Below are 57,671 nucleotides of genomic sequence, written 5' to 3'. Positions count from 1 at the left end.
CCACCTCGAAACCACGAGGGCCGCCATGGCCCGCGCCGAGCAGGACCTCGCGGCCAGCAAGGTGAAGACCCGTTCGCGGGACCGCGCGGTCGAGGTCACCATCGGCCCGCAGGGAGAGTTGGCCGGGCTGACGTTCCTTGACAACAAGCACCAGAGCATGACCGGGCCGCAACTGGCCTCCTCGGTGCTGGAGGCGGCCCAGCGCGGGCGCCAGGAGGTCGCCCAGCGGGTGATGGACACCTTCCGCCCGCTGATGGCGGCGAACCCGGATGTCCCGGGGTCCCGGGACATCGAGGTCGACTGGGACCGGCTCTTCGGGTCGGCGTTCGAGGGCGGCCGGCGGGCGGGTGGCGGCAGGTCGTCCAAGGACCGGTTGCGCGACGAGATCCACGAGGACCCGGATGACTCCGGAGGACGGCCATGAGCGACGACACCTATGACGTTGACGTGAACAAGGCGCTGGGAGCGCTCAGTGCCCTGGATGGTCTGGAGGAGCAGGGGAGGTCGCTGAAGGAGGAGTACCTCGGCGAGAACGCGAGGTACACGGGCTGGAACGGCGACGCCGAGCATCCGGACGACTACTACAGGAACACCCAGCCCGACGAAGAGAAGACGGTGCGGTCGCTCAGCGAAACGCTTGACGCGTTCCCGCAGGCGATACTCGCGGCGAAGGCCGCCCTGCTGGCGAGTCTTGGCAGCATCAAGGGCGTGCATGCCGACGTGCACGACAAGATCGAGAAGCAGAAACGAATCGCCGAGCAGAAGAGCAAGGACTACGAGTCCGACGACAGCGGTGACGCGTCCGGCGACGACGAGTCCGGCGGCGGAAAGCACTGACTCCATGGAGGAGACCGCCTACACCCCCGAGGAGCGGATGTGGATCCAGATCCTCATCGGCGACGCGCCGCCCGCCGCCAAGGCGAACCTTGCCTGGAACAGCCAGGACCAGTGGCCCCATCTCGCCGACAGGCTGGTCGGGTTCCGGGAGAGTGTCGGGGATGCCCTCCGAGAGGTGAGTAACGCGTTTCCGAAGCCCGTCGGAGAGGCGCTCGCCAAGGCCATGGAGCCACTGACCGGCTCCGGTGGATCGGGCGGCATGGACGACCTGCTCAGGATGCTCCGGACGGACCTGCCCAATGAGCGGGGCACCCAGTCGATGAAGATCCAGCAGATGCACTGGGAGATCATCGCCGAGATCACGATGATGCTCCTTGAGCTGGCCGCGCTCGCGGCTCTGTCCTTCTTCACCGGCGGGGCGTCGCTGTCCATGGAAGCGCTGGTGAGGTCGCGGGCGGCGCTCGGCATCCTGCTGGCGATCCAGCGCGTGCTCAACTTCTTCCCCGTCGGGGCGGGCCTGCTGGAGATGGTCCAGGAGATGATCGAGAGGCTCGCGGTCGGCCTCGCGCAGTTCACCATCAACCCCCCGGCCCGCAGGCCGCCGAACAACAATCTCGGGAAAGAGACCGCGGAGGCCGGTTTCTTCGGCTTCGTGGGTGGCTTCCTCACCCACGGGTTCCTGGGCGCGTCCCACTTCTTCAAGAAGGGCATATCGAACTTCTTCAAGAAGCACTTCGACGAGGACATCTTCAGCAAGTTCGATGCGGACCTCAAGGGCAGGTTCAAGGACATCGGAATCAACTCGCCGGACCTTGACCACATCTTCAAGAAGCCCGACCGGATCAGCAACGCGGCCTACGACTACCCGGCGATATTCATGGCCAGCGGCATGGGCGAGGGCTTCGCGGAGGTGCTCGTTGAGGGGGCGCTCCGCGGCAACTGGGCGTTCAAGTGGGAGACGTTCGTCTTCTCCGGCACCAGCGGCATGGCGGACATGGCCGCGGGGGACGGGCTGGGGTCCGCCGCCCTCTCGCTGCACGGCAAGCTCTTCCCCGACGGGAACATCTTCACCGGCTTCATCAACAAGATGAATGCCGACGGTGCCGCCGCCCACTCCGATTCCGGATCGGATTCCGGGTCCGGACCCGGCTCCGGCGCGATCCCGGACGCCCCGAAGTCCTCCCTCCCCACCACGTCGTCCGGGGACGACTACTCGATGTACGAGGGCATCAGCTCGCTGTACGAGGACAACGGCCCGCTGCCCGGCGACGACAGCACATTCACCGTGGGCCGCGACTCCGACACCTACTCCGTGGACTCGTCCGGCTCCTCGTACGACCCCTCGGTCTTCGACGACGCCGCGTCCATCAACTCCGCCAGTTCCTTCGACTCCACGGGTTCGGACGGCGCCACGGTCCCGGCCCCGTCGCCGTATGTGCCCCACGCGAACTTCTCGGCCGACAAGGGGTTCCAGGCCGCTCCGCAGATCCAGAACCGGGCGCCGAACCTGCCCGGCTCCGCAGGGTCCGGTCTCACGAACCCCGGGGGCGTCGAGGGCTTCAAGGGGAACAAGGAGTTCCCGGCGGGTGGTGCGTTCCGGCCGGGCCCCGACGGCCTGCCGGGCTCCCCGAACACCCCGGATCTCCCGAACACCCCGGCCCTGCCGAACTCGCCGGATCTGCCGGGCACTTCGGCTCTGTCGAACACGCCCGACCTGCCGGGCACTTCGGCTCTGCCCGGCACCTCGGGCCTCCCAGGCGGTGCCTCCGGCATGCCGAATTCGCCGGGCCTGCCGGGCAGCTCGGGCCTCCCGAACGCGTCGAGCGTCCCGGCACCACCGGCCGCACACACCCCCACCGTCTCGAACCCGGACACGGAGTTCGACGGGACCCCCGACCAGAACGGCGAGAGCGCCCCCGCAGGCCAGAACACGGCCCCGCCCCCCGTCTCCCACAGCGGAGGGCACTCCTCCGGCACCCCCCAGCCGAACCAAGGACCCCTTGCCGAGCAGCAGCAACAGCGTCCGGACAGGGAAACGTTCGGCGGCTCGTCTTCCGACGCCGCCCTCGACGCGGACACCGACACCCGGCCCGACACGGGCCCCGCCGACCGGGGCAAGGCACCGGCCACCCCGGCCACCGCTCCGCACACGCCGTCGTCCGGGCAGTCCTCCGGCTCCGGCACCAGCACCCCCCAGCCGGGGCAGGGACAGCAGCCGGGTCAGGCGCCCCGAGCCGAGCAGCAGCAGGAGCAGCAACCGCGCCCGGACACGGAGACGTTCGGCGGCCCGTCTGCCAACTCCGCCCTCGACGCGGACACCGACACACAGTCCGACACCGACACCAGGCCCGACACGGACCCCGCTGACCGGGGGAAGGCGCCCGCCGGCATCCCGGCGTCCCCGGGCCAGGGGGAGATCGACCGCGCCCGGCAGGAGTACGAGGACGCGCGGGAGTCCTTCGTCAACGACGCGAAGCACGCGGACTCCATCGGCGAGCGGCTGGAGACCGGGGTCGGCACCAGCTCCGACGCCGCCGCGCACCAGGACGCCGGGCACCGGGCCGAGCAGGCGCGGGGGCGGATGCTGGACGCGGCGGCGCGGCTGCGGGGGCTGGGCATCGACCCGCACGGCCACCACGGCGACCCGTACACCCCGGGACGGGAGGGCCCCGAAGGGGAGGCGAGGTCGCGCCCGGGGCAGGTGCCCGACGTCCACCGCGACGACGCGCAGCGCCAGTGGATCGCCCAGCGGGTCATCCCGGACGACCTGCCGGAGAACCCGCCGCTCCTCGACCCGGACGACCACGTCACCACCGCCGACCTGGACAACGCGGGTGTCACGCCGGGCCCCGGGCAGCAGACCGCCGAAGCCCTCGGCGTGGACCGGTTCCCGGTGCGCGACCTCGACCTGGAGCCGACGGACCACGTCAAGGTCCAGATGGTGCGGCCCGACCCCTGGTCCGCCCCGCTCGACGAGACCGCGGCCAACGCCTCCCGGCGCATCTGGCAGTCGGCGTACGCGGACTTCGCCGACGGGATACCCGGGACGCCGGACGGACCGGAGCGGCTGGCCGCCGGCCGCGCCTGGGACGAGGCGGTCTCCCTGGTGCTGCCGCTGGAGTTGCACCAGGTGCTCGCGGACTCGCGGCACGCCGGGAGCGAGTTCCGCGACGCGGTGCGCCAGGTCGCCGAGCATCTGCTGACGCACGGGCCCGCCGCGCCGTCGGGCATCGCCCTGGCCGACACACTCCGCGCGGGTCTCGGTCTGCGGCACCGCGTGCGCGGCGGCGCCCCCACGCCGCCTCCCAACGCGCTCTCCGCCCCGCCCTCCGACCCGTCCACCCCGCGTCCCGCGTCCCCCGTCCCCACCACCTCCAGCGGGGGGACACCGGCCGGCTCCGCCGACCGGCCCGCCAAGCGGCAGGCGAGCGAGCCCGAATCCGTCGACCGGCCGTCCAAGCGGCTGGCGACGACCGGTGACGTGCGCCCGGACGAGGCACCGGCCGACCGGCCCGCCAAGCGGCAGGCCAGCGAGCCCGACCTCATGGACCGGTCTGCCAAGCGGCAGGCGACGACCGGTGATGTGCGCCCGGACGAGGAACCGGCGCAGCAGCCGCCGCGTGCGCCGAAGGCGCTGCGCGCGGTGTTCGGGGAGCGGGTGGCCGAGGACCCGCGGTACGAGGCGATGGTGCGCGGGCTGGCGGCACTGGAGTCGGCGCGCAAGTGGGATCCGCGGGTCGGCACCGGGGACATCGAGCTGAGGCTGAAGCGGATCGCGCGGGACATCCTGCACCTGCGTCCGCACGAGCCGATGACGCTTGAGCGGTATGCCGAGGCGCTGTCGGTGGCGGCGGCCGCGCACGGGGACGGGCGTGCGGAGTATCTGGGCGCGGTCGAGGCGTACTGGCTGGACAAGCAGGCGGGGGCGCTGGGGGACGGGAGCGAGCTGACCGGTCCTGACGGCTCGTTCCTGGGGCGGAACTTCACCGGGCACCCGCTGGACCTGCTGCTGGACTACGTGGGACGGGAGGGCCCCGACGGTCTGGACTGGTCGCCGCCCCCCTGGGAGGGCACGCCGCTCGTGGTGGTGGTGGAGCCCGGAGAGCCGGACATGGCCGTGGTGCGCGGCATCCAGGTGCCGTACGGGGAACTGGCGGAGCTGCTGGCCCACGACCCCCGGCGGCCGGCGGACGCTCCGGTGGTGCTGGTGATGCCGGACGCGGGCGCGGGCATGCGGGTGCTCCCCAAGTTGCTGGCCACCCGGCTCGGGACGCGGGTGTGGTCCGCGTACGGCAGTCTCCGGGCGGAGCCGGTGGGCCCGGAGTCGATGGGCGACGGCACGCCCGGGCGGCGCCTGGTGCTCAAGTCCCCGAACCCGGGGCCGGCGCCCGTGGGGGCGTGGATTCCGAGCGATCCGAGTCCGATTCTGGACAGCCGGTGGGAGGTGACGGCGACCGACGGTTCGACGTTCCCGGACAGCGACGTGGAGATGTACGCGCTGCCCACGGCCGACGGGCAGCAGTTGACCGGACTGGCGTTGCTGAACGCCGAGGACATGGCCGCCGTGGAGAGCCAACTGCGGAACCTGTCGCGGATCTGGCGGTACGCCACCCGGATCCAGTACCGGGGGATCAGCACCATGGGCCCCTTCCTGAACCTGCCGCGGGCGCTGGCCGACGCGATCGTCGTGGTGGGGGACGGCGAGGCGGGGCTGCCCCGGCTGAGCACGGGCATGAACCACATGGTGACGAGCGCGGAACTGGCCGCGTTCCTGTGGCGCCAGATCGCCGTGTCCGCCCCGGCGCACCGGCCGGTGTGGCTGCTGGGGGTGCGGGGGCTCGGGCTGCTGGCGAAGCGGCCGCCGGGCACCGACCGGCTGGAGTCCGTGCCGGGCGCGACGGAGGTGGCGACCTGGCTCGGGCGGACGGTGTACGCCTCGGCCGCGCCGCAGATCGTGGTGGGGGACGCGGATCCGCCGTATCTGGCCAGCGTGGAAGATGTGGAGGATCCGGACAGGTCGGCGCTCGGGTATCAGCAGTTCCCTCCGGAGCCGTGGCCGCCCGCCCTGTCGATGTGGGCGGACGTGGCGGGGCTGCCGGGGGACGTGCCGGACCGGGAGGAGCGGGTACGGCGGTGGGTGCGGGCGCTGCGGGAGGTGTACGGCTCCGACATCGACACCAGCCCCGCACAGGCCGGGGAGTTCCAGCGGCTGCTCCTGGGCTTCGGGGCGTACGAGCGGCGGGCGCTGGCGCGCGGCAGGAGGCCGCTGACGTGGGCGCAGTTGGAGCGGATCACGAGGAAGTTCGCCGGTCCAGTGGGCTGGGATCCGCGGCTGCGGCCGTATCTGCTGGGCCAGTTGCTGGCGGCCTACCGGGCCGCGGAGGCCCTGGAGACCGGGGCGCCCCTGGACACCGAGGAGCCCCTGCCGCCCGGCGCCGGGAGCGAGAACGTGTCCGGCGTGCTGGGGGAGTCGGAGTCGCGTCTGCTGGAGATGACGGCGGAGGACCGGTTCCGGGAGCTGTCCCTGCTGCCGCCCGACGAGCGGCGGAAGCTGGCGTCGAATCCGGTGTGGCTGGACGCGCTGCGGGCCCTGCCGGGGATGGAGTTCGCCGAGACCGCGGCCCAGTTGATGGTGGTGGTGCAGGACGGCCCGGGTGAGCCGATGGCGGACCAGCCGGTGTCGGCGGGGCGGGCCGCGCGGGCGCGGGCCGCGCGGATGCTGGTCAATCCGAGGATGGCGGCCCGGCTGCTGAAGACCGGTGTGCGGGTTCTGGTGGTGCCCAGGGACGTGGCGATGAACCGGCTGCGCCAGTTCGGAGGCTATGCGAAGAAGGCCGACTGGAAGGTTCTGCGGGGCGTCACGGAGGGGACGGCCGTGGCCGTGCCGGAGGAGAACCTTCTCGGCGAGACCACGAGTGTGCCGAACGCCGAAAACCAGGCCGACGGTTACAGCACGCCCGATCACGAGTTCACGCACGCGCTCCATGTGCACGCGTTGAGTGATTCCGACCGGAAGGCCATCAGGAGGGCCTATCTGGCCAGGTGGAACCCGCAGTCGGGTGTCGACCCGTACGACGTGGAGTGGCCGGACGGGATTCGGCGGAACCTGGACGGCGTTCCGGTCGACAACTATTCCTCGCGGGACGAGTTCGAGTATTTCGCGCAGTTGGTGAACGCGTATCTGGGAGTGAACGCGGGGACGGACCCATACACCGGGCGACCGCGGAACAACGGTGCGGCCTGGGTGCGGGAGCACGAGCCGTCGCTGATGCCGATCATGAGGCGGCTGTTCGGCCACTACGAGAACGTGCTCGACGCTGCCGAACGGAAGGTCGTCGAGCGCGCGTACCGGGCCAAGCGGAACCCGCGGAAGGGCGTCCAGCCGCTCGATGTGCAGTGGCCGGACGGGATCCGGCGGGGTCTGGACTACCAGCAGGTCGACAACTATTCCTCGACAAACCCGTCCGCGTATTTCGCGCAGACGGTGAACGCGTATCTGGGGCTGAACGCGGGGACGGACTACTACACGGGCCGGTCGCGGAACAACGGGGCGGCCTGGGTGCGGAAGAACGAGCCGGCCCTGCTGCCCATTCTGGAGCGGCTGTTCGGCCGGGATCCGCAGGGCCCGGGCCCCGCGAACCCGAGGGCGCAGACGCAGGCGGAGAACGAGCTGTGGGAGACCTTCCGCGCCTTCTGGGACGAGGTGGAGGGGGTCTACCGGCCGCAGCCGCACACCCCGGCCGATCAGGGCGCCCTGGTGGACCAGCGCTCCACCGCCGCCGGATCGCCGGCCACCGACCCGGACGACCCGGACGACCCGGATATCAGCGACGCCGACACGCCGTGGTCGGCGGACCTGCCGCTGCGCCCGCTGCCGGCTCCGGGGGCGGGGCTGTCGCGCGGGCCGTCGACTGTGCCGGGGGCGCTGCGCGCGGTGTTCGGGGCGCGGGTGACGGAGCACCCGCAGTACGACGTGCTGGTGCGCGGGCTGAGGGCGCTGGAGACGGTCAGCGGAGGGGACCCGCGACTGGCCACCCGGGACGGGGGCCTCGATCTGGAGCGGATCGCGCGGGGGATCCTGCACCTGGGTTCATGGGAGCCGATGACGCAGGAGCGGTATGCCGAGGCGCTGTCGGTGGCGGCCGCGGCGCACTGGGAAGGGCGTGCGGAGAGACTTGACTCCGACATGTCCGGCGACACGGACAGCGAGGGGCGCGTGCCACTGGCCGCGCCCCCCGCCCCGGGCGAGGACATCGAGAACCTGTGGTCGCTGCACCAGTTCTTCGGGCCCGGCGCCATCGGCCACCACTCGATCGACACGCTCATGGATACGACCCGGGCGCTGCGGCGGCTCGCCCTGGCGGGCGCGGGGCGGCCGGGCTCGTCCCCGGATCCGCTCGGCGATCTCCACGGCCTGGCCCGGCGGGTGCTGGACCTCGGCCCCGACGGCGAGGTCCGGGTCGATCACCTCCGCCGCCTCGGCTCGCTGGCTCTCGCCGTTCCCCCGGACCTGCTGACCAGTGAAGCGGCCCTCACCGTCCTGCCTTCCGGCTTGCCTCCTGCCCCGACGCCGGATGTCGAGAGCACCGCCGGAATCGACGACGAGCACTGGGTGGAGCTGCTCTTCGGGCCCGAGATCAGGGACGCCCGTGAGCCCGGCACGCTCCGCGACACGGCGCGGGCGCTGCGGCGGCTCGCGCTGGCGGGCGCGGAGGGCCTGGTCCAACTCCAGGACGCGGTCGGCAGGATCCACGGCCTGGCCGGGCGGGTCCTGGGCCTCGGCTCCGACGGCGAGGTCACCGCCGGGCACCTGCACCGCCTCGGCTCGCTGGCCCTCGTCGCCGGTCCGGACCGGCTGGGCAGTGAGGCGGACCTCGCGTCGTTCCAGGCGGACTTGGACGCGCTGGACAGCGACCGCGACAGCGACGACAGCGCCAGCCGGTACAGCGCCAGTGAGTACAGCGGCAGCCAGTACAACGACAGCGGCGACGGCGGCAGGAACAGCGAGGCGGACATCGAGGACCCCGCCCCTCGCGCCGGGTCGGCCCCCTCCGACGACCCCGCTTCCCCCGACGACCCCGCTCCCCGAGCCCGAGCCGACGCGCGCCGGCCCAGGCCCCTGACGACCAGGGACTACACCGTCGTGGACAACCGCGGTGGCGGCGTGCTGTTCCGCAGGCCCGGGGACACGCGGGACGACCGCCGCTCGCCCCGGGCGTTCGACGGGAGGGCGGACGCCCCGCAGTTCACGATGCCGGTGCAGGACTACGCCGAGACATTGGCCACCGACCGGCCCGCCCTGCGGATCTCCGCCGACCGCACGCTCGCCGTGGAGGACGGCGCGCAGGGACAGCAAATCTTCGCCACGGCCGAGGCCGTCGCCCGCTCCTCGGTCAAGCTAGCGCGCGCGGGCGGCGGGGTGCGGCTGGAGACCGACGAGGACCTGAGCATCATCCTCCCCACTCCCGACGGGGGCAGCAGGCAACTGTTCCGGGTCACCCCCGTGTTGTCGAAGCGCTCGGGGCTGGACCCCGAGGAGGCGAGCCGGGGGTTCGCCGACGTGGTGTCCGACGGTAACCGCACGTCGCACCTGGTCCTCTTCGACCGTCAGAGCGGCGAGGTGATCACCACGCCGGTCAACGCCTCCAACAACGTGGAGGTCACCGGGACCCACCACCTCGCTGAAGCCCTGGCACGGGTGGCGGACGGCGAGACCCCGCCGGACGCGGTGAGTCCGGAGTGGGCGGCCGACGTGCTGCGCCGGGACAACCGGCCCAACGGCGGGCCTGACGGCCCGCTGCCCGGCCGGTCGTACGGCAGCGCGCTGAACCTCGCCGAACCCGAGGACCCGCGGCGGGACGCCTTGTCGGACGCCGGCCGCCGTATCGGGGTCAACGAGCACGCCTGGGCCGAGGTTGGCGATGGGTATGTGGTGCAGTCCATCGTCGCGCCCGATGAGAACGGCGAGCCGAGTCTGGAGCACAACTACGCCAAACCCGGCGAACAGCCTGACGGCAGCCATGTCGGCTACCACTTCCTGAGCGTGGTCCTCGCCAGCGAGGACGGCACCCACCAGATCTCCATGGAGAACCATGCACGGACGTCGGAGCAGGCGCACCGGCAACGCGGCGCCGTCCGGGCGAACCTCGACAGCCTGGGACTTGACGAGCTGCAGGAGATGGAGGCGGAGCTGCGCCGGGAGATCAAGCGGCAGCAGAGCGCCGGGATCGACGAGCACCTCGCGGAGGTGGCCGGCTACCGCGATCTGACGCAGGCCCTGATCAGAGCGCGGCAGGCCCAGGGAGAGCTGCGCGCGGCGCCCGAGGGCTCCGAGGAGCGCGCGCGTGCGGAGCGGGCCGTGGAACTTGCCACCAAGGATGCGATGACCCGCCTCGGGAGGTTCGAACCGGTCATCCCCGGCAAGCGCCGCTGGTACATGCGGATGTACGCACAGAGCCCCGGCCAGTCCGTGCACGACGTCAATGCGGACCTACTGAGCGAGGCCCCCTCGAAGGTGGCCAACCCGCTCACCGCCGTCGTACTCCGCGGCCACCATGCGGATCCGGCGTCCATCACCTTCGACGAGGGGTCCACGGAGGTGCCCGACCACGCGGACCGCACCGTCAGGAGCCTGGCCAGGGTGGCGGCCAGGATCGGGGTGTGGAACGCCGATCATCAACTGCGGCTGCCGATACTCAAGATCACCATCGAGGGGGGTGACCGCGGCCACGGCGGGAACGGGGAGGCGCGTGCCGAGGCGGTCGCGGCGCTGTTCCGGGAACATCTGGACACGGAGCTGAAGCGGCTCCAGGCCGGTTCGCCGGGATACCGCATCACCGCCGCCAACTTCACCATCGAGTACCACAGTGGCCCGTCCGCTGTCGGCACCGGCCGTGACAAGCTGACCCTCGCATTCGACGACCGCCGTGGCGGCCCGCGCCACGTGGCCACCCACGGCCCCGCCCTGTCGCGGGACAGCCTGCGCGAGATCCGCCCGTACGACCAGGGGTCGGGCGGCCTGGACCGGCCCTCGGAGGCCGACGAGCAGCGGATGCGGGACGTCTTCCCGGTCGACGGCAACGGCGCGTACCAGCGCTTCCCCGACCCGCGCGGCGCCCACTTCGAGCGGGCCGAGCCCGTCCGCAGGCTGAACCGCTGGCTCCCCACCAACTCCCTCTTCACCGACGCCGGTGGCGCACCGTGGGTGCGGCGCCTCAACGGCAGGGGGATCGGCAACCCGGCACGCCAGCTCAACTGCCTCGACGTGGCCCGCTCGGCGCTGATGTCCTGGTTCGGCCGGCCCACCGCGGCCGCGCCAGTCCAGGCCGCAGGGCCGGGCCGCAGGCTTGAGGTCGAGCGGGACAGCATGGAGCGGACCGCGCGCTGGCTGAACACCGGATGGCGGGTCCACGAGGAGAGGCCGGGCGCCAGCGCCCGTACGGCCACCGTGAACGCCGTCCGTACCATCGAGTGGCGGCTCGGGCTCGGCCGGGACGACGCCGACTGGCACGGCTCGGCGGCGATCGTCCGCTTCCAGGGGCCGAGCGGCAAGGTCCACGCGGTCAACGCCTTCAACCACGAGGGCCGCATCTACTGGGTCGACGGCATGTACGGGCGCGTCAGCGGCCGCTTCCTTTACGAGGGCCACACCTTCCTGTCGATCGAGTTCGGCCCCGACGGCCGGCGGCCCGCCGATCCGGTGCCCCTCGCCGAATCCGGCCACCTGACGCTCGTGGACACGCCCCGCGGCCCGGAGCGCCTGCCGCTGCCCGGCACGCTCACGGCGCCGTCCTCCCCGGCGGCCACCCCGGAAGTGACCCCGCCGCCCACCTCGGCCCCCCGTACGGTCACCGAGGACGCCGGGCCCTCCACCGCCCGCCCGCCCCGGCTGCCCGAGCTGTTCCTCGACACGCACTCCCCCCACAAGTCGTCCGTCGAGGGCGACCGGCCCGCCCTGGGCCGCCGCTCCGCGACGATGCCGGCGCCCGCCCCCGCCGTCCGTAACACGCTGACCCTCCCCGCCGCCCCGGGTCCGTCGCACGCCAAGGCGTTCCGGGACGCGGGATGGCGGAACCCCCTGCGGCGGGCCGGCACCTTCGGGTTCTTCGGGGGCCCCGACACCGCCGCCGGGTCCTCTCCCGTGGATCCTGCCGACCCGGCCTCCCCCCGCGGCCCCAGTGGCGACGAGATCCGCGAGCCCTCCCGCTCCTCCAGCCCGCGGCCGGGGCGGACGCTGGCCCATGTCCTGCAGCCCACGCCCCCGTTCCCCGGAGCGGAGATCGACAACGAGCTGACGGACCGCCGCCCGCCGCGAGTGGACCGCGACCTGCTGCCCCCTCCGGTCGTCCAGCGGGCCAGCAACTTCGCCGACGACAGCCGCATGCCCGCGTACGTCGACGGCCTGCTGCCGTTCTCCACCGACGGCACGCCGGAGGGGGCCGAGGCCGCCCTGTTCGCCTTCGGCCAGGGCCACCCCTACCTGCGGGGCCCCGGCACCGCCGCGCGGGCCATCGCCGACCTGCTGCACGGCGAGGACGAGGAGACCCGGCCCGCCGAGCCCGCCGACAGCCCGGCGCCGCGCAACCCGGCGCGCTCCAGCGACATCGACGTGGGCGTGCAGCACCGGCTGGAGCGGGCCATGCGGGAACAGCCGCGCACCTTCGCCGGGGACGGCCGGGAGTTCATCTACCGCGCCGAGTCCGGGCGGCTGCGCACGCTGCGCGTACGGATCCGCAACTACGGCGCCTGGGAGCGGTTCGCCGACAGCACCGGGCCGACCAAGATCGACAACCAGTACCGGGCCAAGACCACCGTCGGCGGCAGCAAGTCCCTCAGCACCACCCGGCAGGTCGGCCCGGCCGTACCGATCGGCCCGCTGCCGGGCGGCTTCGCCGCCTTCGGCCGGCTGGGGACGCGGCTCGCCCGCTCCCGGGACACCGCCTACACCCTCCAGGACGAGGTGACCAGCCAGGGGGAGAGCAAGGCCGACGACCACTCACACGTCCACATCGACGACGTGTACTACGAGGTACACGTCACCGACACCCGGGCCCCGCGCCCCGCCAGGAAGGGCGTCCTCGGCACCCGGTGGCGCGCCAGGCCCGAAAGGACCAGCGCCCCGGACCTCGACTCCGGCGTGCCCCTGCGCGACGGGCTCGGACTGCGGCTGGCGGACAGCCTCACCGCCCCGTACGACGCGGTCCGCATCCCGCGACGGATGCGGCTGACCGCCGAGTCCGACTACCGGCACGTCACCACCGAGGACTTCGGGCCCGTACACGAGATCCTGGACTGGGCGGCGGACCGGGTCGGCGCCGAACCGGGCAGCACCGCCCACGACGAACTGGCCGCGTTCTTCTCCTCCGGCAACTTCCACCAGATGGCCGACCGGCTCTCCCGGTCCATGGTGCCGGGCAAACCGCTGTTCGCCGACGACAAGAAGCACACTCCGCTGGGCGCGTTCGTCATCGAGCGGGTCGAGCCGGGGGAGGCCGTCCTGGCCTCGGAGAGCGACAAGGCCAAGCTGGCCCAGACCGGACAGCTGACTGTGCAGAACACCCGCAAGCACACCAGGACCCACGCCCTGGAGTTCTTCGGCGTCCTGGGGCCGACGTTCAACACCTCGGACCTGACGCTGGGCCTGCTCGACGGGTTCTTCGAGAAGATCAGGCTGCGCTTCCAGTTCGGCCCGGGCGGGCGCCTGGGACACACCCGCGGCCGGTACGCGACGGTCGGCGGATCCGGCGCCGTCAAGTCCACCGGCAAGAGCGCGACCGGCACCGCCCTGTACCGGGTCGAGAAGACCGTGTACGTGCGCAGGACCGGGGACGCCGAACCGACCGCGTTCCGCACCTGGAGCCTGGACCGGATGACGCACCGGGAGGCGCGCCGCCTGGCCGGCCTGGACGACGGCACCACCCTCGCCAAGCGCGGCGGCAAGGGCACGGAACCGTACGCCCCCGCCTATCTGACCGAGGACGACCCGCCGACCCTCGGCATGAGCCGGGTGGTGCAGTTCCTGTACGCCGACGGCCGGTACCTCGGCACCCCCGAGCAGGGCGACAGCCCCGCGGGCACCCGGCTGGCCACGGTCACCCGCCAGGTGGTGGAGGCGCTCGCCCGCGAGTACCCCGGGATGATCGCCCCGATCGAGGACTTCGGCGACCCCGGCGACTCCAGGTGGCGCAACCACGCGCACTACCAGATGGCGCTGCACAACCTTCTGACGGTGTACAACGCGCTGTCCCACCACGCCTCGGCCGGCAACCTGGAGACGATGCGCACCACCGGCCTGCGCGTCCCCCTCCAGGACCCGGGACGGTTCACCCGCGGCCACCGCTACATCTGGCTCGGCGCCAGAATGACCGGCCGCACCTTCGAGGGCACCACCGACATCCTGCTGTCGTACAGCACCCCCGGCGTCACCAACGCCGACGGCGGACGGTACGGAACACAGGCCACGGAGGCCACGTTCGAGGCCCTGTTCTCGTCCATGGACAGAGGCGCCACCGACCGGTACGGCGCCCCCGCGCACGCCGTCACCGGACAGCTCGGCTACCGGGGAAACTGGCAGCAGCGCGCGGAGACCCCCTACGGCTCCACCGCGTCCGCCGAACCGTCGGCGGACACCGCCGAACCCGCGCACCTCTACAGCTACGACCTGGCCATCACGGTGAGCACCGGAGGCTACTGGCGGTTCCGCAGCCTGCTGCGCGGCATCACCTCGCTCGGCCTGCTGGGCACCCAGCTGTTCGTCTTCCGCACCCCGCGCGCCGGCCTCACGGACGACGAGGGCAACCCGCTCCCCGCCCTGCGCGCCAAGGTGCTCCTCGCCGTCCCCGCCGAGCACAGCCCGGACACCGACCCGCACGCCGAGGGCGCGGAGAACCCCTACCGGGGCCCCGGCCGGATCACCCAGGGCAGGCTGTCCGACCTCGAGACCAGGGCCCTGGTGGACCGCACGCCCACCACCCCCGTTCAGCCCCACGATCCGGGCCCGCTGGACGGGCAGCCGCACCAGACCGTCTCCGTCCTCGCGCCGCCGCACGGCGAGGGGATCGTGGACGACGTCCTGGACGAGGCGGCCCAGGGGCAGTGGCACCTCACGTACGAGGGGGTGCCCGCGCACGAGGCCGTGGTGCGCGCCCACCAGCCGCAGTTTCTGACGGCCAACTTCGACCAGACCGCGACACAGGTGGGGCTGCGCGCCACGGGCCTGTTCAGCAAGGGCCCCTACCTGGACTGGCTGGCGACCGTCGTCCACCGGATCCGGGTCACCGAGCTGCGCGCCCTGGGGCGGCCCGAGCCGGTGAAGTCCTCGGTGACGGTCGGCGCCAGCACCGCGATGACCGGCACCCAGGCCAGGTCCGCGACCCACGCCGTCGGCGGCAGCGTCGTCTACGGCCAGTCCCAGTCCGCGGGGCCCGGCGTCAGCGGCGGCTACGGGGGGTTCTGGCGCCCGTGGGTGCGTCTGGGGAGCGAGACCGAGACCGTCACCCGGACCGTCACCACCGACACCTCCTGGAGCACCTCCGACCACCAGGTGCTCACCTCGGGCGACGCGGAACACCGGGTCGCGGCCGACGTGCGCTCCATCGGCCTGCTGAAGTCGGCCGGCCGGCTCCTCATGCTGCAGAACGGGCGCCACCGGGCCGGCCGGTGGCAGCGGATCAAGGGCGGCTGGCTCGGCCACATCCCCGAGCGGACCGCCGCCGAGATGCGCCTGATCCCCGGCGACGACCTCGGCACCGGGCCGCTGTACACGAACCGGACGTGGTCCCTGCCCGGCTGGCTGCGCCGCCACCCGTTCGGCCAGTACCCCGTCAACTCCCTGAACGTCACCGAGGCACTGACCGCCTTCGACCAGAAACTGGACGGCCTCGGGCGCGACCTCGACGGCGTCAGCCGCGAGGCGATCCGCCGGCTGGTGTCGGGCCGCGTCGCGCGCGCACTGCGCCAGGAGATGACCGGAACCGGCTCCTCGCTCCCCGCCAGGACCACCCCCGACTGGAAGAGCCTCCGGGTCGGCAAGCGGGACGTACGGGTCCGGGCCCGGCTCATCCCGGTCCAGGACGGGCAGGACTTCGACCGGCTGTGGCCCGGCTCCGAGGTGGGGGAGTCCCGTACGGCGGTGGAGACCCGCACCCGCGCGTTCGAGCAGGGCCGAGGCTCCGACGCGGGCACGACCGTCACCGAGGCCGTACGCACCGGCGCCCCCGACGTCCCGGCGGCGGGCCCGTCCCTCACCGAGACCGGCTCCAACCGCCAGGTCCTCTCCGGCTCCTCGGGCATCACCCTCACCCGGCCGCGGAAGACGACCACCAAGGGGCCGCACGCCCAGTTCACCACCCGCTACCGGCTCCAACTCACCCTGGAGATCGGCCGCATGCGCGGCGACACGCCCCGCGACCCGGTCACCTCCCGGATCTCCCACGAGCAGGACGTCGGCACGCTGAAGGACATCATCCCGCTCAGCCTGCTGCGCCCCGACCCCGCCGACGGCGGCCAGCCCGGCGCCGAACCGGACCCGTTGCGCCCGCCGGAGCCGGCGGACGAGCCGCCCGCGGTGAACGTGCTGACGTCGGCCACCGACCGCATCCCGTCCGACCAGCTGTGGGACCGGGTGCGCGCCTGGCGCTCCGAAGGGCAGCCCGGCGAGGCGCCGTTCGAGATGCCGCCCAGCGGCTTCGACGTCCGCACCGTCATCGGCGCCGAGGGGGTCGAGGCGGCGGGCCTCCTCGCCCTGGCCAAGGCGTACGACAACCGGCTCGCCCACGTGTCGGGACAGCTGACCGGCGACGCGCTCGCAGCGGCCCTGCGCCGGGCGCGGCTGACCCCGCTCACCGCCGAGGGCACCGGCGCCGCGCAGGTGCTGGAGGACTCCTCCGGCACCACGGCGCTCAGCACGTTCGCCGAGGACGCGACGGGGGACAGCGGGTACCACACCGCGGGTCTCACGGAGAACACCATCCTGGATTCCGCGACCGGCCACCTCGCCCGCTACATGCGGCCGGACCTCGGCGGCGCCCAACTGCTGGCGGTGGCCGACGGCGGCGACATGGAAGCCGCGCAGCAGCACACCCAGAACAACACCGCGAACACCAACTACGGCGGCGTCACGGACACCGCCATCGGCGGCTTCCCGTTGATCAAGACCCAGCCGCTCGGCACGGTCAACCTGGGTGTGAGCGCCACCGGCGCCAACGCGCTGGACTCCGAAGGCCAGGCCATCACCAACGAGCAGGTGCACCAGACGAAGGTGAAGCCCACCACGGGCCGGATGTTCGCCTTCGCCATCCCCACCGCCTGGCTGAGCGTCGCCGAGGTCGACCGGCAGCTCAAGGACAGCGCACCCGGCGCCTGGATCCGCGAGCACATGATGGGCCCGTTCGGCGGCATCAAGCCGGGCATCCAGGCCGTGGAGGCCCGTACCCAGGTCATCGCCTGGGTACGCGAGGACGTCGCCCGCCACCTCGGACTGATCACCGACGAGAACTTCCCCGAGCGGCTCGCCGAGGCGTGGAAGAAGGTCAACGAGGCGGCCGAGGCCCTGACCGAGGCGGACGGAGAGTACTGGAGCCTGCGCCGGGACGTCCCCGGCCTGCACGAGGCCGTGACCGCGGCCCAGGCGGAGTACGCCCTGGCCAGGCGGCGCCACTACGCGGCCGAGCGCGCCGCACGGGCCGCCGACCGCAGCGCCCGCCACCACTACCACGCCGCCGTCGCGGCCGCGGACGAGACGGCGCGGGGCCCCGCGGCCCAGTTCCCCGAGGCCATCGGGGACCAGCGGGTCCGGGACCGCCTCCAGGCCGCCGAGAAGGCGGCGGAGGAGGCCGCCGAGGCCGTCCGCGAGGCCCAGTTGGCGGCGCTGCTGGCCACCGCAGCCGGGCAGGCCGACGCCGACCGGCAGCTCGCCGACGTAAGCGAGGCGAAGGCCGGCGCCGACCGCCTCGTCACCTTCATCCGGCAGGACGCGCGGGACCGGCTCGTCGCCGAGGCGCGGCAGACGCGCGACGAGGTCACCGGCGGCGCGGCCGAGCGCGTGGTGAGCGCCCATGACACAGTCCAGGCCGCCCACCACACCCTGCGCACCGCCGAACGCGCCCTGGACGCCCGGCTGTCGGAGCTGGCCGAGCAGCGCACGAAAGCCGAGACCGCGGCCGACACCCTGCACCGGCTGCACGGCGAGGCCGGCCGGCTGACCCGCTGGCACCAGCTGCCCGACGACCCGGACAGCGGCGCGGAGGGCGCGGGCCGCACCCGCGCCGGGGTGCCCGAACCCCGTATGACGGCCAGGGAGTTGACGAGCGGAGAACTGACGGGCCGGACCGGGACCGCACCCCTGGAGACAGTCACCGAGGACCCCGAGGAAACCCCGGTCTACACCCCCGCCACCGTCCTCGCGGACGGCTCGCCCGCCCTGACCTCACCCCAGGGCACCACCCACCCGCTGCGCGACGTGCCCGAGGACGGCACGTCCTTCTACCACGCGTTCATCGCCGCCCACGGCCGCATCACCGACGACGCCGACACCCTCCGTACCCGGTTCGCCGAAGCGCTGGCCGCCCTCCCCGACGACGCCCCGCTGCTGGCCTACCTCGCCCCGGACGAGAAGGACACCTTCACCGCGGCCGAGGTCGAGGCCGCCGGGCTCGACCTCGGCACCGGCACCCCGGAGCGCCGCGAGTTCGACGATTTCGGCGTGATCCCGCACTCGGCCGGGGACCAGCCCACCCCCGAACGGCGCCACCACCCGCTGACCCCGGCCCAGCGCCGCGGCCTGGCGGCCGCGCAACTGCGCCGCCCGGCCGCCCACGCCGACAAGCAGACCTGGGACAACGCCGCGGCCGACCTGCTGCCCGCGCTCGCCGCCCGGATGCACGGCACCGTCGTCCGCGTCGTCCGCGAGGACGGCAGCTTCCTCGACTACCCCCCGGACTCCGAACCCCTGACCGACGACACCACCCCCGGCGTCGTCCTCCACCTCGCCGACGAGCGCTTCCGCGCCGTACTGCCGGAGGAGGTGGAAGCGGGACCGGCCGCCCCCGCCGCCGACACCCCCGCCGAGCCCCCGGCGGACGACGCGCTGCCCGCCCATGCCCACCGCCCGTGGACCTGGGAGGGCCTGACCGACGGCGAGTCCGAGGGCGAGCCCAAGTACGACGCCGCCTCCGACCCGGCCCGGCTGACCGACCCCGACGGCTACGCGTACCGGCTCGCCGTGCCGCCCGGCGACGGAAACCGCTTCTACACGGCCCTGGCCATGGCTTTGAACGACGCCGGAATGCCGTCACCCAACGGCGGCGGCGAGTTCCAGCCCCTCGACCTGTCCTCGTCGGCCTACCTGCCGCTGCCCGGCACGGCGCGGCTCGACCCGCGGGCCACCTTCCGCCTCCAGGAGCTGGCGGGGGCCAGGATCACGCTCACCGACGACCAGCGGCGGGCATTCGAGCGCGGCGGCGGCCGGTTGCCCGAGCCGCCCCTGTCGCTGACCCGGCGGCAGGAGGAAGCCCTCATCCGGGCCCAGCTGTTCGCGGCCCGGCGGTGGAACCGCCCCACCGCCCTGCTCGCGGCGGAACTCGTCGCCCGCAACACGGACATCCACCTGACCCTGGTGCACGAGAACGGCACGATCGACACCTTCGGCGTGGCGCTCGGCGAGGACGCCGGGAACGCCGTGACGCTGTACGAGCGCGGCGACGAATACCTCGCCGCGCTGCCCGAGGGAGACCGCAACCCCCGCCCCCCGCGCGACCACCGCACCACCAAGCCCCAGGAGCCGCCCCGCAGGCCCACCCTCCCGGAGATCGTGGTCCTCCCGCCCGACGGGCCGGAGGGCGCGAAGGACGAGCCGAAGGCGCCGCCGGCCGGCGACGGCCTCGGCTTCCGGAACGAGTTCCCTCCCGTCCGGGACATCGCCGCCGAACTCGCCGAGCCCGCCCGGTCCACCGAGCCGGCCGCGCCTGCGGAGGACCCGGCATCCGGCAGCGACCCGTACGACGACCGCGACCCGCGCGACAGCGACCCGCACGACCGCGACTCGCACGACAGCGACCCGTACGCCGCCGCCCTCGCCGAGTTCGACGCCCTGTCCCGCCTGCACGGCCTGTACGACGCGTATGCGGCACACGGCCCCGGCACCGCACGGGAGGTCCTGCGCAGGCTGGACACCCTGCGGGCGAAGGTCCCCGAACTGGCCGACGGGCCACTGGACCTGGACGCGCTCGCCCGGCACGTGCTGGACCCGGACGGGTTCGGGCCCGTGACCGCCGGCGAACGCGCCGAACTGCTCCGCGTGGCGCTGGACGCGGCGGACAACACGCACAGCCTCGCGGCGCTGGCCGGGCTCCACCTCGCGAGCCAGGGCGTCCTGGGCGTCTGGGACCACGGCGGCGACGCCGACACCTACGCCGCCCGCGTCCTGCACCGGTACGTCGAGAACTCCGGCCCCGAGCACCGCGGGGAGCTGTACCGGCTGGTGAACCGGGCGCGGGACACCGGGCGCGACATCGGCAGCACCGCGGAGCTGGGGGCCTTCCACCTGGAACGTGAAGGGGTACTGGACTCGGAGACCCTCCTGCGGGACACCGGGGGCCGGGCGTTCGGCCGCTACCTGGACGGACACGGCAGGGGCGGCCTTGACTTCGACCCGAGCCGGGTCACCCTGATCCGGTACCGGTCCGACGACGCGATCGACCACGACGCCTCCGTCTCCGTGCCCGCGCCCTGGCACCGGTCCGGCGGCCCGGCGCCCTGGGTGCTCTGGGCGAACGACGCCCTCGGCAACGACCTGCTGACCGGAGTGGTGCCGCCGGAGGACGTCGCGGCCCTGCTCTCCCACGACCCCCAGGTGCGCGCGCTGCCGCCGGACGCCGAGATCGTCTGGCTGCTCCCGTCCGCGGATCCCGAGGAAGGGGAAAGGGACAACGTCGACGCCCTGCTCCTCGCGACCAGCCTCGCGACGGGCCACCTGGCGCGGGCCTCGTACGGCGAGGGCGGCTTCCACCAGGACCAGGGCACCGGCAGGGTCACCCTCGCCCTGGGGCGGGACGCGGCGGGCCGCCCGCAGACGGCCGAGGACTGGGTCTCCATCGCGCCGGTCACGCGCCCCGCGCCCGCACCGGTCACCGCCCCCGACCCGAACACCGTTCCGCGGGTGCTGAGCCGTGCGGACCTGACCGGCCTCGTGGACGGCATGGTGGCGGGGCTGCCGTCGGGGGGCGCGTCGGAGCGGCGGTGCGTGGAACTGCTGGGCGCGCTGCGGGACAAGCTGTACGGGGAGGACGGTGTGCGGGCGGGGGGTGTGGTGGATGAGTCGGTGCTGGACCGGAGTCCGCGTACCCGCCTGGTGCGGGGTCCCGGATGGGGCCGGGTGGGCTCGTGGAGCGCGGTGGGGGATGCGCTGCGGGACGTGCGGCGTGCGGGTCCTGGCTCGGTGGCCCTGGTACTGGCGCGGCGGCCGGGTTCGGTGTCGCTGGTGCGGGGGCGGTGGCCGGAGGACGGGCTGGGGCACGCGTTCGCGGCGTACCACACGGCGGATGACGGTGTGGTGTGGGTGGACGCGTCCGAGCGCGAGCGGCGCCGGGTGTCGAAGCGTCCGCCGAGGGCGGGGCTGTTGTTCGACGCACAGGCGGTGGTGATCGGCCCGTCCGGGCGGGTGGCGTTGGACGCGTTGCGGCCGTTCACGGAGTCGTCGTCGGTGGCGCGCGCGGTGCTGGACGGGGCGGTGCGGGACGAGTACGGGGCCCTCGGCACCGAGACCGAGCTGCGCTATCCGCTCGAAATCGCGCCCATCCCCGCCGCCTATCTGCGGAGTATCAACTTCCCCGTCCCAGAGTCCGGGGACGAGCCGGATCTCATCAAGGTGGTGCTGGCGCAGGGCCCCGGGGTCAAGGTCGTCGTCGACCGGGTCCCCGTGTGGCGTCCCCCCTCCGGCCCGGTGATCATCGACGACGCGGTGCCCGCACCGCCCCTGGGGAGCGTACGAGGCGTCAGCTACATCCCGGAGGTCGTCGTCGATCCGGCGGCCGTGGTCCGGGGTGAGCGGTGGCAGTCGCTGGAGGAGGCGCGGGTCCGGCGGAGGGTGGTGTGTGACCGGCTGGCGCGGACGGGCACGGTCGAGGGAGGCGGGCGGCCGATGCCGCTGGCGGAGCTTCTGGGTGATCTTCCGGGGTGGGAGATCACCGAGATCGGCCACCTGACCACCGTCCATCCCCTCGCCCCGGGCCACGACGGCCGCTCCTACACGCAGTTCAACTCGGGTACCCCCTCGGTCGGTCTGAGAGCGCTCCAGGACCACGCCATGGATAGGGCACAGCCCAAGGGGCTGCTTCTTCTGGCCATGGCGGGGAGGAGATTCGGGGGGCGGGTCGCCCTGGAGTTCGTGGGCCGGTTCGGCTACCGCGACCCGGCGATCGCGGACCGTCTCCCGTTCCTGGCGGCCATCCCGGACGTGGACGAGGTCTGGGGATACACGTGGCGGGCGTTCACCCACGTCGCCGCCAGGCCGCTCAACAACGCGGCCCAACAATTCCTCAAGAGCTGGCTGACGGAGGCGTCCCGGCACGCGTTCGACAGCGCCAGGCGGGATCTGCGGCCAGGCACGCGGGACTTCCTCGACCAGGGGCACGACCGGCTCAGCGCGATGGCCCACGACCTGCTGAGGTCGGAGATGGACCGCCATTTCCAGCTCTTCAGGCCGGGAGAAGCCGTGCCGGAGGGGTACTTCGACACAGCGGTCCGCGATGCCATCGTCGGTGACGTGCCGTCCGCGCGTGAGCATCTGACCGCCGCACTGACGGGCCTCACGTCCCAGGGGGAGCGGATCGGCGCGTACGAGGCGGTCGGGATGGAGGAGTTCCCGGACCTGGACACCGGCGGCGGCCACCTGCTGGTCCCGCTGATGGTGGAGGAACTGCGGGGCTACGGGTTCGACGACAGGCGAATGACCGAGGAGCAGATCGAGCAGGCGCATTCCGACCTGGCGGAACTCGGCAGTGCGATGTACGAGCGGGCGGTAGCGGCCCGGGTCCCGCTGTCCCACGAGGTGCTGGGCGCGTCGGTGGAGCGGATTCTGGGCGATCCGGTGGTCCGGGGGGTCGCCCCGTTCCTGTCCGTGCTCGGCCCCGGCATCCCGCAGGTGGAGGGTCCGAACCGGCGCCTGCTGTCCACGGAGGACGGGATGAACGTGGCCGTGGCGCTGGGCCGTTACGCCCTGGGGCAGCTCCGGCCGCCCGGCGATGTGCCGATGTATCAGCGGCTGGCCGAGGCGGCCGAGCAGGTATCCGGTCTCCTGGAGTCCGGGACGGTGCCCGCTGGTGCGCGTGCGCGGGTCGAGACGGCGCTCCGGGGCGCCCGGGAGGCGCTGCGGGTTCTGCGTGAGGAGCCGCCACCGGCCGAGATCGAGTGGCCGGCGGAGATCCAGGCGCTGAACGGGTCCCGGATTCCGGTGGATCAGGTGCAGGGGGTGTCGTACCGGAACGCGTCGGACGCCCGGGTGGCGGTGTCGCTGCGGCGCGGCGGAGCACCGACACCGTGGCGGCATCGGCAGCTGGAGTCCTACGGCCTGCTGCCGGAGGTGGACCACTTCACGGAGGTGCGGTGGGACCCGGACGAGGGCAACCTGCACCGTGCATCGGCGGTGGTGGCCGAGGGCCCGCGGCGGAGGGCGCCGTTCGGCAGGGTGTTCCTGGTCGACCTGGACGGGGACGGGACCGCGGCGCGGCTGCCGACCGGAGACTGGCCGACTGTGGCGGTCGGCTACGAGCGGGTGGTGGATTATCTCTTCGCGCGCGTACCGGAGTTGACGGCGGCGTCGTGGGATACGGCGGTGCTGGTGGTGGGCGCGGATGTGGCGGGTCCGTACGCGCACGGGCGCGACCCGCTGGAGTGGCCGGTGGCCGGTCAGGTGCTGGCCAACGGTGCCGGCCTGGACCGGCCGGTGTGGACCTCCGGCCTGGGGCGGGAGGTCGGTTTCGCCACGCGTCTGGAGCCGGACGGGCACGGTGGGGCGAAGCGGGTCACGTGGCTGCGGCTGGAGGAAGGGGACTGGCTGGCGGGGTTCCGCAGGGAGCCGTCGTCGGCCCGACTGGCCGCGGTGGCCGAGCGGGTGACCGGTGACCGGAGCCGGGCCGGGGATGTGCTGCGGTGGTGGCGGGCGGTCCGGCTGGTGTACGGGCCGCTGCTGGAGAACGACACAGCGGCGTTCGAGGCTGTGCTGCGCGGTTTCGACGCGCTGGATCAGTGGCGGGCTGTTCGGGGGGACGCTTCTCCGCTGACGTGGACGGGGCTGCGGGATGTCGTCGACCAGTACCGGGAGCTGATGAACGCATACCGTGCCAACTCCGGGCAGGACCCGGTGGAGTGGTGGCAAGCGCTGCTGTTCACCCTGGTGTCGGCCGCGGGCGAGGCCGGGATGGAACTGGAGCTGCACGGCTTCGACCTGGCACCGCGGCATGCCCCCGTGCGGGCGTGGGAGCAGGCACCGGAGCCGGCGGTGGCCAGCCGGGCGGACATGGCCGATGAGCCCCCTGGCAGTCCCGCACCGGTCCGCCCAGCTCTTCCCTCGCCGTCCGGGACCGGGGCCGCCGGCGGGCTCGCACAGCTCGCCGCGGCCCGGCCGCTCGCCGTGGACGCCACCGACTCCGCCGACCTGGTCTTCGTCGTCGCGTGGACCAGGCACGCGCAGGCGTGGAGCAAGCTCGTCGCGGTCTCCGCCCAGTTCACCGCCGCGTTCGCGTCCGCGCCGGCGGGGCGGGACCGGCGGGTCAAGAACGCCCGGGAGAGGTGGGGGCGTGCGCGGGAGAAGGTGGAGGACGCCGAGTCGCGGCTGTGGGCCCTGGGCGTCCCGCTCGGCGCCCTGGCCGAGGCTCGGGCTGCCGCTGTCGGTGAGGCCGCCGAAGCGCCGGACGTGCCGAGGGGTGGCAGCCATCGCCGGTGGGTCGCGGGGTTTTTGACCGAGGATGCCGTGGAGCCTGTCGCGGCGCGGCTTGCCGCGAGCGTCGGCGACAGCCTGGCCGCGGCCGACCTCGCCGCGAGCCACGAGCTGGCCGACGACCAGCGGATCCAGATCGCGATGGCGCTCCGTGGAGACAACCGGGTGCCGGTGGACGTGCTGTCGCGGCTGGAGCTGGCCCGGGTGCTGATGGTGCGGTCCGGTCCCTGGACGGACGGGCTGAACGAGTTGGCGGCGAGCGTGTCGCGGTCGTTGTGGGCGTCGGCGTACGAGGCCTTCGCGGGTGCGGCACCCGAGGGTGCCGTGGCGGCGGATGTCGCGCGGGCGTGGGACATCGCCGTCTTCCTGGTGCTGCCGCCGGAGCCGCACGAGGTGTTGGCGGACTCCCGCTATGCCGTTGAGGAGTACCGCGACTCGGTGCGCCAGGTCGCGGAGCACCTGCTGGAGCAGGGCCCGGACTCGGACGCCGCGATCCGCTCGGCGGGGGCGCTGGCCGACGACCACTGGGCCGGTCGGGGGCGGCGCCGTTGGGACGCACCCGCCCCGGACGGTGCCGGGCCGGGGGGCTCTCCTTCGCGGGTGTTCGCCGCGCCGGTCGCCCCGCAGGCGCCCGCGTCCTTCGGCTCACCCCGGCCCGTATCGCCCGCGCCGTCCGCCCAGCGGCCACCCGCCCCGCCCGCCTCGCCCGCGGTCGCGTCCGCCCCCGGGCTGCCGCCGCTGAGCGTGGTGGAGTTCGCACCAGGCGGGTCGCGCCCGTCGGAGAGCGGGCGGGCGGCCGTCTGGGAGCTGGTGCTGAAGGCGGCGTCGGCCGGTCTGCGGAACTGGCGGGTGGACGTCGCGCCGCCGCAGATCGACATCACCGCGTACGGCGCCGGTGAGGCTGACGGTGGCGAGGGCCGGGTGCGGGCCGTGCGCTCGTTGGCCGCCGGCTATCTGGACCAGGCGCTGGACAGGCTTCAAGGCCCCCCGGTGGCGGGCGTGCAGCGGCTGACCGCACGGGACTTCGCGTTCGGCCTGGCGTGGGGTGACGGAGCCGGGCGTCCCTCCGACGAGGCGGTGGCGCTCGCCGGGGTGCCGCGTGCGGAGCTGGAGCGGCAGGCGACGGTCGCGTTCACGCTCGCCCCGGACGCGGCGGCGCTGGAGCGGCTGGCGGCGCTTCATGCGCGGGACAGGAAGCTGCGCGGCACGGCGTTCGACGTGGACGTGCTGGCCCGCCGGGTGCTGCACCTGCCGAAGGACGCGTCCGTGGAGCAGGCGGTGCGCGCGGAGTTGTTCGGGCTGGTGCGGGACGCGGAGCAGGCAGGGCGGGCGGGGAGCCTGGTGGCGCTGGGCGCGTTCCACCTGGACAAGCTGGGGGCGGCCGGGCCGGATGGGAGCAGCTACTTCACGGTGCCGGGAAGCGGCGGTGCGCGCCGGATCCCGGGTGTCAACTGGCTGGGGCCCGAGGTCATGGGGGCGATGGACGCCCTGGAGCTGGACACGGACTGGGGTGATGTCCTCGCGCCGCAGTGGGATGGCTCTCTGATGGTCAGTGGCCCTCGTCGGGCGACGCCGTGGCCGAAGGGGGAGACTCCGGTCGTCGCCGGAGGCGACATGCGTGACGGCAGGGTGGTGGTGCGGCTGCCGGACCGTTCGACGCGGGACGCGGACGTCGAGGAGTTCGTCGAGCTGATGGCGGTCGCCGTGGCACGGGCGGGTCTGTCGGGCACACCGATCGTGCTGGCGATTCCGTTCCTGGGCCAGTACCGGCTGTTGCTGCAGGAGCTGACGGAACGTACCGGCCTGGAGGTGTGGGCGCACAGCGGTGAGGTGCGGGTCGGCGCGCGGCCCGACGGGAAGAGCCGTATCGGCACCGTGTCCGGGCGGCCCGGGGTTCCCGTGGGCACCTGGTTCCCGCTCCGGCCGGGGGAGGGCCCCGTTCTCGACGAGAGCGTGCCCGGGTGGTACGGGGACGTGCTGCTGTGGCCGGTGGTCAGCGAGGCGACCGGAGAGCCGTTCGCCTACGCCTCGTTCGAACCCGGCCCGTACGCGGTGGAGGAGCGCCGCGGCGGCCGGATGAGGACGTCCGTCCACTTCTACCCTCCCACGGAAACCCTCGGGCCGGAGTTCGAGCTGCCGCGTCCGGGTCCCGAGGCCGACCCGTTCCCCGATACCGACGCGTTCCGCTTTGACGCGCATGGTGGGCGCGGCTCCATGAAGGTGGCGGTGTGGAGCGGGAACCGCGTGGCCAGTCGGAGCCTCACCGAGGACGAGACGGTGGCGTGGGTGAAGTGGCTGGTGGCCCACTTGCCCAGGGACCGCTGGCTCGACCTCGCCGCCTGCTGGCTCGGCACCCCCAAGGACAGCACCAGGCCGCCGGGGCCTGTCAGGAGGGGCTACTTCGCCCTCGGGGGGTTCGTGGCCGATCCGCTGCGGGAGCTGTCTGTCGCCGATCGGGTCGCGGACGAGACGGAGTTCTGGGTGCGTGCCTCCACCGGTCCACTGCGGACTGGGACGCTGCGCGGGAGCGGCAGGAGCGTGTGGGGCGTGGACGCCGATGCCCGGGGGCGGACGCGGGGGTTCATGCTGGCCCGGCCGCGGCCGAAGGGTGCGGCACTGGATCGGCTGGCGGTGGCGGCCCGGCTGCACTCGGGGCCTGACCCGGTGCCGGCGGAGGCGCGGGTGCGGACGCTCGTGGCGGTGCGGGCACTGCGGTTGATGTTCGGGCTTCATGTGGACAATGCGGACGACTCCGTGGAGCTGCTGCGGGGTGTGCTGGCGGTGGAGGAGATGTGGCTGGCCGATCCGGGTTTCCGGCGGTCGGGTCCGCTGACGCTGGATCTGTTGCGGCGGGTGGTCGCGGCGCATCCGGCGGCCGTGTCCGGGACGGTGGATCAGGATGTGGTGCGCCGGGTGCTGGCCGCCGCGTCGGCGTGGTGGGCGGCGCGGACCCGTGGCCCGCGGGGCGAACGCCTGGAGCAGCCGTGGGACTTCGTGGAGCTGCCGGCGGTGCGGCGGGGTGCCGCGTGGCTGAACGGGCCCGGCGCGACGTCCGAGGCCGTCACCGCTCTGGGCCTGTCCGGCCCCGGTGAGGTGGGTGAGACGGAGCGGTCGCGGATGCTCTGGGCGTACGTCAAGACCGTGGACCTGCTGAACGGACTCGACGAGGCGGGCGTGGACGCGCTCGCCCGGCGGGTCCACCACATGGACCAGGACTTCGACGTCGACCAGGCGGACCGTGACGACCTGCGAAAGGTGCTCACCCGGGCGTTCGTCGTGGGGCGGGACGCGTCCGACCCGGATGAGGCGGCCGCGTTCTCCCTGGAGGAGGTCTACGGGGCGTTCGCGGGCACCGGCATGGACACGGTCCAGGACGGGGCCCGGGGGAGCGCCCGCGACTACACAGGAGAGAGGTGGCCGGGGGTCAACCTCGCGCAGATCCGTACGCCCGGTGGTCTGGTGGACGCGCCGTGGCGGAACCGGAACCGGCAGGCGCCCGCACGGGTCCCCGCGCTGCTGCGGGCCGAACCGGACCGGGTGGATCCCGACAAGATCTGGCTGGTCATCGACGGCCAGGCGCTCCGGATACCGGTCAGCGAGTCCCTTGCGCTGATGGCGAACGACCCCGACCTGACAGACAGGGAGCCGGGCACCGAGATCCTCCTCTCGCATGCCGGGCCGGGCGCCGACATCGCCGCGGTGGCCCAGCGGCTGACGCAACTGGGCAGGCCCGTGCTGTGGACCTTCACCCCGACGAACCTGTCCGGCAAGGACGACCAGGGAAACCCGGTGCTCACAGCGGACTCCGTCCCCGTCTGGCACAGGGCGGAGGTGGAGCCGCCACCCCTCACCGAGCCCGCCCCGCGTCCGGTCCCGCCGCCGTACCCGCTCCCCGGCTCCACGGGGCATGCCGCTCTCGCGGCGCCCTCGGCCGCGGCAACCCCGGCTCCGCGCCCGGCGGCTCTGGCCATGGGGGCTCCGTACGGGGTGGACGAGGACGGGACGGCAACTGCTCCGGGGCGCGCTCCCGGGGTGCTGTCCCGTGGGGAGTTGGCGGGTCTGGTGGATGGTGTGGCGTTGCGGGTGCCGCCGGGGGTGTCGGAGCAGCGGTGCCTGGAGCTGCTGACCGCGTTGCGGGATGAGTTGCATCCTGGCGCGGGGCTGCCGTCGGGTGTGCGGGCCGGAGGCGCGGTGGATGACTCGGTGCTGGACCGGCCGGGTGTGGCGTCCGGTTTGGTGGTGGGTCCTGGGTGGGGCCGGGTGGGTTCGTGGGGTGCGGTGGAGGAGGCGCTGCGGGACGCGGAGGGTGCGGGGCCGGGTTCGGTGGCGTTGGTGCTGGCGCGGCGGCCGGGGGACGGGCTGGGCCACGCGTTCGCGGCATACCACACGGCAGATGGTGTGGTGTGGGCGGATGCGTCGAAGCCCGCAGAGCACCGGGTGTCGGACGCTCCGCCGGAGTTGGGGCTGCTGTTCGACGCGCGGGCGGTGGTGGTCGGCCCGTCCGGGCGGGTGGTGGCGGACGCGCTGGAGCCGTCCGCGGAGTCGTCGTCGGTGGCGCACGCGCTGCTGGACTTTGCGGTGCGGGACGAGTACGGGGCCCTCGGCACCGAGGTCGAGCACCGCTATCCGCTCGACATCGGCCCCCTCACCTCTGAGCTTCTGAGGAGGCTCGGCGTCACGGCTCACGTGGCGGGGCAGCCCGATCTGCGGAAGGTGGTGCTGGCGGAGGGACCCGGGATCAGGGTCACCGTCGATGCGACGCCGTTCTGGTTGCACCGCGCCACGGGCCGGCTCTTCGACATTACGGTGCAACCGCCCCCGGAGGCGGGGTTCGAGAAGGTCTCGCGATTCATTCCGGAGGTCGACACCGATCCCGCGGCGGTGGTTCCCGGCGAGCGGCGGCGGTCCTGGGCGGAGCTGGCGGTTCAGGGGAAGCTGGTGCGTGACCGGCTGGCGTGGACGGGCCAGACCGGGGAGGGCGGGCGGCCGGTACCGCTGCGGGAGCTTCTGGGAGACCTTCCCGGGTGGACGCTCACCGAGGCCGGTCACCTGACCACCGTCAATCCTCTCGCTCTGGGCTACAACGGCCGCGACTACGTGCAGTTCAGCCTGGGTGGCGCCCCGGTGAGCCGCATGATGGCCTGGGACCACGCCATCGACCGGTTGGGGACCGAGCAGACGCGGTCCCTGTTCGTAGCGGGGAGGCGGTTCGGGGCGCAGGCCGCCGGGGAGTTGGTGGGCTGGCTTGGCTACCGCGGTGCGGCGGTTGCGGACCCTCTGCCGTTCTTGGCGGCCATTCCGGATGTGAGTGAGGTCTGGGGATACGGGTGGATGGCGTTCACCCAGTCCGCCGCCGGGCCGGTCGGGCCCGCGTTCGCGGGCCTCGGGACGCTGTTCAAGAACCGGTTGTCGGTGGCGTCCCGGAACCCGTTCGACAGCGTCAGGCGGGCTCTGCGGCCTGGCACGCGGGACTTCCTCGACAAGCGTCACGACCAGCTCAGCGAGATCGCCCACGCCGCGATGAAGGGAGAAGTGGAGCGCACCTTCGCGTTCCACCGGCCGGGCATGGCCGTTCCGGACGGGTTCTTCGACATGGGGGCCGTCCGCAGGCCGTCGCCGCGTGAGCATCTGACCTTCGCGTTGACGGGGCTCACGTCCCAGGGGCGGCGGATCGGCCAGTACGAGTCGGTCGGCATGGACGAACTCCCGGGCCTGGACACCGAGGGCGGTCTGGCCGTTCCGCTGGCGGCCGACGAGTTCCGGGCGTACGGGATCGACGGCTGGCTGATGACCGAGGAGCAGATCGGGCAGGCCGGTGCCGAACTGGTGGAACTGGGCCGGCGGATGTACGAGGAGGCGGTGGCGGCCCGGGTCCCCTTGTCTCCCGAGGTGCTGGTCCGGTCGGTGGAACGGATCGTGAACCATCCGGTGGTCCTGGCGTTTGCCCCGTTCCTGCCGTTGGCCGGCAACGGCGTGCCGCGGGTGGACGGCCCGCCCCGGCCGCTGCTGACGTTGGCGGAGGGGATGACCGTGGCCAGGGCGCTGGCCGGTTACGCCCTGGGGCACATCCGGCTGCCCGCGGACAGCCCGGAGTATCGGCTGATGGCCACGGCGGTGGGGGAGGCGTCCGCTCTCCTGGAGAGCGGGAGCGTGCCCGCCGGGGTGCGTGCGCGCGTCGAGGAGGTGATCAGGAGCGCGGCGAGGGTGCTGACGGCCGTCCACGAGGCGCCCCCGCCCACGATCGAGTGGCGGGAGGAGGTCGAGGCGCTGGACGGGACCCCGGTTCTGGTGGACCGGGTGTCGCTGGTGCGGCACCGGAACGCCTCGGATGTGCCGGTGGGGGTGTCGGCGCGGCGGGACGGTGCGTGGCAGCAGGGGCAGGAGTCCTACGGTCTGCTGCCGTTGGTGGAGTACGTCCCGGAGGCGCGGTGGGGTCCGGGGCCCGAAGGAGCGGCCGGGACTCCCGCGGTCGTGTCGGACGGCTCGTGGGAGGAGGCGCCGTTCGGCAGGGTGTTCCTGGTCGGTCTGGACGGGGACGGGACCGCTGCATGGCTGCCGGTGCGGTCCGAGGACGGCTCGGGCGAGTCGGCTGTGGCGTTCGGCTACAAGGCGGTGATCGACTGTCTCTTCGCCTGTGCGCCCGAGTTGACCGGGCGGCCGGAGGACACGGACGTGCTGGTGGCGGGTGCGGATGTGGCGGGCCCGTACGCGGCCGGCCGTGATCCGCTGGAGTGGCCGGTGGCCGGTCAGGTGCTGGCCAACCAGACGGGCTTCGACGGGTGGGTGTGGGCCTCCGCCCTGGGCCTGGAGTTCGGGTTCACCTCGGGAGTCGAGGAGGTGGTGGACGAGGACGGTGTCACCCGGCAGAAGCGGGTGGTGCGGCTTCAGTTGGCGGAGGGCGACGCGCTGGTGGGGTTCCGCCGGGAGCCGTCGTCGGTCCAACTGGCCGCACAGGCTGAGCGGCTGACCGGTGATCGGACGCGGGTCGGGGATGTGCGGCGGTGGAGGCGGGCGGCCCGGCTGGTGTACGGGCCGCTGCTGGAGAACGACGAGGCGGCGTTCGAGGCTCTGTTGCGCGGTTTCCACGCGCTGGACCTGTGGCGGGCTCGCGAGGGCGATGTCTCCCCGCTTACTTGGAATGCTCTGCGGGGCCTGGTCACCGCGTACGCCTCCGGGTCCGGGCGGGCCACGACGCCGGCGCAGGCGCTGCCGCTGGCTTTGGCGGCGGCTGCGGCCGAGGTCGGGGTGGATCTGGGGCCGTCGTTCCGTTTCGACCTGACGCCGCGGTACGAACCCCGGCGGGCATGGGAGGAGGCCCCGGCGTCCTCGGCGGCAGGCCGGGCGCTCACCGCCGTCGAACCGCCCGCGCCCGTACACCCGGCCCCTCCGCTGCTGTCCGGACCCCGGGCTGCCGCGGGGGTCGCACAGCTCGCTGCCGCCCGGCCGCTCACCGGGGATGCCACCGATTCCGGCGGCAGGGTGCTCGTCGCGCCGGTCGCCCCGCAGGAGCCCGCGCCCGCGTCGCCCGCTCCGCGGGCGTTCGAGCCGCCCGCCTCGTACGCCCCGCAGGCGCTCGCGTCCCCCGCGCCGCCCGCCGCGCTCGCCCCGCCCGCCGCGCCGTCCGTTCCGCAGGCGGCTGCCTCGCCTGTGGCCGCGCCGGCTCCCGGGCTGCCGCCGCTGAGCGCGGTGGAGTTCACGCCGGACGGGACGGGCCCTTCCGGGAACGGGCGGCAGGCTGGTTGGGAACTGGCCCTCAAGGTGGCGGCTGCCGGCCTGCGGAACCGGGATGCGGACGTCGCGCGGCCGGAGATCCATATCACCGCGTACGGCGCCGACGGTGGCGAGGGGCGCGCGCGGGTCGTGCACGCGTTGTTCACCGGCCTGCTCAACCAGGCGCTGGACCTCCTTCAGGGTCCCCCGGCCGAGGGGACGGCACGACTGACCGCGCAGGACTTCGCGGTGTCCCTGCGGGGGGCTCCCGGGGGACCCTCCGACGAGGTGGCCGCGCTCGCCGGGGTGCCGCGTGCGGAACTGGCACGGCAGGTGACGGTCGGGATCACCCTCTCCCGGGACGCGGTGGCCATGGAGCGGCTGGCGGCTCTGCACGAGCAGGACCGGCGGTTCCGGGGCAAGGCGTTCGATGTGGACGTGCTGGCCCGTCGCATGCTGCACCTGCCGAAGGACGCGCCGGTGGATCAGGCGGTGCGTACGGAGCTGTTCGGGCTGGTGTGGGCCGCCGAGGCGAAGGGACGGGCGGGCAGTCTGACGGCGCTGGGCGCGTTCCACCTCGACCAGTTGGGGGCGGCCGGGCCGGGCCACAGCACCTACTTCACGAAGCAGTGGAAGCAGATCCCGGGCGTCAGCTGGCTGGGCCGTGACGTCATGGGGGCGATGGGCGCCCTGGAGCTGGACACGGACTTGAGCGAGGTCCTCGTCCCGCAGCCGGACGGCAAGCTGACGGGCAGTGGTACCCGGCGGGCGACACCGTGGCCGAAGGGGTCGGCGCTGTACGTCGTCGCGGGTGACCGGCGTGACGACATGGTGGTGGCGCGGCTGCCGGACGAGTCGACGCGGGACGCGGACGTCGAGGAGATCATCGAGCTGGAGACCGCCGCCGTGGAGCGGGCGGGTCTGCCCCCGGGCACCCTGATCGTGCTGGCCGTTCCCTTCCTGGGCCAGTACGGCGTGTTGCTCCAGCAGTTCGCGGAACGTACCGGTCTGGAGGTGTGGGCGCACAGCGGTGAGGTGTCGGTCAGCACGTGGGCCGATGGGACGGGCAGCATCGACACGGTTGCCGGACGGCCCGGAGTTCCCATCGGCGACTGGGCCTCGTTCCCGCCGGGCCAGGGGCCCGTTCCCGACGAGAGCGTGCCCGACTGGTACCTGGACGTGGTGATGTGGCCGGTCATCAGCGAGGCGATGGGAGAGCAGACCGGCTACGCCTCGTTCGAACCCGGCCAGTACGCGAGGAACTACGAGAAGATCGAGCGCATCAGCGACCGGATGCCGACGTTTGTCCACTATCACTTCCCCACGGACACCGACGGGCCGGAGCAGGAGCTGCCGCGTCCGGGGCCCGAGGGCAGTCCGTTCCCCCTGGCCGACGCGTTCCGCATCAGCGCGCATGGCGTCCCGGGCTACATGATGCTGGCGTTCCGCAGCGGAAACGGCGTGGTCAGCCGCTTCGTCGACGAGGCTGCGGGGGTGGCGTGGGTGAAGTGGCTGGTGTCCCGGCGGCCCAAGGTCGGCTGGATCGACTTCTCCGACTGCTGGCTCGGGACTCCCAAGGACAGCAACAGCCGGGGGCCCGCCATGAGATCACCCTTCGCTCCCGAGGTGTTCGTGGCCGATCCGCTGCGGGAGCTGTCCATGGCGAAGCGCACCGCGAACGAGACGGATCTCTGGGTGCGTGCCTTCCACGGCCAGCTGTCGGATGGGGAGCAGCCCGGGACCAACAGGCAGAGGTGGGTCCTGTACACCGATTCTCAGGGGCAGCCCCGGGATGTTGCCCTGGAGCGGCCGGATCCCAAGGGCGCGAAGCTGGGCCGGTACGTGGTGATGGCGGGGCTGCACTGGGGGCCTGGTCCGGTGTTGGCGGAGGTGGAGGAGCGGACGCGGATTGCGGTGCGGGCGCTGCAGTCGATGTTCGGGGTCCATGTGGAGGACCGTGCCCACTTCGGGGAGCTGCTGCGGGGTGTGGTGGCGGTGGACGAGATGTGGCTGGCCGATCCGGAGTTTCGGCGGGTGGGTCCGCTGACGCTGGATCTGGTGCGGCGGGTGATCGCGGCGCATGCGGGGCCCGGGGTCGAGGTGGACCAGGACGTCGCCCGCGACGCGCTGGTCGCGGCGGCGGCGTGGTGGGAGGCCCGGCCCCGTGGCCCGCGGGGCGAACGCGTCGACATGCCGTGGGACTTCGTGGATCTGCCGGTGGTGCGGCTGGGCGCGCAGTGGGTGCAGGGGGATGAGGCGAGGTCCGAGGCCGCCACCGTCCTGAATCTGCCCGAACCCCGTCCGTTGGGTGAGGCGGAGCGGTTGCGGATGCTGTGGGCGTGGACCAAGACCATGGACCTGCTGAACACACCCGGTACGGATGTGGACGAACTGGCCGTGCGCGTGCTCCACCTGGACCCGGACTTCGACGTCGACGAGTCGGAGCGTGCGGAGCTGCGGGAGACGCTCACCCGGGCGTTCGCCGTGGGGCGGGACGCGTCCGACCCGGACGTGGCGGCCGCGTACGACCTGGAGGTGTTCGGGGCGTTCGACGAAACCCGCATCGCCACGGTCCAGGACGGGGTCCAGGGGAGCGGCCGTGACTTCACGGGGGAGTCGTGGCCGGGGGTGAACCTGGCGCGGATCCATACGCCGGGCGGTCTGGTGGACGCACCGTGGCGGAACCGGAACCGGAACCGGCAGGCGCCCGCGTTGCGCCCCCTCCTGCTGCGGGCCGATCCGGACCCACTGGACCCGGATACCGTCCGGCTGACCATCCACAACCAGCTGTTCCAGCCGCCGGTCGGTGAGTTCTTGGAGCTGGCCGCGGTGGACCCCGCACTGACGGAGCGGAAGTACGGCACCGAGGTCGTCTTTTCGCACGCCGACTGGGCTCCCGACGTCGGCGCGGTGGCGCAGCGGCTGGCGCAGCGGCTGGGCCGCCCCGTGTGGTGGACCGAGGACCCGACGGACCTGTCCGACACGGACGACCAGGGCGTGCCGGTGCTCACCGCCTTCGCGAGCGCGGGCTCCGGCCCCGTCTGGCACCTGGCGGTGCCGAAGCTTCCGCCGGCGCCCATCCCGCTCGCCCCGCACCCGGTCCCGCGGCCGTACCCGCTCCCCGGGTCCACCGGGCCTGCCGCTCCCGCGACGGCCTCGGCGCCGACGATCTCGACCACGTCGGCTCTGCCCTCGGCGGTTTCGGCCCCGCGGGCTCCGCGCGGGCCGGACGCGGACGGGGCGGTGGCGCTCCACGGCGACCAGGGCGCCGCGCCGGTCTCCGCTCCCTGGATGCCGGGCCGTGTGGGGTGGGATGAGCACATCGAGACGCTGGACGGAGCCCGGGCCCCGGTGGCCTGGGTGCGGCCGGTGCCGTACCGGAACGCGTCGGGGGCGATGGTGGGGGTCTCGCTGCGCGGAGCCGGAGCCGGGCGGTGGCTGCATCGGGAGAGGTCCAACGGCCTGCTGCCGGACGTGGACCGCTTCACTGAGGTGCGGTGGGCCCCGGATGAGGGCAACGAGGACCGGGCATCGGCGGTCCTGGCAGAGAGCCCGCCGCAGCGGGCGCCGTTCGGCAGGGTGTTCCTGGTCGGTATCGACGGGGACGGGACCGCGGCATGGTTGAGGCCCGGGTCCGGCGCGGCCGTGGCGTTCGGCTACGCGCAGGTGGCGGACTATCTCCTCGCGCATGTACCGGAGTTGACCCGGCAGCCGGCGAATACGGCGGTGCTGGTGGTGGGCGCGGACGTCGCGGGTCCGCACGCGCCTGGGCGTGACCCGCTGGAGTGGCCGGTGGCCGGTCAGGTACTGGCCGACGGTATGCCCCCGGACCAGTGGGTGTGGACCTCCGCCCAGGGCCTGGAGGTCGGGTTCGCCACACGTCGGGAGCCGGACGGGCACGGTGGGTCGAAGCTGGTCACGGTGCTCCGGCTGACGGAGGGCGACTGGCTGGCGGGGTTCCGCCCGGAGCCGTCGCCGGCCCAACTGGCCGAGGTGGCCGAGCGGGTGACCGGTGACCCGGGCCGGGCCGGGGATGTGCAGCGGTGGTGGCGGGTGGTCCGGCTGGTGTATGGGCCACTGCTGGAGAACGACGAGGCGGCGTTCGAGGCTGTGCTGCACGGGTTCCGCGCGGTGGACCAGTGCCGGGCGGACAGAGGGGATACTTCCCCGCTGACCCGCGACGCCCTGCGGGCTGTGGTCGACCCGTACATGGAAGCGGTCAACGCGCGCTTCACCGAGGCCGGGCACGACCCGGTCGGGTTGTGGCAGGGGCTGCTGCTCACGCTGGTGGCGGCCGCGGGCGAGATCGGGATGGAACTGGAGCTGCACGGCCTGGATCTGGCGCCGCGGTACGCGCCCGTGCGGGCCTGGGAGGAGGCCCCGGGGTCCTCGTCCTGGGAGCCCCCGGTGGCGCCCGCGACGGGTGCTGCCACCGAGCCCTCCGGCAGCCGTGCGCCCGTCAGCCCGGCCGCCCCACTGCCGTTGGAGCCCGAGACTGCCGAAGGGCTTGAGCAGCTCCCGGATGCCCGGCCGCTCGCCGTGGACTCCGCCGGCTCCGCTGAGTCCGCCGACCAGGTCCTTACCTCCGCCTGGGAGGGGCACGCGGGGGCGTGGGCCGAGTTCGCGGCGGCTGTTGCCGGGGCGGCGTCGGAGGAGCGGGCCGGGCGGGCAGGCGACGAGGACACGCTGATGGCGGGCCTGGAACTGGGCTTCTGGGCCGCGGCCGAGCTGGCGCGTGAGCGGCTGGAGGAGGCCGAGGCGCGGTTGCGGGCTCTGGGCGTCCCGCTGGAGGTTGTGGCCGGGGCGCGGGGCGCCGCCGGTGAGGGCGTCGGGGCTCCGGTCGTGCCGAGGGACGAGGCCCAGCGCTGGTGGATCGCGGGTCAGTTGACGGAGGAGGACGCGATTGGCGTCGCGGCGCAGCTCGTCGCGAACGCCGGCGACGGTCTGGACAGGGCTGACGTACAGGCCGCGGGCGTCACGCCGGTCCACGACCCGTGGACCGATGTCGAGATGATGCTCGGTGGTGCCGACGACCGCGTGTCGGTGGACGCGCTGTCACTGGTGGATCTGGCCCGGGTGCTGATGGTGCGGCCCGGCCCATGGGTGGACGCGCTGGACGACGTGGCGGCGAACGTGTCGTTGCGGTTGTGGGCGTCGGCGTACGCGGACTTCGCGGGTGCGGGGGATGCGGCGCCTGTCATGTCACCCGACGGTGCCATGGAGACGGACGCCGCCCGTGCCTGGGCCGCCGCCGTTTCTTTGGTGCTGCCGGTGGAGCCGCACGCGGTGCTCGCCGACTCCCGGTACGCCGGGGAGGGTTTCCGCGGCGCGGTCCGATCGGTAGCCGAGAACCTGCTGATGTGGGGGCCGGAAACGGAGGACGCGCTGCGGTCCGCGGCGGAGCTGGCCGATGTGCTGCGGCCCGAACTGGGCCTGCGACCGCGCTGGAACGCGCCCCCCGCGGACGGCGCCGGGCCGGGGGACTCCGCTCCACTGGTGTTCGCCTCGCCGGTCGCCTCGCCGGTGCCGTCCTCGCCGGCCCCGCGGGCGTCCGCGTCCCCGGCGTCCCCTGCCCCGTGGCCGGACGCGCCGACGGCCCCGGTCGCCCCGCAGACACCCGTGCCCGCCCGCCCGGCCCTTCCACTGCCGTCCGGGTCCGGGGCTGCCAGTGGGAGCGGACAGCTCCCCGCGGCCCGGCCACTCAATGTGGACGTCACCGACTTGGTCTCCGATGCGTGGAACAGGCACGCGCGGGCCTGGAACGCGCTCGTCGAGGCCTCCGCCGAGTTCAACCGCGCGTGCGCGTCCCTTTCCGGGTGGATGTCACAGGACCGGGGGGTCTTGCGGGCCCGGCGCAGGTGGGGGAGTGCGCGGAAGAAGGTGGAGGTCGCCGAGTCGCGGCTGTGGGCCCTGGGCGTCTCGCTCGACGCCTTGGCCGGGGCACGGGCCGCCGCCGGCGAGGCGCGGCACGTACCGAGCGAAATCTCCCAGCGCCGGTGGATCGCGGATGAGCTGACCGAGGAGGACGTGGAGTCTGTCGCGGCGCGGCTCGCCGCGAGCGGGAGCACGGATCCGGGCACGGCCGAGGTGCGTGCCGCGGGTGTCCCGCCGGTGGAGCGGGCCCGGACGCTGATGGTGTCGTACGGCCCCTGGAGGGACGAGGCGAAGGAGGCGGCGGCGAATGTGTCGCGGCGGTTGTGGGCGTCGGCGTACGCGGACTTCGCGGGTGCGGCGCCCGATGGTGCCGTGGGGGCGGATGTCGCGCGGGCGTGGGACGCCGCCGTCTTCCTGGTGCTGCCGCCGGAGCCGCACGCGCCGCTGTCGGACCACCGCTACGCCGTCGAGGAGTACCGCAATGCGGTGCGCCAGGTCGCCGAACACCTGCTGACGTCGGGGCCGGGCACGGAGGCCGCGCTGCGGTCCGCGGCGGAGCTGACCGACCTCCTCCGGTCCGGACTGGGCCTGCGACCGCGCTGGGACGTGCCCGCCGCGCCGGTCCCGGTGGCGGCCGAGGGCTCCGGTGAGGCGGCGGCCCCGGGCGTGCCGAGGGCTGAGGAGGCTCCGCGGCCTTCGGCGGCGAGCAGCGCAGGCACCGCCTATGAGCCCCCCGGCGGCCCCCCGCCCGTCCGCCCGGCCCTTCCGCCGCCGTCCGGGCCTGGGGCCGTCGGCGGGCTCGCGCAGCTCCCCGGGGCCCGGCCACTCGCCGTGGACGCCACCGACTCCGCCGACCTGGTCTCCGCCGCGTGGAACAGGCACGCGCGGGCGTGGAGCGCGCTCGTCGCGGCCTCCGACGATTTCAACCGCGCGTGCGCGTCCCTGTCCGGGCCGATGTCGCGGGACCGGCGGATCAGGTCGGTCCGGGAAAGGTGGGGGAGTGCGCGGAAGCAGGTGGAGGTCGCCGAGTCGCGGCTGTGGGCCCTGGGCGTCTCGCTCGACGCCCTGGCCGGGGCACGGGCCGCCGCCGGCCAGGCCGCCGAGCCGCGGCACGTACCGAGCGATGCCACCCAGCGCCGGCCGATCGTGGATGAGCTGACCGAGGCGGACGTGGAGTCTGTCGCGGCGCGGCTCGCCGCGGGAGAGACCGCGGGCCTGGATCCGGCCGATGTGCGTGCCGCGGGTGCCGTGACGGTGTACCTGGCCGGGACGCTGATGAAGCGGCCCGGTCCTTGGACGGAGGAGCTGATCGAGGCGGCGGCGAACGCGTCGCGGCGGTTGTGGGAGTCGGCGTACGAGGCCTTCGCGGGTGCGGCGCCCGGTGGTGCCGTGGCGGCGGATGTCGCGCGGGCGTGGGACGCCGCCGTCTTCCTGGTGCTGCCGCCGGAGCCGCACGCGCCGCTGTCGGACCACCGCTATGCCGCCGAGGAGTACCGCAATGCGGTGCGCCAGGTCGCCGAACACCTGCTGACGTCGGGGCCGGGCACGGAGGCCGCGCTGCGGTCCGCGGCGGAGCTGACCGACGACCTCCGGTCCGGACTGGGCCTGCGACCGCGCTGGGACATGCCCGCCGCGGACGGCGCCGGGCCGGAGGACCCCGCTCCGCGGGTCTTCGCCGCACCGGTCGCCTCGCCGGTGCCGTTCTCGCCCGTCTCGCCGGTGCCCGCGTCACCGGCGTCCCCTGCCTCGCAGCCGGACGCGCCGACGGCCCTGGTCGCCCCGCAGGTGCCCGTGTCCGCCGGCCCGGTCCTTCCGCTGCCGTCCGGGTCCGGGGCCGCCGGTGGGCTCGCGCAGCTCCCCGGGGCCCGGCCACTCGCCGTGGACGCCACCGACTCCGCCGACCTGGTCTTCGTCCTCGCGTGGAACAGGCACGCGCGGGCGTGGAGCGCGCTCGTCGAGGCCTCCGCCGAGTTCAACGCCGCGTGCGCGTCCCTGTCCGGGCCGATGTCGCGGGACCGGCGGGTCGTGCGGGCCCGGGAGAAGTGGCGGCGTGTGCGGGAGGACGTGGAGGTCGCCGAGTCGCGGCTGTGGGCCCTGGGCGTCTCGCTCGACGCCCTGGCCGGGGCACGGGCCGCCGCCGGCCAGGCCGCCGAGGCGCGGCACGTACCGAGCGATAACTCCCAGCGCCGGCCGATCATGGAGAAGCTGACCGAGGCGGACGTGGAGTCTGTCGCGGAGCGGCTCACCGCGAGCGAGAGCACGGATCCGGGCACGGCCGAGGTGCGTGCCGCGGGTGTCGCGCCGGTGGAGCTGGCCCGGACGCTGATGAAGCGGCCCGGTCCTTGGACGGAGGAGCTGAACGAGGCGGCGGCGAACGCGTCGCGGCGGTTGTGGGCGTCGGCGTACGAGGCCTTCGCGGGTGCGGCACCCGAGGGTGCCGTGGCGGCGGATGTCGCGCGGGCGTGGGACGCCGCCGTCTTCCTGGTGCTGCCGCCGGAGCCGCACGCGCCGCTGTCGGACCACCGCTACGCCGTCGAGGAGTACCGCAATTCGGTGCGCCAGGTCGCGGAGCACCTGCTGGAGCGGGGCCCGGACTCGGAGGCCGCGATCCGCTCCGCGGGGGCGCTGGCCGACGACCACTGGGCCAGTCTGGGGCGGCGTCGTTGGGACGCGCCCGCCGCGGACGGCGCCGGGCCGGGAGACCCCGCTCCGCGGGTCTTCGCCGCACCGGTCGCCTCGCGCATGCCCGCGCCACGGGCGGCACGTGCTCCGCAGTCGGCCACGCCGCCCGCCTCGCCTGCCCCGCGGTCGGCCGTGCCACCCGTCGCGCCCGCCGTGCGGACGGCCGCGGCGCAGTCCCCGGAGGAGGCGGCGGCAGAGCGGCTGTTGGAGGCTTTGCACGGGCGGGAACGGCGGTTCCGGGGCAGGGCGTTCGATGCGGACGCCGTGGCCCGTGAGGTGCTCCACCTGCCGAAGGACGCGTCAGTGGATGACGCGGCGCGTGCGGAGCTGTTCGGGCTGGTGCGGGACGCGGAGGCGAAGGGGCGTGCGGGGAGCCTGGCGGCGCTGGGCGCGTTCCACCTGGAGAAGCTGCTGGGGGCGGCCGGGCCGGCTCAGGGCGGCTACTTCACGGTGGGGGGTCACCCGGTTCCGGGTCTGAACTGGCTGGGCCCTGACGTCATGGGGGACCTGGACGCCCTGGAGCTGGACACGGACTGGAGCCATGTCCGGGTCCCGCAACCGGACGGTTCCCTGGCCTTCGGCAACACCACCGCGCTGGAGACACCGTGGCCGGTGGACGAGGCGCCGTACGTCGCCGGGGCCGACTGGCTTCGAGGCAAGCACGGCCCGAACGGCAGGCTGGTGGTGCGGCTGCCGGACCGGTCGACGCGGGACGCGGACCTTGAGGAGTTCATCGAGCTGATGGCGGCGCGCGTGGCGCGGGCGGAACTGCCGCCGGGCACCCCGATCGTGCTGGCCGTGCCCTTCCTGGGCCGTCACCGTCTGCTGTTGCAGCGGCTCGCGGACCGCACCGGCATGGAAGTGTGGCTGCACAGCGGTGAGGTGAAGGTCACCCCGCTGCCCGACGGGAAGGGCAGCATCGACACGGTCGCGGGGCGGCCGGAGGTTCCCGAGGGGGCCTGGTTCCCGCTGCGGCCGGGTCAGGGGCCGGTTCTCGATGACAGCGTGCCCGACTGGTTCTGGGACGTGGTGATGTTCCCGGTCGTCAGCGAGGCGAGCGGAGAGCGGATCGGCGACGCCTCGTTCGCCCCCGACGACTACGCGAGTGGCTTCGGGGATGGCGACCGTCACCTCGACCAGGCGTCGACGTTCGTCAACTTCAACCAGGGCGCGGTGACGTACTCCCTGGAGTCCGAGCTGCCGCGTCCGGGTCCGGAGGGCAGCCCGTTCCCCGAGGCCCACGCGTACCGCGTCTCCACGCATGGCGAGCCGGGCTACATGGTGGTGGCGGTGTGGAGCGGGGACGACGTGGTCGAGCGTTTCCTTGACAAGGAGGAGACGGCGGCGTGGGTGGCGTGGCTGGTGTCCGGGCTGCCCGAGGACCACTGGATCGACCTCCCCGGCTGCTGGCTCGGCTCCCCCGGGGACAGCAACAGGCCCGGCCCCGTCCGCAAGTCCCGCTTCACCCCCAATGTGTTCGTGGCCAATCCGCTGCGGGAGGTGTCTCCGGGGCAGCGCGTCGTGAACCGGGCGCAGCGCTGGGCGCGTGCGTCGTTCGGCCCGCAGGAGGTGTGGCCGCTGCCGGCGAATGGCAAGTACGTGCGGACCCTGTTCACCGACACCCGGGGGCGGGCTCACGGGGTGGATCTGCTGCGGCCGGAGCCGGAGGGCGCGGGTCTGGAGGAGCTGGCGCGGGTGGCCGAGCTGCACTCGGGGCCCGGCCCGGTGCCGGCGGAGGCGCTGGTGCGGACGGTGGACGCGCTGCGGGCGCTGAAGTCGATGTTCGGGATCTATGTGGAGGACGACCGTGCCGCTCTCGGGGCGCTGCTGCGCGGGGTGACGGCGGTGGACGAGATGTGGCGGGGCGATGGCGACTTCGGGCAGGCCGGTCCGCTGACGCTGGATCTGCTGTCGCGGGTGATCACGGCGCGTGCGGAGGCCGCGTCCGTGGTGGACGTGGACCAGGACGTCGTCCGCCGGGTGCTGGCCGAGGCGAGGTCGGCGTGGGTGGCGGGGGAGTCGTTCGGGGACTTCGTGGATCTGCCGGTGGTGCGGCAGGCCGCGGGATGGCTGAACGGCGGTGGTGCGGAGGCCGATGCCGTCACCGCCCTGAAACTGTCCGGGCCCGACCGCCGGTTGGATGAGGCGGAGCGGTCGCGGATGTTCTGGGCCCGGGTCAAGGCCGGAGAAGTGCTGGACGGGCCCGGGGTGGACGTGGACGAGGTGGCCAGGCGGGTGCTTCACCTGGGATCCGACTTCGTCGTCGAACCGCAGGACGTCGCGTATCTGCGGGGCGTGCTCACCCGGGCGTTCGCGGTCGGGCGGGACGCGTACGACCCCGATGTGGCGGCCGCGTTCTTCGTGGAGGAGTACGGGGCGTTCACCGACACGGGCATGGCCACGGTCCTGGACGGGGTCGAGTGGAGTGCCCGCGACTTCACGGGACAGTCGAAGTCGGGGGTGAACCTGGCACAGATCCGTACGCCCGGCGGTCTGGAGGACACGCCGTGGCGGCAGGAGGACCCGCCCCCCGACCTGGCGCTGATCGAACTGGACGAGCACGACCCGGACACCGTCCTGCTGATCATCAACAACCGTGAGTTCCCGATGTCAGTCGGTGAGTTCGTGGAACTGACGGCGAACGACCCCAACCTGGAGGAACCGGGCACCTCGATCCTCCTCTCGCACACAAGGCCCGCTCCCGGCATCGACGAGGTGGCCGGGCGGCTGGCGCAACTGGGTCGTCCCGTGCTGTTCACCGAGACCCCCACGAACCTGTCCGGCGAGGACGCCGACGGACGTCCGGTGCTCACCGTGCTCGCCGCCTCCGGCGTCGTCTGGCACCGGGCGGAGGTGGCGAGCCCGTCAGCCATCGAGTACGCCCCGCACCCCGTCCCGCGGCCGTACCCGCTCCCGAACTCCAGCCCCACCAGACCTGCCGCTCCCACGATGGCTGTACCGGTGACGACGAGTCGGCCCCCGGAGGCTCGGGGCGGTGGCCGGGCTGCTGCCCCGGGCTCCGCTCCCCGGGTGCTGACCCGCGGGGAGTTGGCGGGCCGGGTGGATGGTGTGGCGTCGCGGGTGCCTCCGGGTGTGTCGGAGCGGCGGTGCCTGGAGCTGTTGACCGCGTTGCGGGATGGGTTGCATCCGCGCGGGATGCTTCCGTCGGGTGTGCGGGCCGCCGGCGTGGTGGATGACTCGGTGCTGGACCGGCCGGGTGCGGCGTCCCGGCTGGTGGTGGGGCCTGGGTGGGGCCGGGTGGGGTCATGGACCGCGGTGGTGGACGCGCTGCGTGAGGCCAGGGACGCCGGGGACGCCGGGCGTGTGGGGCCGGGTTCGGTGGCGCTGGTGCTGGCGCGGCGGCCGGGGTCGGTGTCGTCGGAGCGGGGGTGGCGGCCGGAGGACGGGCTGGGGCATGCGTTCGCCGCGTACCACACGGCGGATGGTGTGGTGTGGGTGGACCCGTCGAAGCCCGAGGGGTACCGGGTGCTGGACGGTCCGCCGGACGTGGGGCTGCTGTTCGACGCGCGGGCGGTGGTGGTGGGCCCGTCCGGGCGGGTGGTGGCGGACGCGCTGGAGCCGTTCACGGAGTCGTCGTCGGTGGCACACGCGCTGCTGGACGGGGCGGTGCGGGACGAGTACGGGGCCATCGGCACCGAGACCGAGTACCGCTATCCGCTCACCGTCCCCTTCCTCCCCGATGTCCTGCGGAGGCTCGGCGTCCCCATCCCGGAGAACCCCGACGAGCCGCCCGACATGCGGGGGGAGGTCATCGCGGAAGCTCCCGGCATCAAGATCGTCCTCGACACGACACCCTTCTGGTACGACCCCGCCACCCAGCGGCTCCATGACGTCGGTGCGCCCCGGCCCCCGGGGAGTGTCATGGCCACCAGTCCTATCCCGGAGGTCGTCGTCGGCCCGGCGGTCTCGATTCCGGGTGAGCGACGGCAGACTCGGGCGGAGGGGGCGGCCAAGCGGAGGCTGGTGCGTGACCGGCTGGCGCGTACGGCCGAGCGGGGCGGTCCGATATTGCTGCGGGAGCTGCTGGGAGACCTTCCGGGGTGGGAGATCACCGAACTCGGCCAGGGCGTCACCGTCCATCCACCCGGTGCGGGGTATGACGGCCGCTCCTACCACCAGTCCACTCCGGGCACCCCGGCGTTCGGTTTCAGGGGAGCCCAGGACCACGCCCTCGGGCAGGTGCTGGGGCCGGACGTGTTGGATCTGTTCCTCGCGGGGCGGCAGACCGGGCAGTGGGCCGCCCGGCGACTCGTGACCCGGATCATGGGTGGCGGCAAGGTACCGGCGAGGTTCATGCCGTTCCTGTCGGCCATCCCGGATGTGGACGAGGTGTGGGGATACGCCTGGCAGATGTTCAACCAGGCCGCCGCCCAGCCGGCGGCGGGCAAGCCCCCGCAGCAGCTGTTCAAGAACCTGCTGCCGGTGCCGCTGCGGCACGCGATCGACAGCGCCCGCCGGGCGCTGCGGCCGGACACGAGAGGTTTTCTCGACGAGGATCACGACGCGCTCAGCAAGCTGGTCCACGACGAGCTGAGGGCGGCGTTGAACAGTTACTTCCGGCGGCACAAGCAGGGTGAGGCCGTCCCGGACGGGTTCTTCGACACGGCGGGTCACGACTCGCCCTCCCCACGTGAGCAGGTGACCGCCGCGCTGACGGGGCGTACGTCCGAGGGGAGGCAGACCACCCCGCAAGAGACGCTCGGCATGGCGGAGTACCCGCTGGACACCGATGGCGGTCGGCTGTCGGTCCCGCTGCTGCTGGGCGAGTTCCGGAAGCTGGGGGTGGACGGCCTCTTGATGACCGAGGAGCAGATCGAGGGGTCCGACGCCGAACTGGCGGCCCTCAGCGAGCGGTTGTACCGGCGGGCGGTGGCGGCCTCGGTCCCGCTGTCCCCCGAGGAGCTGCGCCGGTCCGTGCAGCGGATCCTGGACAACCGGGTGGTGCGGGAGTTCTCCCGGTTCCTGCGGCTGGCCGTCGAGGGCGTGCCGCACGTGGACGGCGCGCCGCGGCGGCTGCTGACCGTGCGGGGCGCACAGGCATCGGCCGAGGCGCTGGGCCGGTACGCCCTGGGCACCCCGTTGCCCACCACCGATCCGATGTATCGGCTGATGGCCGAGGTGGTGCGGGACGCGTCCGCGCTCCTGGAGAACCGGACCGTGCCCGCCCGTGAGCGCGGGGACGTCGCGAAGGCGGTCAGGGGTGCGGAGAAGGCGCTGAAGGTTCTCCGCGAGGCGCCGACACCGGCCGCGATCGGGTGGAAGTCGGAGATCGTGGCGCTGGACGGGACCCCGGTTCCGGTGGACCGGATGTGGCACGTGAAGCACTGGAACCGTTCGGGCGCGCCGGTGGGGGTGTCGCTGCGCGGGGGCGGGCCGTGGCTGGGGCGGCAGGAGTCCTACGGCCTGCTGCCGGAGGTGGCCCACGTCACGGAGGTTCGGTGGGAGCAGCCGGACGGCGGCGCGGGGACGCCGGTGGCGGTGTCGGAGGGCCCGTGGAAGAAGGCGCCGTTCGGCCCGGTGTTCCTGGTCGGTCTGGACGGGGATGGGACCGCGGCGCGGTTGCCGGTGCGGTCCGAGGACGGCTCGGGTGTTTCGGCTGTGGCGTTCGGCTACAAGGGGGCGATCGATTACCTCTTCGCGCGTGCGCCGGAGTTGACGGCGGCCTCATGGGACACGGATGTGCTGGTGGCGGGTGCGGATGTGGCGGGCCCGTACGCGGCCGGCCGTGATCCGCTGGAGTGGCCGGTGGCCGGTCAGATGCTGGCCAACGGCACCGGTTTCGACCGGGGGGTGTGGACCTCAGCCCTGGGCCTGGAGTTCGGGTTCGCCTCGGGTGTCGAGGAGATGGCGGGCGACGACGACGGTGTGATCCGGCAGGAGCCCGTGGTGCGGCTTCAGTTGGCGGAGGGCGACCGGCTGGTGGGGTTCCGTCCGGAGCCGTCGTCGGTCCAACTGGCCGTACGGGCTGAGCGGGTGACCGGTGATCGGCGCCGGGCCGGGGATGTGCGGCGGTGGTGGCGGGCGGTCCGGCTGGTGTACGGGCCGGTGCTGGAGAACGACGAGGCGGCGTTCGAGGCTGTGCTGCGTGGGTTCGACGCGCTGGATCAGTGGCGGGCCGACCGGGGTGACGCTTCGCCGCTGATCTGGCGCCGTCTGCGGGCCCTGGTCGATGAGCACTTCGCCGCCCTCGGACAGCCTGCTCCGTCACTGGAGGCGGCGCTGCCGGTGCTCCTGCAGAAGGCCGCGGACCGGGCGGGGCTGGATCTGGAGCTGGACGATGTCGATCTGACGCCGCGGTACGAACCCCGGCGGGCGTGGGAGGAAGCCCCGGAGTCGCGGGAGTCCTCGGCGGTGGGCCGGGCGGGCTCGGCCGGTGGGCCGGGAGGCTCTGGGCGTCGTGGTCTTGCGCGGTGGCCGGATGTGCGGCGGCTGGGTTCGCGTGTGGGGGGTTTGCGGGGCGGTTCGCCGGACGCGGGTGTGGATCCGCTGGCGGCGGGGTGGCCGATCGGGCGTGTGGTGACGGTGGCGGGGCCGCGGTCTGCCGCGCCGGCGGAGGTGCCCGCCGACGAGGCGGCTACCGAGGCGGCTGCCGGGTCGTCCGCCGGGGCGTCGGTGGGCAAGGGGAAGGACCGGGAGGAGTGGTTCGGCTTCGAGCGCCGGTCGGATTCCCGCTCGGAGCCGTTGGGTTACGAGGTCAGTGACGCGGGCCGGGTCCGGCTTCCCGGCGGTCCTGATGGTCCCGATGGCGTGGGGCAGGTGCTGGAGCCGGAGGGCTGGCGGCGGTTCGGTGCCGATTTCCTGCACGAGCCCAGCGGTGTGCTGCTGTATGGGGACAGCGGGTGGATCGGGCGTGCGGGCAACGCGGTCGAGGTGCTGGAGGCTTTCCCGACCGTGCCGTACACGCTGTCCGCGGATTCCTCCGGTCTGCTGCTGGTGCCCGACGAGCCGGACACCGGCGCCACAGCGGTCCGTATCCCGCTGACGGAGGCACCGGCCGCACCGGCCTCCCCGCCGCCGTCCGCGCCCGGGGCTGCCACGGGGGTCGCACAACCCCCCGCCGCCCGGCCGCTCACCGGGGAGGCCACCGACGCCGGTTTGTCGGCATGGGCGCCGCAGCGGGTGATGTCCATGAAGGGGGGCTGCATTTCGCGGTTCACCAAGCCGGTTGCCCCGCCGACGGCCACGCGACCCGTTCCGCTCGCCGTGCGGCCCGTGCGGCCCGCTGAGACTCCGGTGGAGCGGTTGGAGGCTCTGCACGGGCGGGACTTGCGGTTCCGGAGCAGTCCGTTCGACGTGGACGCGGTGGCCCGTCATGTGCTGGGGCTGCCGGAGGGCGCGCTGGTGGACGACGCGGTGCGTGCTGAGCTGTTCGAGCTGGTGCGGGAAGCCAAGAGGAAGAGGAGCGCGGGGAGTCTGGCGGAGCTGGGTGCGTACCGCCTGGAGAAGCTGGGGGCGATCGGGGCGCCTCAGAGCGGTCACTTCAGGTGGGACGGACAGCGCGTTCCGGGTCTGAACTGGCTGGAGTGGGACGGCCTGGAGCTGGACACGGACTGGAGCGACGCCGGGCGGGTGACGCCGTGGCCGACGAGGACGAGGCCGTACGTCGTCGGGGGCGGCGGCAAGGACGGCAAGGTGGTGGTGCGGCTGCCGGACCGGTCGACGCTGGAGGTGGACGTCGAGGAGGCCGTGGAGCTGGTGGCGGCCGACGTGGCGCGGGAGGGTCTGCGGCAGGGCACTCCGATCGTGCTGGCGGTTCCGTTCCTGGGCCGGTACGGCCCGTTGCTGCAACGCCTCGCGGACCGTACGGATCTGGTGGTGTGGCCGCACAGCGGTGAGGTCAAGGTCAGCCAGCTGCCCGACGGGAAGGGCCGTATCGACACGGTCGTCGTGCGGCCGGGGGTTCCCAAGGGTGCCTGGTTCCCGCTGCGGCCGGGCGTGGGGCCGGTTCTGGACGAGAGCGTGCCCGGCTGGTACCGCGATGTGGTGCTGTTCCCGATGGTCAGTGCGACGACCGACGAGCAGATGGGCTACTCCTCGTTCACCCCCGCCGAGTACGCGGCGTGGTTCGAGAGGAACGAGCGCCACAGCGAACGGATGACGACGTACGTCGACCACAACCGTGTCCTGAAGACCTTTTCGCCGGAGCGGGAGTTGCCGCGTCCGGGGCCCGAGGGCAGCCCGTTCCCCGAGGCCCACGCCATCCGCGTCAGCGGGCATGGCATACCGGGCTACCTGGTCATGGTGTGGCGGAGCGGGGACCGCTTCCACGTCGACTACCTCGATGAGGATGAGGCGCCGGCGTTCGTGGCGTGGCTGGTGTCCCGGCAGCCCAAGGACCGCTGGATCGACTTCCCCTGCTGCAGCCTCGCCTCCCCCAAGGACAGCAACGGGCCGGATCCCAGCGGGAGATCCGGATTCGAGCCCGAGGTGTTCGTGGCCGATCCGCTGCGGGAGTTGTCTCTGGGGCAGCACATCGTGGACGCGGCGGGGCGCTGGGGACGTGTCTCCTACGGCCCGCAGACGGAGACGACGGCGAACGGCAAGTACGTGCGGTCCCTGACCACCGATCCCCGGGGGCGGGCCCGGAGCTGGGAGCTGCTGCGGCCGGAGCCGAGGAGGAAGAAGCTGGGCCGGTACGCGGTGATGGCGGGGCTGCACTCGGGGCCCGATCCGGTGTCGGCGGAGGCGCGGGAGCGGACGCGGATCGCGTTGCGGGCGCTGAAGTCGGTGTTCAACGTGTGGGTGGAGGACCGCCCCGACTTCGGGAAGCTGCTGCGGGGTGTGGTGGCGGTGGAGGAGATGTGGCTGGCCGATCCGGAGTTCCGGCGGGTGGGTCCGCTGACGCTGGATCTGGTGCGGCGAGTGGTCGCGGCGTATGCCGGGCGCGGGGGCAGGGTGAATCAGGATGCCGCCCGCGATGCGCTGGAGGCGGCGGTGGATTGGTGGGAGGCGCGGCCGCGTGGCCCGCAGGGTGAACGCGTGGACATGCCGTGGGACTTCGTGAGGCTGCCGAGGGTGCGGCGGAGCGCGCAGTGGGTGCAGAGCGATGACGCGAGGCTTGAGGCCGCCATGGCCCTGGGCCTGTCCGGCTCCGATCCGCTGAGTGAGGCGCAGCGGTTGCGGATGCTGTGGGCGAGGGTCAAGGCCATGGACGTGCTGACCGAGCCCGGTGTGGACGTGGACGCGCTGGCCCGGCGGGTGCTGCACGTGGACCCGGGCGTCGGGGTCGGGGGGTCGGAACGCGGGGAAGCGCGGGCCGTGCTCACCCGGGCGTTCGCCGTGGGACGGGACGCGTCCGACCTGGACGAGGCGGGCGCGTACCACCTGGAGGAGAACCTGGCGTACGTCGCCACCGACAGGGACACGATCATGGACGGGGTCCGGGGGGACGGCCGTGACTTCACGGGGGAGTCGTGGCCGCGGGTGAACCTGGCGCAGATCCGTACGCCCGGCGGTCTGGTGGACGCGCCGTGGCGGAACCGGAACCGGAAGCAGCAGGCGACCGAGAAGGCCCCCTATCTGGTGCGGATCGAAGCGGACCCGCAGGACCCGGACATCATCGAGCTGGACATCGACGGCGATGTGTTCCGGATACCCGTCAGTGAGTTCCGGGTGGTGATGAGGAACGACCCCGTCCTGACGGCCAGGAATCTGGGCACCAAGGTCCTCCTGTCGCACGCCAGGTCGGCTCCCGGCATCGGCGACGTGGCGTGGTCGCTGGCGCAGTGGCTGGGCCGTCCCGTGCTGTTCACCGACGACCCGACGAACCTGTCCGGCACGGACGACCAGGGCAACCCGGTGCTCACCGGGTCCGACGACTGGTACGAGGCGGTGCCGGAGGCCCCGGTGCCGCCCGTCGGTCCCGCCCCGCGCCCGGTCCCGGCACCGCTGGACAAGTCCGCCGGGCCTGCCGCTCCCGCGACGCCCCCGGCTGCGGCGCCCCCGGCGACCCCGGCCCCGGCTACGCCCCGCGGCGCCCCGGCCGGCGGATCGGTGCCGGCCTCCCCGGCGGCGGGCTCCGTCGATCGGGGGGTCGGTGCGGCGGAGGCCCGTACCCCGGCCGCGTCGAAGGAGGCGCCCCCCACGCCTCCGCTCACGCCTCCCCGCACCCCGGTCGAGTCCCTCGGCGAGGACGCCGTCGACGCCACCGGGGCCGCCCCCGATGTCTCCGAGGCCGCGCTCGCCTCCGCGTGGGACGCGCACGGGCGGGCGAGCGGCGAGGACACGCTGATGGCGGACCTGGATCAGGACGTGGACCCGGACCGGGCCGGGGGCGAGTCGGCGCGTGAGCGGCCGGAGGGTGCCGAGGCGCGGCCGCGGGCCCTGGGTGTCCCGCTGGATGTCATGGTCGGGGCGCCGGGTGCCGCTACCGGTGACGCCGCCGAGGCCCCGGCCGTGCCGAGGGACGAGGCCCAACGCCGGTGGCTCGCGGGGGAATTGACCGACCAGGACGTGGCGCCCGTCGCGGAGCGGCTTGCCGCGAGCGCGGGCGACGGCCTGGCCGAGACCGACGTACGTGCCGCGGGCGTCATGCCGGTGCACGGCCGGGTGCCGGTGGACGCGCTGTCGCCGGTGGAGCTGGCCCGGGTGCTGATGGTGCGGCCGGGTCCGTGGGCTGACGGGCTGGACGCCGTGGCGGCGAACGTGTCGCGGCGGTTGTGGGCGTCGGCGTACGCGGACTTCGCGGATGCGGCGGGTGCGGCGGGCGCGGCATCTGGTACGGCGCCCGGTGGTGCCATGGAGACGGACGCCGCCCGGGCCTGGGACGCCGCCGTTTCTTTGGTGCTGCCGGTGGAGCCGCACGCGGTGCTCGCCGACTCGCGCTACGCCGGGGACGCCTTCCGCGGCGCGGTGCGATCGGTCGCCGATCACCTGCTGGCGGGGGGACCGGACGCGGAGGCCGCGTTGCGGTCCGCCGCGGACCTCGCCGACACGCTCCGGCGCCGACTGGGCCTGCGGCGGCGCTGGAACGTACCCGCCGCGGTGGCCCCGGAGGCGGCCGGGGCTTCCGGTGCGGACGGAGTGGAGCGTGCGGACGGTGCGGGGCTGCGGGCACCGGTGGCGGGGCCGTTGACGTCCGTGCGGGGGGACTCCGGTTCGCGGGTGTTCGTCGCGCCGGTAGATCCGCGGATGCCCGCGTCCCCCGCCCCGGAGACGGCCGAATCCCCCGCCCCGCTCTCCCCGGAGACGGCCGAGATCCCCATCGCGCTCGCCTCGGAAGCGGTCGAGGTTCCCATCATGCTCGCCCCGGAGGCGGTCGAGGTTCCCATCATGCTCGCCCCGGAGGCGGCCGCCGCGCCCTCTGCCCCGGACAAGGCGGCGGCGGAGCGGCTGTTGGAGGCTCTGCACGGGCGGGATCTGCGGTTCCGGAGCGGCCGGTTCGACCTGGACGTGGTGGCCCGCCATGTGCTGCGTCTGCCGAAGGACGCGCGGGTGGACCAGTCGGTGCGTACGAAGCTGTTCGGGCTGGTGCGGGACGCGGAGGCGGAGGGGCGTGCGGGGAGCCTGGCGGCGCTGGGGGCGTTCCATGTGGAGAAGCTGGCGGCGATCGGGTCGGACCGCGGTGGCCACTTCACGTGGGACGGACACCGGGTCCCGGGGCTGAACTTGCTGGGGCCGGGCGCCGTGGAGCTGGACTCGGACCGGACCGAGGTCCTGACCCAGCGGCCGGACGGTTCCCTGACACCGGTCGGTGGCCCCAGGCGGCAGACGCCGTGGCCGAAGGAGAAGCGGCCGTACGTCGTCGGGGCCGGCTGGCGTGACGGCACGGCGCTGGTGCGGCTGCCGGACCGTTCGACGCTGGAGGTGGACGTCGAGGAGTTCGTGGAGCTGGTGGCGGCGCGCGTGGCGCGGGCGGAACTGCCGCCGGGCACCCCGATCGTGCTGGCCGTCCCCTTCGCGGGCCGCTACAGCGCGCTGTTGCAGGAGCTGGCGGACCGTACGGGGCAGGTGGTGTGGCCGCACAGCGGTGAGGCGGTGGTCAACGTCCGAACCGATGGGACGGTCGGCATCGACACGGTCGCCGGACGGCCCGGGGTCCCCGTCGGCACATGGTTCCCGCTGCGGCCCGGCGAGGGGCCGGTGCTCGACGAGAGCGTGCCCGGCTGGTACCGCGATGTGCTGCTGTGGCCGGTGGTCAGCGAGGCGACCGGGGAGCAGGTGGGCTACTCCTCGTTCGCCCCCGCCGAGTACACGGAGAAGTTCGAGGAGCTGGATCGCCGCAGCGACCGGATGACGACGTACGTCGACCTCCACGTCGCCTTGCAGACCGTTTCACCGGAGCGCGAGTTGCCGCGTCCGGGCCCCGCGGGCAGTCCGTTCCCCGAGGCCGACGCGGTCCGCATCAGCGCGCACGGCGGCCCGGACTACCTGATGGTGGCGGTACGGAGCGGGGACAGCGTGGTCAACCGGTTCCTCCATGGGGACGAGGCGGTGGCGTTCGTGACGTGGCTGGTGTCCCGGGGGCCCAAGCACCGCTGGATCGACCTTCCCATCTGCTGGATCGGGTCTCCCGGGGACAGCGACGGGCCGCGTTCCACCCTGCCGTCCTCCTACGACCCCGCGGTGTTCGTGGCCGACCCGCTGCGGGAGCTGTCCGTGTCGCGTCGCATGGCGAGGTCGGCGCGGCGCTGGATGCGCGCCCCCTACGGTCCGGAGGGGGAGACGAAGCTTGAGCCGAACGGTAAGTACGCTCGGGCCCTGTTCACCGATCCCCGGGGGCGGCCCCGGGAGTGGGTGCTGGAGCGGCCGGACCCGGAGGGCGCGGAGCTGGACCGGTATGCGGTGATGGCGGGGCTGCACTCGGGGCCTGGTCCGGTGTCGGCGGCGGTGCGGGCGGCGGTGCGGGAGCGCACGCTGATCGCGGTGCTGGCGCTGAAGTCGATGTTCGGGGTCCATGTGGAGGACCGTCCTGATTTCGGGGGGCTGCTGCGGGGTGTGGTGGCGGTGGAGGAGATGTGGCTGGCTGATCCGGAGTTCCGGCGGGTGGGTCCGCTGACGCTGGATCTGCTGCGGCGGGTGATCGCGGCGCATGCGGGGCCCGGGGCCGAGGTGGACCAGGACGTCGCCCGCGACGCGCTGGTCGCGGCCGCCGAGTGGTGGGCCGCGCGGCCGAGGGGCCCGCGCGGCGAACGCGTCGACACGCCATGGGACTTCGTGAGGCTGCCGGTGGTGCGGCTGGGCGCGCAGTGGGTGCAGGGCGATCAGGCGAGGTCCGAGGCCGCCACCGTCCTGAATCTGCCCGAACCCCGTGCGCTGAGTGAGGCGGAGCGGCTGCGGATGCTGTGGGCGTGGACCAAGACCATGGACCTGCTGACCGCACCCGGTGTGGACGTGAACGCCCTCACCCGGCGGGTGCTCCACCCGGACCCGGACTCCGGCGTCGAGGAGCCGGAACGCGGGGAAGCGCGGGCCATGCTCACCCGGGCGTTCGCCGTGGGGCGGGACGCGTCCGACCCGGACGTGGCGGCCGCGTACGCCCTGGAGGCGAACCGGGCGTTCGCCGTCACCGGCAGCGACACGGTCATGGACGGGGTCCGGGGGAGCGGCCGCGACTTCACGGGAGAGTCGTGGCCGCGGGTGAACCTGGCGAAGATCCGTACGCCCGGCGGGCTGGTGGACGCGGCGTGGCGGAGCCAGGACTTGGACCGGAAGGCGGCCGGGCCGGTCCCCCACCTGGTGCGGATCGAGATGGACGAGCTGGATCCGGACGTGGTCGTGCTGATGATCGCGGACGAGGAGTTCCGGATCCCGGTCGCCGAGTTCCTGGAGCTGATGGCGAACGACCCCGTCCTGACCGCCAAGGCGCGGGGCACCCGGGTCCTGCTCTCGCACACAAGGCCCGCTCCCGGAATCGAGGCGGTGGCGTGGCTGCTGTCGCAGGGGCTGGGCCGTCCTGTGGGGTGGACCGACGACCTGACGAACCTGTCCGGCAAGGACGACCAGGGAAACCCGGTGCTCACCGCGCTGTCCGGCGCGGACACCGGCCCCGCCTGGTACGAGGCGGAGCCGGAGACCCCGCCGTCGCCCGTCGGTCCCGCCGCGCGCCCGGCCCCGCGGCCGTACCCGCTCCCGGGCTCCGGGCCCGCCGGGCCTGCCGTCCTCACTACGGCTCCGTCCACTACGGCTCCGGTCGCGCCGCACGCGAAGATGCCGCCGTCGCTCCACGGCGGCCCCGAGGCGCCCGAGGGGTCCGCGTCGGCCGAGCGGTCGGCGCTGCCCGAGGCACCCCCCGCCTCTGCCTGGGACATGGCGCGCATCCGCTACGCCGAGGAGGCCCTCGCGTACGAGGAGCGGCTGGCCGCGTACCTGGCGGCCGACGAGCGGGTCAACGCGGAGTTCGCGCGGGTGGCGGAGGCGTTCTGGGCCCTTGTCCTGCACAACGGGATGGACTACCGGAAGTTCGGCAGCGAACTGCCGTCGGAGAACGGCGCGGTGGGGACGTCCTTCGAAAGCCTCCAGAGGGTCGTGGAATCGGGGAATCTGCGCGAGCGGGCAGACTTCCTCTTCGCCGGGTCGGCCAACGGACTCATCCCCGACCTCATGGGTGGCCGCGTGCCCAGACATCCCGTTATCAGGGGGGAGCGCGACGACCGGAGGAAGACTGAGGCGTACAAGCGCTACAAGCAGAAGGAGGCGGACCTCGTCGCGGCGGGCGTCGACGAGGAGGCCATAGCTGAAGAGGTGGAGGACCTGGTGGCCGTGGTGCGAACGCCGCTGCGGCCGGAGGACGTCCAGCCCCCGCTCAGCCAGGACGAACGGCGGATCGCGGTCAGGGACAGCGACGGGACACTGCTCTGGAGGCCCGCCGGGCTGTCCGACGAGCTGCCGATGTCCGCCGGACTCCAGGAGCGCTCCCAAGAGAGCGGCGGTCTGGTGCTGACCGGCACCTCGGGCAGCACCCACTACATCCTGACGCTCGTCGCCCGGCTGTCGGACCTCACGGGCTTCCCCGTGGACCTCGGCCTGATCAGGGCCGGGCTGGTCAGCACCATGGCCTACGTGGGCGACCACACCTTCCACGAGGTGATGGCCGGCGCCCAGCTCGCCCTGGACGAGGTCGCCCACCCGGGGGTCCCGGACTACGTGGACGGCTGGTACCGGTACCGGAACGTCTATCCGCTGACCGAGGAGGAGCTGCGGGCCCACGTCGCGCGCGACGGGCTCTTCCCCGACGAGCACGCCCTGGAGCTGTTCGCCGAGCTGGACGACGGGGCCGAGGAGGGATCGGAGAGCGACGAGGGCGATGACGGCTCAGAACGATGAAGGGACGCCCACGCGGGTGTCAGAACAGCACGACAACAAGCACAGTAAGCGAGGACACGATGAGTGAGTCCAACGAGTCCAACGAGTCCAACGAGGCCGACGAGTCCACCACCCAAGCCGCCGCCCCCGGCGCGGTGACCCCCGAACCGCCGGAGGACTTCGTCAAGGCCGCCAAGGCGGCGCCCAACCACTGGCTCTACCTGACCGACCCCACCTGGCGCGGGGAGGCCCCGCCGCCGGAGTTCGCGGTGGTCGGCCAGTGGCGCTCCGACGAGAACGGCGAGATCGTCGAGTGGCAGGCCAACGAGGACTACGTGCCGTCGCCGGGCGCGCGGGGCTGGCCCGAGCCCACCGACGACGTGGACCGCGCCGTCCAGCTCGCCACCACCGGCTACGGCCCGGCGGACGACGTCACCGCCGCCCTGTCCAAGGCCGAACTGGCGATGCTGGTCACGGCGGACGGCCGGCCGGTGAGCGCGTCGGGAAACGACGGCACGGCGGTGGTCCCGGTCTACACCTCGGCGCGCTACCTCCACCGGACCGGCCTGGGGTTCGAGCGGGTGCGGATCAACGACGTCCTCGACCGGATCCCCGAGGGGCACAACGTGTGCGTCAACAGCTCGGCCCCGGTGAGCATGGTGCTGATCAAGGACAAGCTGGTGGCGGCGCTGGCGGCCGTGGAGAGCGCCCAGGCGGAGGAGCCCCCGGCTGAAGGGGCGGAAGAGGCTCCGGCCGTGGACGACGTGGACGTTGCCCCCAACAGTGCCCGGACGGACAGGGCAGACCGCGACGGCGATGTCCAGGATGGGAGCTGACTGTCACACCGTCATCACCAGTCCGAACCTCCACACACTTCGACCCTCACCAGGTGACAACGGCATGAGCGAGATTCTGAGTTGGCGTGCTACCCCGGGAGAACCGGCATGAGCCGCTCCGGGGGCGCCGGAGCGCGCTGGTTCAGCAGGCGGGGCGCCCGCGTCCGTACGGCGCCCTCCGCCGGCCCCGCGTCGTCCGCGCCCGTGGCCACGCTGGACACACCCGAGCGTTCCGAGGGCGGCCGCGGCCGGGGCGGAGCGCTGCTCGTCGAGGAGTACGACGGCGTCATGCTGCTCCGCTCTCCCGCCGACGACACGCTGTCCACCTCCGACGTCGCCGACCTGGCCCGGGCCCTGGCCGCCGACCCGGAGCACACCGTGACCGTGGTCGCCGGGGCCGACGCGTCCTCGGCCGGTGAGCTGTGGCCGCGGCTGCGCGGGGTGCTCGACTCGCTCCGCTCGGACGGCGTCGGAGTGGTCCGGCTCGTCCTGTCGGCCGCGGGCGACGACCGGCCGGACGAGCCCGCCGTGGCCCG

The 57,671-nt window shown here is 73.7% G+C and carries 4 protein-coding genes and 1 pseudogene (1 of these 5 running past the window's edge); all 5 read left to right on the top strand.

What is annotated here, in order from left to right; translation table 11 throughout:
• Nucleotides 1-424, top strand: the 3' portion of a protein-coding gene (locus tag ACFV2X_RS31785) for a YbaB/EbfC family nucleoid-associated protein (protein ID WP_385623092.1). Its footprint begins 50 nt before the window's first position; the window shows 424 of its 474 coding nt (coding positions 51-474); its start codon lies off the left edge, out of view; the stop codon is at nucleotides 422-424.
• Nucleotides 421-837 (top strand): hypothetical protein, encoded by a 417-nt coding sequence (locus tag ACFV2X_RS31780; RefSeq protein WP_385623090.1) that lies wholly within the window; start codon nucleotides 421-423, stop codon nucleotides 835-837. The genes ACFV2X_RS31785 and ACFV2X_RS31780 overlap by 4 nt, the downstream gene beginning before the upstream one ends.
• A 4-nt stretch (nucleotides 838-841) precedes the next feature.
• Complete coding sequence (locus ACFV2X_RS31775) at nucleotides 842-56,320, top strand: lonely Cys domain-containing protein (protein WP_385623088.1); 55,479 nt, start codon at nucleotides 842-844, stop codon at nucleotides 56,318-56,320.
• A 59-nt stretch (nucleotides 56,321-56,379) separates the two neighbouring features.
• Nucleotides 56,380-57,135, top strand: a complete 756-nt coding sequence (locus ACFV2X_RS31770; RefSeq protein WP_385623086.1) for a type VII secretion system-associated protein — start codon at nucleotides 56,380-56,382, stop codon at nucleotides 57,133-57,135.
• A gap of 108 nt (nucleotides 57,136-57,243) precedes the next feature.
• Nucleotides 57,244-57,671, top strand: a pseudogene (locus tag ACFV2X_RS31765) (hypothetical protein); the annotation flags it as partial.

This window comes from Streptomyces sp. NPDC059679, assembly GCF_042734105.1.
GTDB lineage: Bacteria > Actinomycetota > Actinomycetes > Streptomycetales > Streptomycetaceae > Streptomyces.
This window is presented reverse-complemented; position numbering and strand designations above follow the sequence as displayed.

What these genes read in the sequence shown, in the direction of transcription:
- ACFV2X_RS31780 (WP_385623090.1), top strand. Translation starts at nt 421, where the DNA reads ATGAGCGACGACACCTATGACGTTGACGTGAACAAGGCGCTGGGAGCG.
- ACFV2X_RS31775 (WP_385623088.1), top strand. Translation starts at nt 842, where the DNA reads ATGGAGGAGACCGCCTACACCCCCGAGGAGCGGATGTGGATCCAGATC.
- ACFV2X_RS31770 (WP_385623086.1), top strand. Translation starts at nt 56,380, where the DNA reads ATGAGTGAGTCCAACGAGTCCAACGAGTCCAACGAGGCCGACGAGTCC.